Source organism: Kitasatospora sp. CB02891 (genome assembly GCF_002803145.1).
Taxonomy (GTDB): Bacteria; Actinomycetota; Actinomycetes; order Streptomycetales; family Streptomycetaceae; genus Kitasatospora; species Kitasatospora griseola.
This window is the reverse complement of sequence record NZ_NNBO01000026.1, coordinates 1-57,671: the sequence shown is the minus strand read 5'-3', so window position 1 is coordinate 57,671 and position 57,671 is coordinate 1. Positions and strand designations below refer to the sequence as shown.

The window sequence follows — 57,671 nt, the reverse complement described above, 5'->3', positions numbered from 1 at the left end:
AGTCCTCCACCGCAGACGCTGCTGATCGTCGTCTGCCGTCTCGCCCAGTGCCTCTGCCGGAAGACCCGCCGATGACGGCACAGCCGGATGCTCGCCGACCGTTCCCGGCTCGGTCCGCGCCTTCGCCCCGTCGGTGACCATGGCTCCGGCGAGTACCCAGCCGGACATTCCAGCAGGTGGGGAATCGGCGGCCTGAGGCTCTGCCCTGCCGACTGCGCCCCACGCGCCATGCAGCTGATCATCCACACCTGATCAACGATGGCGGATCGCCCCAGACACGAAGCAGTCGGTGGCATCAAAGGATCTAATGACGTCAACGGAGTCATTAACTCGATCGGGGTCGGCCGGCGCCAGACCGACCCCTCCGACGATCACGCAGACAGCGACGCACCCATCTTCTCCACCAGCGGCTGCACCCCCATCCGCTGGGCCTGCTCCTGCTGCACCGGGTGAACACGGTGGTTCGGCATCGGCACCCCCGCTGTCACCGCGAGGCGAGCGCAGTGCTGATCCGCGGCCATGGCGACGGCCGACAGAACCAACACGTCCGCAGCGTCGAAGCGCTCGCTGGCCTGCGCGGCTTGTACGAGTGCCCGGGCCCCCTCCGCCACCTGGTGGTACGGGTGCACACCTGAGCCGGGTCCTGCCGGGAGATCCGTCGACGGCAAGGACTGCCATGAGCGGCGCAACGCCGTGACCCGGGGGTGCTGAGATTCCTTCAGCTGCTGGCCCATCTCCGTGCCCTGCCACGCGAGGAGAGCGTCTGTCACCAGAAACGCTCCTCCTGTGGCACCCATCCGGCTCGCATAGCGAGCGGGCCTAACCACGGTCCGGGGCGGCACAGTCTTCCCTGACACAGCCAATGCTTGGGCGTGGGACTGCGCTGCGCTGGCGACGGCGGCCAGGGCCTGGACGTCGGCCCGCTCGAACCGGTCGCTCGCCCGGGCCGCCGCCACCAGCGCGTCGGCGGCCCGGGCGACCCCGGTGTACGGCCGGATGCCGGACACCGGACCGTCCGGCAGGTCAGCCGCAGGCAGGGAGCGCCACGCCGTCCGCAACGCCGCGACCCTCGGATGATTGGAGTCCACCAAGGCCTTGCCCATCTTCGAACTTGCCCAGGCCACGAAGTTGGCGGCGACCCGCCGGGAGCCATCCGCTGCAGCCCGTCGGCCGCTGTAGCCCTCGGCCAGCCGCTCCACCCTCTCCTGCCGGGCCGCCGCGACGACCTTGGCTTCTCGTAGGTTGCGGGCCCGTACGGTCTCGGGGTCGGGGCTACGTCCCAGGGCGCCGGCCGCCAGTTGCTCGGCCCGCCTGCTCAAGCTCCGCAGACCTCTCCAGACCGGCGAACCGCCTGCTCCACGTCGGGTGAGCTCGCTGGCCATCAGGGTGGCGCTGGATGAGATCGAGCGGCACGCCGCCGCCGAGACACCCTGGAGCACCCTGACGATCCGCCGGTCCGCCGACGCGAGACGCGTCTCCGCTCCGATCGCGGCGCTGACCGTAGACCAAGCTTCGACCGCAGCGCTGTGGACCGTTCGCAGCTGTGACCACACCGGCAGCGCCAGGTACCAGCCGCTCTGCCGCTCGATCTCCCGGATCGCCGCAGTCAGCTCCTTCAACTCGGCGGGCACGGAACCGTCGAGGCGCTCGCCGCCGAGCACCCGCCCGATGTTCACGCCCTGGTCGAGGTTGCGGAGGCTAGCCGCGACAGCACCGATCCTCGTCGCGTCCGCCCCGGCCTCCCGGAGGGCGGGTTCGAGGTCGGCCACCGCTTGGCCCCATGGCACCGCTGCCGGAGCAGGTACGTCCGGCGGAAAATCGGGCTTCGGCGGCACAACCGGGCCCGGTCCTCCCAGGTCAGCCACAGCGGCGTGGCCCTGCTCCTGCTCTGCGAGACGGTCCGCGATCGGGCGGAGCGCGGCGAGGGACTCCTCGTACTGGGCACGGGTGATGACCCGGGACAACAGATCCCGGGCGAGGGAGCGTACCGCCTGCTCGTACTCCTCATGCCCGATCTCCTCGGGGGCCGCGGCAGCGGCGGGAACCTCCGGGGTGAACACCGGCTTCGGCGGTGCGACCATCCCCGGCACCGGCATAGCCGGCGCCGGGTCGGGCAGGCCCAGGCGAAGGGCCTCCTCCTGGAGCCTCACCAGGTCCTGCTCGTACTCGTCCCGGGTGATGTCGTCCGCGTCGAGCGCTCCGTGCAGAGCCTCCACGCCCATCTCGTGGTCCAGAACCTCCCGCCGCCACACCCACTCAGCGTCCTCGCGGGCCTGGTCCACCGCCAGGTTCTCCTCCACCGCCCTCTGCTGTTCCACCGTGGTCGGGGCACCGGGTTCGGTCAGTTTCCGATAGGCGTCCCGGGGCCGGAGGCCGCTGACGGAGTTCATGATCTCCTCCGACACGCCCTCGCGGTTGGCCCAGACCGACTCCTCCTCCGAGCCGCGCCGGAACGCTCGGAGGTAGTGGGTCTCTCCGACGCCTGCAGACTCCACCACCTCGTAGTCCGGGTCGTCGAAGACGTTGTAGTCGGCGTTCCCGGCCTGCACCGCCTCGTGCGCCGGCTCGGTCAGATCCGCCTCGTCGGCGAGCCGGTCCCATACGTCCGGCACCACGTCCCGGTCATCGGCCATCGTCAGGTCCTCTTCCTCCGCCGGCTCGAACCGGCGTGGCTGGTGATCGGGCACGGCCTGGGCGGAGACCGTCGGCTCGGGAGCGGCGACGCCTTCCGGAAGCTTGCTGCTGGCGCTTCGACGCTGCTGCAGGCGGGGGGCGTCCCGGAGGTCCGGGGAGTCCAGCACCGCGGTGGCCGTCGAGACCGACGCCCGCCTCACCGCGTCGTACAGCACCTGCGTCGCGGCTTGGTGCTCGGCAGCGGCTCGGTAGGCCCGGCCGAGCGCCGCGAGCTCAGCCGCCTGCTCGGTCGGAAGGCGGCGGAAGACTAGAGAGGCGAGATCGACCCAGGTCACGAGGCCGCCGCGGACCTGGTCAGGCGTCACCACCCGGACGCTGATCCCCCGCTCGACCTGCTGCAGGTCGTCGTACACCACCGGGGCGCCAGTTCCGTCATCGGTGCGCGATCCGGCCTGGACCCGCCGCGCTGATGCCCTCTGCTCCCGTACCCACGGGCGGACGTCGCCCTTCACGATCGCCGCTGCCAGCGAGGCGAGCTCGCCCTGCTGCAGGGACAGCAGCACCGCACGCACATCGCTGTCGTTCAGCGGTAAGGCCGGGACAGCCTGTTCGGGCTCCCGAGGCCGGCCCAGCCCCTCCCGACGGGGTCGGAAGTTCAGGTAGTTCATCAGGCCGTTGACCCGCTTGCGGAGATCCGTCTCCTCCTTCGGGTCAGTGACCTCCTTCCGGAGGTTGAACAGCAGCTCCTGGCTCTGGTTGTTGTAGATCCCCCGGACGGCGCCTGCCGCGATCCGATGGTGCTGGTCGCCGTCCCGCAACACCGGCGGGCGGTCGAGTTCCCCGGCCCTGCTGACCGGTGCCGGGCGGGCCAGGTTCCACAGCCTCAGCGCGGTTCGGCCGTCCGTCGTGGCCCGCACCAGCGTCCGATCGTCGGCACCGGGCACCGGCACCTCTTCAAGGAATCCAGCCTGGATCAGCCCGGAGACCCGTTGCCCCCGGACCGGTCGGCCGCCGCCCCGGCTTCCGTCCTTGAGCACCACGTAGCCATCGTGGACGCGGTAGAGCTCCTCCGCCAAGGACTGCCCGACCACCTCGGCCTGTGCCGTTGACCAGAGCAGCCCGTACGCCCGGTCCTCCAGGTCCGGATCCCCCACCCGGCCGGTCCCCCGCTCCCGGTGCCAGTTCAGATGGAGTTGCGCGTAGTGCTCCGCCGCGGCCTCGCTCGGGTGCTCGGAGACCACCGAGGACCCGGGTTCCGAGCCTCCGCAGTACCCGCAGATCACAGCCCCCAGATGGCAGCTCATCCACTCCGGCAGCTCCAGGCCCGCCCCGGCCTGTTCCGCCGACGGTTCGCCGCCATGCGACGGATTGTCCGCCGAATCCCGCTCCCGCAGGTCAGGGAGGGATAGCGGGGTCTCCGCGGCTTTGCCGGGCGGGCGGTGCACCACCCGCGACGGTTCGACCGGCAGCGCAACGGCGTCGGACGGGGCCGGCACCTGCGGGAGGGTGCCTTCCCGTACGTACCGTACGGCGACGGCCTCCTGCTCCCGCGCGGAGAGCCCGATGAGGAGTTCCTCCGGGACCAGGCCGGTCGAGAGGAAGTGCCCGGGGACGCAGACCAGCACCTGGTCGCCGTTGGCGAGGCCGAGCGCCGCCTTCAAGGTCTTGCCTCTGCCGTTGGCCGACCCCGGCGCGCAACACACGCACTGAACGTCCGTCCGCGGGTGCGGGCCGACCAGGGTCAGCGCCCCTGATGGCACCGCCCCGAAGGCACACGACTCCACGTTCGACAGGGCCTCGGCCCGCCTGGCCCCGCCGTAGACCAGGAACCGGTATTTGTCGCCGGGGGCAGAGCCAGCGCTGGCCGCTTCTACCCGCTTCCCGTTGGTGAACAGCCGGTACTCGACGCCGAACTGCACCACCCTCTCGTATCCCAGCTCCAACTCGGTGATGACCGGGCGGCTGGAGAACCGCAGCGGACCCACCAGCGGAGGGTGCCGGTCCCACAGGTCCCGGTGAGCCCGGCGCTCCGCACCCTCCGCCTCTGCCCAGGCCAGAGCCTCGGCCCGGGTGCCGACCGTCCGGCCGCCCTTGATGTGGGACGCGGCAGCGTCCAGCTCCAGCGGGAGCCGCTTCCCGCACCAGAACTCTTCCGGCGTCCCGACTCGCACGCCGCTGAGCTGGTACAGGTAACCCGAGCAGTTGACCAGCTCGCCGGTCGGCTCCAGGCCCACGCCGTCCCACTCCACCGCCGGACGTTCCGGGACCGCGACGGCCGGAGCCGCCCCTACCGAGGCCCCAGTGCCGATCGGGACCAGGTCCGTGTCGGCCTGCACCTGGGCGGCGCCGGGTAGTTGGACGGATGCTTCGACACCGGGAGCAGGCGGGTTCGCCGGCGGGCTCAACGACACGGCAGGGGCAGTGGCCTCCGACAGCGAGAACAGCTCCTCCTGCGCGGGTACCGGTGGCACCAGGGCGATGCGGGGCGGTACGGGCGTCGGCACCGGAGGGCCTTCGGCTTCCCGTTCTTTCGGTGCGTCTGAGGGGGTATCGGCCGTTGCCGGGGACGAGGCGGAGGACTGGTCCGGCCCGGCCGCCGACTCGGCGGTCTCCTGCGGCGCGATGAGCTCTACGGACTGCGCGGGTTCTGCGGCCGGGGTGTTCAGATGCGGGTAGAGCATGCCCGCCAGTTCCACGTACAGGCCGTTGCGGTCCTGCGTGGCGGGGTCGCCCTCGCGGAAGTAGGCCTGCACCCAGTCGGGCCGGTCGGCCGGTGCGACCTCCTTCCACCGGTCGGTCAGCCACTGCCTCGTCCAGGAGGCCACCGTGACGGCGAAGTCGTTGGGGTCCTGGGCCCGGGCTGCCTGCGCCAGCCGGGGGACGTCCAGGGCGGCAGCGGTGAAGGCCTCCAACGCGGGGCCGCGCAGGCTCGGGTCGGTCAGGGCGCCGGGGAACTGCCGTAGGACGGCCACCCGGTACGCCTCCGCAGCGGCCTCCGGCTGCATCGCGGCGTGTTCCACGGTGATCATGAAGCGGGGCTCGATGTTGATGTCCCAGCCGTTCGGCCAGCCCTCCCGGTCGCAGACGATGCTGGCGACCCGGGCCCCCCGGACGTCGGTGTCGAAGCCGCCGATGATGCCCAACCGGCCGATGCTGGGAAGGAAGACGCGGTCGCCGACAGCCGGCTCGGGGCGGTCGGCGCGCTCCAGTTCGTTCAACCGCTGCCGCCCCGCCCTGGTGAGCGCGACGGTGGTCGCTTCGTACTGCAGGAGGCCGTCGGCCACCAGGCGCTCGAACACGGCGACGTCGGCCAGCGCACCGGCGTCGCCCTCGATGGCGACCTGCCCGACGTCCGGGGCGGTGCCATCAGCCGCCACCTCAGGCCGCAGCAGCTCCCGGTAGGCGGAGTAGAGGATCGAGAACTCGTCGGACACGACCAGCGCGGCACCGTCACCTGGTGATGCCGGTAGTTCCTCGGCAGCCCCCTCGGCGCCGGTGGCTGCTGCCGGGGACTCCGTCTCGGAGAGCACCGCCTCGGGGCCGGGGGCCGATGCGCTGTCTTCCCCTGCGGACGCAGGAGGGTTCGCCTGGAGCCACTGCGTGTACAGTTCCGCCAGCGGTGCGTCCGCCGACCGCTGGTGGCCCTGGTCGATGTACCAGATGCCGAACTCGCGGGCCCGGCCGGGATCCTCCCCCTGCTCTTCCGCGAAACGGCGCGCACCCGTACGCCATGCCGCCTGGGCGAGCTTCTGCGAGCGGTCGGGCACCGCCGCGGCGTCCGCCTCCGGTTCCTCTGCTCGATCGGGGGCAGGCTCGGCGGGGGTCTCCGGGGCCGGAGGCGAGACGACGGGCTCGTCCGCGGCCGCCAGTTGCTGCCGCCCCTCCTCCAGCAGCCGTTCCTGCTCCTCCAGGCGTTCGCACCACTCCCTGTAGGCCGCGGACTGCTGCTCGCGGGAGGCGGCCTCAGCCTCGCTCACCGGCTCGCCCACGTGGCGGCGCGGAGGCTCCTCCACCTTCTCGGAGAACACCTCGATCGTCTTCTGCAGAACCTCGCTCAGGGACCGCAGGGCCTCTAGGCGCTCCTCCCCCGCGAAGACCGCTCCGACGAGCGGGCGGGCCCGCGCGTTCTCCTTCTCGGCCTTCTCCACCGCCTGCTCCGCCCGGGTGACGATCTTGGGTAGGTTCTCGATCTGGGTTCGGAGCTTGCCCACCATGCTGCCGCCGTCCTTCGGCGTCAGCGCCGTGGACGGCACGAACGTTTCCGAGACGGTCGGAACACCGTCCAGGGTCAGGTGGAAGCCCCAGGAACTGAACACCCCCCGGCCGAACTCGGCGACCACTGGGAAACCGCCGAAGTGCCCGATCACCGTCCGCGGGGGGCGCCGCAAGGTCGTCATGTACTGCCGGCCGAGGGCTTCGACCGCTGTGGCCAGAGCGGGGCCGGCCTCGGCGTACTTGGTGTAGGTGCGGTCGTGCACCTGCAACTCGAAGTCGTCCCCGGCGACGGTGTCGGTCCTGAGCTCCAGGGCCGCCCGGGCAGCGGCGATGACCTGCTCACCGCGCAGGATCTCCCGCTCGCGGTGAGCGATGCCGTCCTTCAACGAGGCCTGCATCTGGTGATGGGCCGCCGACTCGTCCAGCATCGACTGGTAGAGCCGGCCGACGGTGTTCATCTCCAGCAGGTACGGGTTTCCGGAGGCGATCGCCTTGAGTTCGGTGAAGTCCGGGTTCGCGGAGCCGATGTCGTCTACGACCCGCTGGTTGATGTCCCCCTTCATGATCTGCTTGATGAAGAAGGCCTTGCGCTCCAGCACACCCCACATGAAGGCGTCGAGAGTGCCCATCGTGATGTAGTTCAGGATCCGGATCTCGGGGTTGAGGTTGCCCTGCCTCTCGATCCTGCCGTTGCGCTGCTCGACGTCTGCGGGCCTCCACGGCGCGTCGAGATGGTGCAGGGCGACCGCCCTGTCTTGCACATTCGTGCCCGCGCCCATCTTGCTCGTGGAGCCGACCAACACCGCGATCCGGCCGGTGCGCGCGGCCTCGAACAACTCCTCCTTCTCCTGGTCGTTGCGCGCCTCATGGATGAACTTGATCTTCTCCCCGGGCATGCCCCGGGCGACCAGCTCCTCCCGCAAGGTTTCGTAGGCGCTCCAACGGGGGGCCTCCCGGTCGGCACCCAGCAACAGGTCCCAGTCGGTCACCTCGTCCGGGTCGTCGGAGTCCTCACTGCCCTTGCCGTGGTCATCCCCCGACGGGGTCCCCAGGTCGCAGAAGACCAGCTGCAGCGCGCCCGGCACCGGGTGCTCGGTGGGATCGTCCGCCGACACCGGGTAGACCGCGTCCTTGGTCTCCTCCCAGATCTCGAAGATCCGCCCCGCGGCGGCCAGGACCTTGTTGTCGGCGTCGGCCGGCCCTGCCGGATCGACCATGCGAATGTCCAAGGCGGCCTTCCGGCCGTCCGTGACGATCCGCAGCATGTTGTCCTCGCTGGGCTCGACCCTCCCCAGCGTCACCAGCTCGGCCCGCCGCTCCAGGTCCTGGATGAAGGCCAGCTGGGCGGGCGAGGAGTCGACGGCCACCACCTCGGGCTTGCCGTCCCGCTTGGCCGGCAGCTCCAGGCCCAGGTCCTCCACTAGCTTCACGTCGGCGAAGTCGTGGAAGAGTGCGAGCATCTCGGGGACGTTCTGGAACTTCGCGAACCGTGCCTTGGCCCTGAACCCGGCACCGGAGGGCTTCAACTCCACCGTGTTGACGACCTCGCCGAAGGTGCTCGCCCACCAGTCGAAGACCTCTACCCCCGCGGCCTCCAGCCGGTCCGGCCGCAGGTAGCGCTGCATGGTGTGCGTCTCGGTGATGCTGTTGGCGATCGGCGTCGCCGTCGCGAACACTGCCACCCGGCCGCTCGCCGTGGTCTCCCGCAACCACTCCAGCTTCATGTGCAGGTCGGTGGCCCGCCCGCTGCCCTCGATCTTCGCGTCCGGGATGGTGGACAGCGTGCGGAGGTTCTTGTACATGTGCGCTTCGTCAACGCAAAGGAAGTCGACGCCGAGCTGCTCGAAGGTCAGTGTGGCTTGGTCGGACAGGACGGCGATCCGCTTCTCCAGCGCGGCCCTGCCGTTTGAGAGCTGGGTCTCCAGCCTCTTCACCGTCCGGCGGTGCTTGTTGGCCACCCCGTTGCTCTTCGCCGCCTCGACGTCCGCCTTGGCCTCCTCCAAGGCCTCCTCCATCACCTTGACCTCGCGGGAGATGTACGTCTCCTGCCAGACCGCGCCCATCGGGATCGCCTCGAAAGCCGTCTGGGTGACGATCACGGCGTCCACGTCGCGATGGGCCGCACGGGCGATGAACTCGCTGCGCTTGCGGCCCGTCAGGTCGTCCGAGCTCGCGGTGAGAATGTCAGCGTCCGGGTAGAGGCGCTTCCAGTCGTCCCGGAACTGCAACAACATGTGATTCGGGACGACCACCATCGGCTTGCTGACCTGGCCGGTTCGCCGCAACTCCATCATTCCGGCGATCATCACCGCGGTTTTGCCGGCGCCGACCTCGTGCGCCAGCAGCACTGAGGGTTCTTGCTTGATCCTGGCGATCGCCTCATGCTGGTGGTCGCGCAGCTTGAACGCCGGCGACAGGCCCGGCACCTCGACCCGTGAGCCGGTGTACGAACGCTTGACCAGGCAGTTGAAGCGCTCGTTGTAGTCCGCCGCCAGGCGCTTGGCCCGCTCCGGGTCCTCCCACACCCAAGACCTGAACCGGGACTGGATCGCGGCGGCCTTCGCCTTCGCGGCCTCGGTCGCCCTCGCGTTGAAGATCTTGCTGCCGTCGGGCAGCTCATCGACCACGCGGATCGAGCCGTTGGTCAGCAGCGAGGTCAGCAGCTCGGTGAAGGTCCGCCGGTCGGTACCCCACTGCTGCGTCGCGGCCACGCCGCTGCGGGCACCGCCGGTCACCGACCAGGTGGTCTTCGCCTTGATCGTGACCTCGATGCCCTCGTTGCCGCTGATCTCGCGGGCGAACTCCTGGACATCCGACGGCGGGATCCACACCGCGCCGAGCTGGGCGCGGATCTCGCCCGGCACCAGGTCGCGCGGCTGGACCTCCAGGAGAGCGGTGACGTTGGCGGCGAACCGCTCCGGTTCCAACTCTGCGGCTTCCTGGGCCTGCCGCAGCCTCACCCGCACGTTCCCGGACAGGTAGTCGGCGGCCGCCGCCATCGTCCGCCGGAGCGTGAACGGCTCTTCGAAGGCCAGACGCTGGTCGGCGAGCTGCGCGCGGGCGCTCTCGACGTCCGTACCCAGCAGCCGGGCGATCTCGTCCAGGTCCGCCCGGGCCTTGGTGTCCAGGGTGATAGCGAGGGCGTCGGCAGCGGAGTCGACCCGATCCGGCGGCGTGCGGTGCTTCGCGGTGGACTTGGTGAAGATCGTGCTCTTGCGGGCGGTGTTGGAGACCGGGTCGTAGATCTCCAGGCTGGTGACCTCGCCGGACTGCGGGTCCTTGTGGAAGCCGCCCATCGGTGGCCGCTTGCGGACCTTGACGGTCCGGGCCCGGCCGGTTTTTTTGTCGGTCCGCTGCTGTTCGGACCACGTGGAGCGGTTGATCGGTCCGTACTGGGCGACGTAAGCGTCGTACTCCCGGTTCAGCTGCTCACGCAGCTCCAGCGTGCGCGCCGACGACTCCGTGCCAGCCTGGGCGTCCTCGACGTTCGCGTGCCGCACCGCCGCGGCGGTGTCGCGCAGTCGCAGCAGTGCCCGCAGTTCCTCGGCCTGCGTCGTCGGCGGCCGGTACTCCCATACCTGGTGGTCGCGGACCTGGGTGAACGTACCGTCCGGCTCGGCCTGCAAGTGTCCCTCAGGCCGGTTCTCCCCAGGCTCCAGCAAGCGCGAAAGCCGTACGGCCCCGGTGCCTGCGGTCTGCCGCAGGCCTGCCTCCGTCCCGGCCTCCCGCACCCGCTGAACCGCCTCGGCGAACGCCGTCGGCAGCTCGGCGTCGCCGACGACGGTCAGCTGCGGGCCGTACTCTCGCCCGGTGATCATCCACTCGCCGAGGACCAGGTCCGGGTTGTCGACGAAGTACCGGTTGACCGCGAAGTCCTCCGACTCTTCGTCCCGAAACATGAGCGGCACCACACCGATCTGCGTCCACGCCGGGTACTCGGGGATCTTCCCGCCTTCGAGATGGGCACGGCTCCCCTCCTTGACCCCCTTGTGCCCCTTCTGGCCCCGCTCGCCCGCCGGGCGGCGCCGGAACACGAGCAGGTCCGTGACCACCTCGGTGCCGGCCGCCGAGCGGTGGGCATGGTCCGGGAGCCGCACCGCGCCGACCAAGTCTGCGAGATCGGCCATTTCCTCCCGCGCCGCCCGGGCCTTGTGGCCCGCCCCGTCCATCGTGTGACGGCTGGTCAGGACCGCGACCAGGCCGCCCTCCCGCACCAAGTGCAGGCTCTTGAGGAGGAAGTACGTGTGGACGCTGTGGTTGCCCTTGTTGTGGACCAGGTCCGCGACCTCGTACCGGCCGAAGGGGAGGTTGCCGACCACCAGGTCGAAGTGCCCCTCCGGCACCCGCGTCCTCTCGAAGCCCTCCCGCCGCACCACCGCGTCCGGGTAGAGGAGCTTGGTGATCGCCGAGGTGGTCGGATCCACCTCGATCCCCGTCATCCGGGCACCGTCGGGAGCGAAGGCGATGAAGTTCCCGCTGCCGCAGCCTGGCTCCAACACCTCGCCGTCGGTGAAGCCGAGCCCCTCGACCAGCCTCCACACCTCCTGGACCAGGTGGGCGTCGGTGTAGTGCGCGTTCAGCGTGTTGTGCCTGGCCGCGAGCCATTGCGGCTCGTCCAACAGCTCCCGGAGCTCCACCGCGAAGTCGGCCAGGTTCTCCGGCGGGTTGTCCTCGAAAACCTGCGGGACCGCGCCCCACCCGGACCAGCGGGCCAGCACCTGCTGTTCCTCCGGTGCCGCCAGCCGGTCCTCGCCCTCCAGCCGCCGCAACAGGCGCAACGCGGCCAGGTTGTTGCGGAGCCGGGTGACCGTCCCGGACTGCGCGAGGTCCTCCTGGCCCGTGGGCCGGAACCGCGGAGCCGTCTCGGCTGCCGCCGCGCCCCCGAAGAGGAGCTGACCATCCGTCAGGCCGGCAGCTCCAGGTGCTCCGTTCCCTCCTCCTTCTCCAGGTAGATCAGTTCCGCTCGGACCTTCTCCTTCGCTTGCATTCGGGCCATGTTGCTCAGCCCCAGCCTCACCTCGTAGTCCTCCGTTCCCGACTCCGCCAACGCCGCCTCCTGGAGGTCCAGCCACAGCGAGGTTTCCAGCTCCTCGGCCTGGTCCCCCAGGTTCGTGAAGAACGCCTCCGGCTCGGGCAGGTCCGCCAGCGCCTGCGGCCGGTACACCCGCCAGTACCTCCACGCGGTCCGGCTGTACTCGTTCACTCTCGTCCTCCAGGTCGGTCAGTGCCTGCTCGGAGGCAGTCTGTGCAGGAAGTGTGGCAGCTGGCTCGACAGCCTGGTCGTGCTTGAGGGCGAGCCGGATCGTCGCGGCCTTCGCCGCCCATCCCCCGGAGAGCAGCAGTCGGTCGCCGAGATGAGGCGAGGCCAGATCGAGTAGGTTGCCCTGGTCGTCCTGGGTTCGTTCCATGGCGGCGGCCCAGCTCGCAGCCTCGTCCTTGGCCTCGAAGCCGGCGCCCTCGTTCATCACCAGGCCGCTGCCGCAGTGGTAGACGTACCAGCGCGAGGCGGAGCCGTTCCGGCCGACGAGGAACTCCCCGGACGGGGAGAGGACCGCCGTGTCCAGCAAGGTCCGGGGCAGGGAGGCTCGCTCCAGCCGGACACGGGCCCGGTCCGAAGGAGAGGCTTGGGGGAGCGCCCGTCCAGCGTTGTCGGTCTTCGGGTACTTCCGCCACCGGCTGTCTGCCCGCCCAGCGGCCCACCGCTCGCGGACCTCGCCCACGTTGTGGAAGCGGCGCGCCCGGGCCTGGCTGGCGGGAGCGGTGGAAGCTGGCGGTTCGGCCATGTGCAGGGTTCTCCTGTGCTGTGTCGCGGGGTGCCCCCACCACGCGACGGGTGGAACAGACGTACTGGGCGGGCGGCTACAGCGGCGGTTCCAGCCGGGCCGCCAGCATCTCCGCGCCCAGCTCCGGGGCGACCGGCGCCGCGGGCGCGGTGCCGAACCCGTCCGTGGCGAGATACGCCTTGATGTCCTCGACGCTCCCCCGGGGCTTCACCCGGGCGCTCGGCTCCTCGTGCCCGCTGGCGCACTTGGCGATGGACAGGTGCGGGATCATCGCGTGCAGGTGGGAGAGCCAGACCGCCTCCGGGGCGTCCATCCCGGGCAGCGGCGCCAGGTAGGCACGGACGTAGGCCGCGTAGAGGGCGGTCACGTACTCGCGCACCTCCGGGTGCTTGTACCAGCAGCCCGGGAGGGCTTGGCCGACCTTCGGGAAGGTCGCCGTCAGCCAGGCCACCCAGTCGGCGACTTCCTCGAAGCGGCGCTGCCGGTCGGCCGGCTCCATTGCCGCCCACACCCAGACCGGAGGCTGGGCGGGTGCGGCCGCCGAGCCGCCGGTGGGCTCCGGCCACAGGTCGGCCGGGTCGGACAGCGGGTCGTCGTAGTCGAGGTCGGTCACGAGCGGTTCCTCCGGTCAGCGGGTCGGTTTGATCAGGTCGGCGGTGCCGGTCTTCACCGGGTCGGCCGGAGCTGGCACCATCGGGTTCGGGTTCTGCTTGCGGTTCAGCAGCGCGACCAGGTCGCGGTCGACGTAGGTACGGCGCAGTTTCACGCGCAGCGGCGGCAGGTTGGCGTACTGCACCACGGCGGTGAAGTCCGGCAGCTGCTGGAGGTAGTGGATCGGCGCGAGGTCGGTCTCGACGGTCTGTTCCGACCGCGAGACGCTGCCGCTGCTGTAGGTGGTGGATTGCTTGGTCACCTCCGCGCGGCCGAACAACCGGCTGAACAGCTGCAGCGTCTCCAGGTCACCGTTGCCGGGCAGGAGGACGCGCATGCCGCTGGCGGACACCACCGTGTGCGCCGCCTCCCGGCCCAGCACGCTGATCAGCTGGCTGAGGTCGTGCCAGATGGTCAGCGCCGCGATGCCCATGCCGCGGCCGGACGTCAGCAGCCGCGGCAGCGCCGGGTAGCGGAACATGTTGCCCGCCTCGTCGATCACCAGGCCCAGGGCGGGGCTGAGTGGCCGGCTGGTCTCCTTGTACCTGCTCTGCGCGGCGTGGATCACGGACGCGGTGACCGCGGTCAGAAGCGGGGCGAATCGGACGGCGTCGGTCTCCGAGGCGATCAAGCAGATCGTCCCGCACTGGTCGAGGAACTCCTCCGCGGTGAAGTCGCTGCGGGCGGCGGTGGCCCGGACCTCCTCGTCCGCGTAGACCCGGGCGATCGTCGCCATCGTGAACTTCACGCTGCCGACGCCGTCGTCGTGCAGCTGGAAAGGGGCCGCGTAGTCGTCGGCGACGTCCTTGTAGCCGGCGTCGGCCAGGATCGAGCGCACGTCGTCCACCGCGGCTTCCGCGAGGGTCAACCACCGGCGGAACGCGGTGATCCCCCCGTCCGCGAGGTTCGCTGCCAGTAGGACGCCCTTGATCACGTACTTGGCCTGCTCCACCCACGGAGCCGCCTTCGGGTCCCCAGCCGTGGCCGCCGCGTCGGCCAGCCACCCGGCCATCCGGTCGGCGGCCTTGGCGTCCACGCAGTAGTCCACCGGGCTCCAGCACGCCGTCTCCCGGTCCGGCAGGCCGGCCGGGGCGAGCACCCATACCGGGCCGAGCTCCGCCCGGCGGGCGTAGATTGCGTCGAAGTCGCTGGCTTTGACCGTGGTGGCCACCAGCGGGCCCTGCCACTCTGCGGCGACTGGCAGGCCCAGGCCGGTGGTCTTGCTGGAGCCGGGGTTGCCGAAGACCACGGCCGAGATGCACGACTTGCCTGCCAGGATCTTCCGGCTGGCCTTCCCCCGGCCCACCGCCATCCGGTCCACCCGCTCCAACGGGTCCTCCGGAGCAAGGAGTTGGCGTTCGGTACGGCGGCCGCCCCATTGGGCCGAGGTGGGGGCCGCGCCGTAGCCGAAGCGCACCCACAGCCACAGCACACCGGCCAGCGGCCCGGACCAGAACAGCACCAGCAGCGGCCAGAACAGCCACGCTGGAGGAGCCGGGGCGAAGGCCTGGCTCAGGCCGCGGGTGTAGACGGCGAATGAGGCCAGGCCGACCCCGCCGAGCAGCCGGGCGGTGCCGTGTCTGGCCAGCAGGCTCGCGCACTGCCCAGCCAGCAGGCCAGCCGCCAGCAGCCACACCACCGTCAAGCCCAGCGCGGTGACGGCCCAGCCGGGCTCCGGGGCAGGCCGGTCGACGGCCACCTCAGACCGCCATCTTCTCGTCGGTGTGGAAGAGGACCCGGTCGATCGGCGCCAGGTGGAGCTGGACCGGGTGTGAGCCTGCCCGCCCCATCGACCACAGCGCCCGGCCGACGTGAGCGCGGCCCCAGCTGGAAACCAGGTCGACTTGGGCGTTTGTCAGCCCCACCGCGTCCTGGATCTCTTCGAGAGGACGCACGTCCTGCGCGAGGGTGATGCGGGTGTCGCAGGAGCTGATCATATTGCGGGCGATGACCACGGCCGCCGACCCGGCCGCACCGACCGATTCGAAGTCGGCCAAGCGGTGCGTCGTCAGGACCTGGCACACACCGTCGTTCCGGGAGAGCCGCAGGTCGGAGTCGATCTTCTTGACCATCGCCGGGCCCGTGTTCATCACCCGCCACAGCTCGTCCCGGATCACCATCCGCTGTGGTCCCGACGGCTGGTCAACGGCGGACTGGGCCCATGAACTGACGCACGTCATGATCATCGCCACGACGTCCTCGCCGTAAGACTCCATCCGGGAGATGTCGACGCTGGCGATCGGGGCGTCCCAGTCCAGGGCGGTCGAGGACTCGGTGTCGAAGATGCCGCCGAGATGCCCGTCGACCATCGCTCCCAGCGCGGCCCTGGCCGATCGGACCGTCTCCCGTGTGGCCTGAATGTCCTCGCCCCGGATCCGCAGCTCCCGCGCCATCGCTAGGGTGGGGTCCAGCAAGGCGGCGTGCACGGCCCGCAGGGTCGGGTTGGTCAGCCGGGTGTTGCCCGCCAACTGCCCGGTGACCTCCTTCACCGCAAGGGAGATCGCTTCCGCTTCCTCCGGCAGCAGCGGCCGGCGCATCTGCAGCTCCAGCAGCGCGGCCAGCAGCGACAGCCGCCGCCGGTGGAGCTCGGTCAGCCTGGACTTGAGCTCGACCGGGTCGGCGATCTTTTCAAGACCCTCACCCAGCGGCCCCGCGTCCAAGGGGTTGAGCCTCCCGCTCAACCCGGGACCCAGCTGGAGCGGCTCTACACCCAACCACCGGCACAGCTTCGTGTACTCGCCCTTGACGTCACCCGCGACCAGGACCCTGATGCCGAGCGCGATCAGGCGAACGGCCAGAGCCTTGACCGTCGCCGACTTCCCGCTGCCGGGCGCTCCGGTGATCAGGATGTTGGGGTTGCTGACGATCTGCTCGATCACCCACAGCAGCGGGTGGCAGCAGAATGCCCGGCCAGTGAGGACGTTGTAGCCCACGAACGCACCGATCGGTGGCAAGGTCGCGCCGTGGAGGAACGGGTACAGGCCGGCAACCATGCCGGTATCGCCGCGGTGGACCTCCGGGGCCGCTGGGGCGACGGCCCGTCCGGCGTACGGCTCGTCCCAGCCGAGCAGCGGTGCGACCGGCGCCCGCGTGCCGGGACGGGTTGCTCGGGCGGGGCCGCCGCGCGGCGCGGGGACCGTGCGGCCCGCGGCGAGGATCTCGCGCAGGTGCTGGCTGACCAGGTCCGCCTCGGAGGGCGCAGTGCGGAACCCCTTGAGCAGGCGCTTCATCACAGCGCCCTCCGCTTCTCCGGCAGTCCGAGCCCCAGCGGGAGCGCGGCGGCCGCGAAGGCCGCGTCCTGCACTCCGACGAGCTCGCGCAGGACTACTCCGCTGTCCGCCGAGTCCTTGAGCATCTGGGCGTGGGCGGTGGCCAGCCGGTTGGGGTCGTCGCCGTCGACCGTCACGGTGACCAGGCCGGTGAAGCGGACGATGCCGTGGCCGGCGACCCGAGCGCTGTCCTGCTCCTGGGCGTGCGCGAGGTCCTGGCGCTCGTCGAGGCTCTCGATCTTCCCCCCCTGTGCGCGGACCCGGCGCTTGACGTCGCGCTTGGTCCGCTCACGGCGGAGCACTGTGCGGGCGGTTCGGGGGCTGAGGCACTCGTAGGTCATGGTGAAGCTGCGGGTGACGTCGCCGCCAGACTTGAGCAGTGGCTGCAGCACGCTCGCGTACACCCGTCCCTCCGGCCACCGGTGCACGTGGTAGGTGCGGCTGGTGGCGTGGTCGTGCCGGTAGTGGGACCAGTGCCTCTCCGCGGCGGCTGGCCCGGCCAGCTCCTCCTCGACCCCTGGCGGCAGGCCCTGCCAGTCGGGTGCCTGGGCGGCGGCTGCGTGTGCGGCCAGGACAGGGATCGCGTGCGGGTCGTAGGCGGTGCGGATTACCTCGGCCAGGTCCCGGGAGGTCAGGTGTGTCACGACCTCCAGGTCGGCCCCGGCGATGGAGGACTGCATCGCCAGCAGTTCGCGCACCAGTACCGCGCAGGCGCCCAGTTCGCCGCCGCCCGCGCCCTTGACCGCGAGCCGGGCGCGAGTGGCCGACATGGTGATCGTCAGGTACGTCCGGCGGGCAGCGGCGACCGGGGCGGCGTCTGCGGTCAGGTCTGCGACCAGGTCCCGGACGTGCTGCGGGGCAGTCGGGTCGAGGTGCTTCGCGGTCCAGGCCATCAGGGCCGTGCCGTCATCCGGCAGGCTCCGGTCGTGCACCGCGATGCGGACGATCGGCCCGCCCTCCACGCAGTGCGAGCGCAAGAACGCGCCCCAGGCACCCACCCGGGCATTCGCCTTGGTCGTGTCGACCAGGGCGAGGCCGGGGAAGCGGACCTCCATCACCGCCGAGTAGCAGTTGGTACGTGGGTCGAAGACCACGCCGAGCTCCTCGCCGGCGCCGGTCGGGACACTGAGCAGGCGGAGACGGGCCAGGACGCCAGGCAGGTCCATCGGCTGCGTGCCGTCGGAACGACGAGGAGCGAATAGGCCGGACAGGAACACGTTGCGCCTCCGGGCGACATTGATCTGGTGTCGGACAGCCAAGCTGAGCCACTCCACGCCGCTGATCCCGCGCACCGGCACGTAGACCAGGGCGAGCAGAACCAGCGCTACGGGGACGGCCGCGATCTCCCCCACCCACCGGTGCAGATAGATCGGCATCATCACGGCCAAGCCGGCACCGGCCACCAGGACCAGGCCCCCGAGGCTCAGCTCGCCAAGGTAGGAGCTGCGTTCGGGCTGCCAGCCCCCGTACAGCTGCGGATCGTCGGAGGTGGTCACGTCTCAGCTCCTGGTGCCGGGGGTTCGTCGGGCAGCGATACCGGCGCGGGCACAGTGGGTGGCGCAGCTACCGACGGCGGGGCCACCGGTGCCGCCGTCGGCAGCGGCACCGGTGGCGTGCCGGGCTTCGGCGTCGCCAGCCCGTTCGGTCGAGCGTCCCTGCGGGCCACCGGCCCGAGGGGGATCTCGGGCCGGGCACCGAGCCGGGCGTCCCGGTGGCGTCCCGCCGCGGAGGAGACCGCCACCGGGACGGCGGCTGCGGGTGGCTCAGGTCGAGGACGCTCCGTTCCGTCGGTGCCGCCGGCTGCGGTGCCCCCAGCCTGGCCGGCCGAACTCTCTGCGCCCGCGGAACCGCCGCGGCTCGGTGGGAGGCTGAGGGTGCCGCCCATGTCCTGGCCCTGGCCGAGGCCGGCGTGGGCACTCATTGCGGCCATGCCTCCGCTGAGCTGGTCCGAGCTCGCCTTGGCGAGCTGAGCGGCCATCAGGCCTGCCATCACCGCACGGCTGGACCCGCTGCGGGCCTGGGACCGGTTGCTCCCCGCCGAATCGTTCGCCTCCATCGCCTGGGCCAGGCCCTGGCCGGGCGGGACGGCACCGGCGCCGCTGGGCGTACCGCCGCCGCGGTTCCACATCGCTGAGGCCGCTGTCCCGCCCACCGCGCCAAGCAGCCCGCTCATGACCGAGCCGCCCGCTCCGCTGCCGGAGAAGGGCATGAAGCGCGCCAGGATTGGCCATGCCACGGCACCGCCGCCGATGACGAGGATGCCGACGACCACGCCGTCGAGGTCCTTCGACTGGCCGACCAGCTGACTGCCCACCAGGAAGATCACGACGATCGTCGGCTTGATGAGGATCATTGTGATCGTCGCCTTCCGCGCTGCCGGCATCCACTCCTTCGTGCTCTCCGACAGCGCGCCGACCGCTGACATCGGCGAGGTGGCAACCAGCAGGTCGAGGGCCGCGTGCCGGAACTTCATCTCGAACCACAGCGCCAGCGCCACCACACAGGCCGCCCCCGCGATGAAGAACAGGACCACGGTGTTGGCGACCAGGTCGAGGGAGTCGAACATCTGGGTCAGCCTGAGAGTGAAGCCGGCTTCGGTCTTGTAGTTGCTGCCGCTGATCAGCCAGAGGGAGATCTCGTCGGAAGCCCAGATCGCCTCCTGCGTCACCGTGTAGCACGCCAGGCTGGTCAGCACCCACTTGGCCAGGCCCGTGGCGGCCACGGCGAAGCCGTTTCCGTCGCTGGTCAGGCAGGTCTTGGTGACCTGCAGACACAGCAAGATCATCGCCACGGTCAGCGACAGCCGCATCATTGGGCCGTTGACGTCGGCGATGCCGTCTGAGTCCAGGTCGATCACCGAGGCATCGAACAGCAGCCGGCCGATCTGCCCGGCCAGCCACTTCGCGGCGGTGGCGAACTTGCGGGAGGTGCCGTCAAAGCCCTCGCCCGTCACCGTTCCGATCGGGTCTTTCAGCGCGGCCACCAGGCCGCTGTCGTCGCAGTGCGTCCCTCCCGCCTTCTCGCACCGCTCCTTCATCTGCTTGTCGACGCCGTCCTTGCAGAGCTTCTCCGCCCCCGGCACCACGCTCATGGCGCCACCCTCGCAGTCGGCCTCCTTGACTTCCCGGACGCACTTCTCCAGCTCCGCGCCGGCCAGGCCGAGCGCCTGGCAGCCGTGCTCCGACTTGGGCACGCACCCGCCGCGCGCGTCCTTCAACTCCGGTTGCCTGTCGGCCAGCGCTCCGAGCCCGACGCTGTCCTGGGCCCGGGCGAGGGTGCCATCCGGGCACACCATCCCTGCGGTCGCCCCTGGCATCGGCCGGGGGCTCGCGGCGGCGGCACTTGCTGCCGGGAGAAGTACTGCGGCCAGCACACCGAGGAGCACGAGAACGCGCTGCCAACGGCTACTTCTGCTGGTAGGCAACCGGGGTCCACCCCCTCGACAGGGCCTCCGCGCTGTCGGGCTCGGCGACGGTGGGCGCCGTCCCCAGGCCGCGGTCGATCAGCTTCCAATCGCCGTCCCAGGCCACGGGGGCCGCGACGGTGAACACACCCCGGCCGTGGGCGATTCCGCCCACGGTAGGCGTCTCCACCACCAGCAGCCAGACGTCGACCTGGTCGGCGCTGACTTCTCGGACCTGGTAGCCGCGGACCTGGACGCCGATGAAGGAGTGGTCGTCCGCCTCGCCATCCGGGTCCAGGCCCAAGCGGCTCCGCCAGTCGCGGGCGTCGGCGATCCCGGTGCCGCTCAACCCGCCCAGATCCTGGGCGGTGTGCCGGGCCATCACCGACATCTGCTCGACCACCCGGTGGGGGGAGAGCAGGTCGCGGGCCTCGGTGTAGTGCGCGGCCGCGCTCACCGCGCCGGCCGGGGTGTGCGGGTAGCCGACCGGGATGCCTTGTTCCACCCGGGCTGGCACGGGTAGGCCGCCGCCGAGCGGGGTGGCATCGGTCGGCGGCGGTGCGGCTCCGTGCCCGCCCGAGCTCGGGGTACCGGTCGCCGCCGTCGGCGTGCTCGAATCCGAGGCCCACAGCACCGCTGCCCCGATGCCCGTCGCGGTCACGGCAAGAAGGGCACCGGCGACGACCAGCCGACGCAGAGCGGAGCGGCGACGGTGTTCACTGTCGGCGAGCATCAGCTGCCCACCGAGAAGGCGAGCCAGATGATCGGCCAGGCCAGACCGATGAGTGCTGCGGCGCGCAAGCACTTCGGCAGGCCGGCTTTGCCCTTTGCCGAGACGTCCGGCCGGTCGGAGGTCGAGCCCCAGGCGTCCATCGCAGCGCAGCAGCAGAAGGCGACGAACACGACAGCCAGGCAGCCGCCCATCGTCCAGTTGACGATCGTCGTCGTCGCGGTGCCCACGCTGCCACCGGGCAGCTCCGGCTTGAAGCCCCGGCCGACCGTGTCCATGCTCCCTCCCCCACCGGCGCTCGGAGTCGGATCAGTGAGCGGGAGGTAACTCGGCAGCCGGGCCGCCAGCAGCATGATCGGTGAGGACATCAGGGGTCTCCTCCGTCGAGGGCGAGGGGTTGGGCAGCTCGGCGGCCGAGGCCCGCATCGGACCCCAGGACCGTTCGGCCAGGCCGACCACGGCGGCCGCCAAGTCGTCTGCTGCACCGGCGAACCTGCGGCTCAGCCCGGAGGGGTCTCGCAGGCCGTGTGCACGCCAGGCAGTGCAGTGCGGAACGCTGAACACCGCTCCGACCCGGGGTGCGAGCATCGTCAGCAGCGCCCTGCACTGCCGGGGCAACGAGCCGGGGGCCAGGCCGGTCACGGCCAGCACGCACCGCTGCAGCGGCAGCCGCCTGCTCTCGGCGGCCGCCATCGAGACCGCAGCCGCCTCCAGACCGTCCCGGGTCGCCGCCGCGCAGAGCACCGGCACCCCGGCGTCCAGCAGCATCCACTGCGCGGAGCGGGACGAGTCGGCACTCCGGCTGGCGACCAGGTCGTCGCCGAGCACAAGATCCGTGTCGGTCACGCCGACCTGCCACCCTCCCAACTGCGCTAGGCCCTGCCAGGCAGCCGGGGCGGCGGGCAGTTGGAGCGGCGCCTCCGTCCACGGCCGACGGTCCGTCAGCACCTGTAGCTGGCCCGAGAGGCCGGACACTGCGGCAGCGCGGACCTGACTGGTTCTCACCGGCTGGTCCGACGGGATCGCCTCAAGCCCCTCGCCGCCGCTCAGCGGCCACCGCCGCCAAGGCGAGGACGGGACAGGCGAGGTGTCCAGCGCCACGGTCGGCGCCAGCCGGGCCAGGCCGACGGCGGCCAGGACGGCGACGGTGGTCCGGCCGCTGCCGTGCGTCGTGCCCAGCACCGGCACGGTAAAGCGGGCCGACCGGCTCAATGGGACAAACTCGGACCTGCCCATCTGCCCCCCGGCCGAGATCGACGCCAGCCCTGGTAGTCACTGGCAGTAGGCGCACTGTCTAGCACAGTCACCGAACGAGTTGTTTACACTCGGCAACCGATCAACGACGCAAGGTGGCGGATTGAGGGGAAGAACAACCGCGCGGAAGGTCCCCGAGCACTTGGGTGGGCCAGGCCCTGGGGCGGGTCCGGGCGAACCTCCCGGCGGCGGTGGCCACCTGGGGCTGACGTGCTGTCATATGCCTCGGTCCGCCGGTTGGGAACTCCTCTCCCCTATCGGCGTTCGCCAGCACCGCGCCGGCCGAGCCGATCTCACGCCCGCGGTACGGCGCCCGCCCGGCCCGACTGCGGAGCCATCACTTCTCACACGATCGGGTGACCGAATTTGCCCAGATGGAGCACATGCGCCCTCGCCAGCCTCACGGCCACTGGGCTCGGGATGGTCCTGCTGATCGTCACCACCGAGGTGCCGGCCAAGGCCGCCGGTCCGGCCGTCGGCCCCTACGGCGCGACGCTCAAGGCCGGCAGCGTCCCGCCCCAGTACAGGCCCATGATCGAGCGCGCCGCCGGGGCCTGCGACCAGGGCCTGACCTCGCCTCAGCTCGCCTCCCAGCTCCAGCAGGAGTCCCACTTCGACGCGAACGCGGTCTCCCCGGCTGGCGCCAAGGGGATCGCGCAGTTCACTGACGACACCTGGACCCAGTGGGGCCACGGCGCCAGCGTCTTCGACCCGGCCGCCGCGATCCGGGCCCAAGGCGAGTTCATGTGCGACCTAATGAAGAAGGCGCGCGGCACCGGCTGGGGGCCGCCGTGGCAGCTCGCCCTCGCCGGCTACAACGCCGGGTGGGGACCGGTGCAGCAGGCCCACGGCATCCCGCCCTACCCCGAGACGCAGAAGTATGTGGCTGCCATCGTCGCCGGCGTCCCCGCCTTCACCGCGGAACTCGCCCCGCCCCCCGCCGACGACGGCCTCCCGGCCGGATGGGACGTGCCCGCCAGCACCGATCCCCGGGCGGCCACCGCGATCCGTTGGGCGCTGGCCCAGCGGGGCGGTTGGTACCGCTACGGCGGCCCCTGCACCGATCCCCTTGGGACCGACTCCAGCGGCTGGTGCGACTGCTCCTCGCTCGTCCAACAGGCCTACGCCCGCGCCGGGATCCGGCTCGCTCGCGTCACCAGCGACCAGGTGCACCAGGGACGGCCAGTCAACCCGGATTCCCCGCAGCCCGGCGACCTTGTGTTCACCCTCGGCGGCGAGTCGGACGCCTCTGTCGAACGACCCGGGCACGTCGGCCTCTACATCGGCGACGGCTACGTGGTGGAGGCGCCACGCACCGGAAAGCAGATCCGGACCGTCAGCTATGCCTCCTGGCGCAACGCCACCAGCGGCTCACTGCGCCTGGTCGCCGTCCGCAGAGTCGTCGGCAGCTGACGGCCGGAACCCGTGCTCGGCGGCCTGGGCGATGTCGGCAGCGAGGTCCGGGTTCTCCCGGTTCCAGCGTCGGAGTTCAGCCTCCCAGTCGGCCCGGGTTCGCTGGAGCGCCTGGTGGAGGCGTTCGGCCGGTACCTCGAAGACGCCTTCGTGTTCGGGCTTGCTGTACTCGTGCGGCCCGTACGCCGGTGGCCGCCACGTGCCGTCGATGCTCGCGCCCTTCTCGACCATGGGCCTGGTGAAGAACGGGGTGTTCACTCGCCAGCCCCAACCGGGCCGCCGGGGGTCGTCCTCCCAGCCGTCGCGGGGGCCGGCCATCTTGTCCGGCGCGTGCCCGCGGGTTTCCCACTCCCGGTAGGTTTCCTGGTGCCAGCCGAGTTCAGCCGCCACCGTCGTGCGGCTCTTCCCGGCCCGCACCCGCAGGTGGACGATCCGCTCGCCGTCCTTCGGGAGGTCGCACAGGTCGAGCGGGTCGTCCAGGCCGACCGCGCGGGCCAGGCGGGGCAGCACCTCGGCTCGCGGGTGCCGCTGACCGCTCAGGTAGAAGCTCACCGCGCGGTCGCTCGCGCCCGCCGCGCGGGCGATCTCAGCCACGGTCAGGCCGCCTTCCTTCCGCGCGGTTTGCAGGCGCAGGCAGTCGAACCCGTAGGGAGCCTCGGACACGGTGACCTCCAGGAGTCGGTCTGAACGAACCGCATACTCCCACGATCCAGTGGTTCGTTCAGGTCGCCCGGCGGCGCGACCCTGAACAAACCGCCGTTTCGGTCGACTCCGGTGTTTGTTCAGGGTCTCATCGGAGGCCCGACTACGTGCCGTACGTGCCTGACAACTGCTTGTCCCACTCGCCGGGCCAGACCCATTCGTACATCACCCGCCGCGCCCAGTAGCACCGGTTGATGCCGCGCAGGCGCTCGTCGTAGGACTCGACGGGGCTCGCCGACAGCACGTTCCAGCGTTCCATCCAGAGCCGGTCGGCCTGGCGGTACGCGAACTTGCCCCGGGCGGGTGGGAGGTCGGCGGCCGTCGTGGACGCCTCGACCTCCTGCTGGAGCTCCAGGTACAGGCGGCGCCGCTGCGGGTGGGTGGTCTGTTCGGCGAGTTCGCCGAGTGCGGCGACGATCGTTGCCCGTCCCTCGGTGAGGATCTCCTCGTCGGTCGGAGGCGGCGGCAGGAGGGAGGGCCGCTCGCGGACGGCGGCGACGGCGGCCTGGTGGCTCTCGCCGGTCTCGGCGGCCCGGGCCCGGGCGGCGTTCTTCCGGGCGTGGTTCTTGACCATCGGGTGTCCTTGCTGGTGGCCGGCCCGCGATCCGGGCCACTGGACGGCACCGGGAAAGTCTGCTGCGAAGCGGGCGTTGATGCGAGGCACCGTCAGGACGCTGGTGCTGCCGGTCGCGGCCGTCAGCGGTCCGGGACCGACACACCGCACGGCCCGCAAGCAGGCTACCGGGACGGCCAGCACCGCCGGGCCAACTTCGATACGTGCCTTACCTGCCTTACAGCTCCAAATCCCCGCTGACCTGCTCAGACGGCTCCGGAACCCCAGATAACGGTCGCGCTCCCGAGCCTGTCCTCCACCTTGGCGAGCTGGCGGGCGACCGCTACCTCACCCGTGCCAGCAGCGCCGCGCGGGCTGTGATCACCGAGCCGCTCCGCCTGGACCTGGACCTGACGGCACTCGGACGCTGATCCCGGCCCAGGGAATCGCGCCCCGATCAGCCGGACGGACCGCCAACACGACCGTCCAGGGGTCACCCGCATGGAGCAACCTTCTCAAAACCCCGCTTTATCCACAGGAATCACGGTAGATCCGGCAGAAACCGTTCGGATCGGGCAACCTGACTGCCCATCACCCCGCTTCCGAGGAGAGCCTCATGACCACCTGGACCGACCGCACCGCCGCCCTGCTCGCTGCCCCCGGCACCGACGACGCCTTTGTCGGCGCCTGGACCCTCTTCGATCGGACCGCGGCCTGGGCCGTCGGGCCGGCCGCCGACCAGGGCGACACCCTTGCTGCCCTCGGCGCGTACAACCTGGCCGTGGAAGCGCGCGAGCTGTTGCCCGAACCGACCGCCGTCGCCGTCGCCGTCGCTGGGGCCCCGGCCCTCGGCGACGGCCCCGCCCTGGCCGACCTCCTCGACCAGGCCCAGCAGCGGCTGAGCACGATCGCCGACAATGGCCCCGCCGCCGGCGCGTGCGAGCCGGCCCAGGCATCCCTGCTCGCCGCCCGCATGGCCCGAGCCGTCCGTACGGCCTCCCGGTGACTGCGACCTTCGGCGACTTCGTTCAGCTCACCGACGAGCACCTCTCTGACCTGGTCGACCGTGTCTCCAGCCCCATGTCGGAACTTGTCCGCAAGGCCCTGATCGCCCAGCTCGCCGCCTTCACCGACGTGCTGGTCACCGTCGAGCAGCGCTTCGCCTGGGAGGCAGTCGCCGCGTTGCCGCACCGTTCGACCACCGCCGCCGGCCGCCCAGCGACCCAGGCATTCAGCGACGCCGGCGTGCGCGGCGAGCTGCACATGGGTCTGGCCGAGGCCCTCCAGCAACTGCGGTCAGCGGCCGGAAAACCCCAAACGGTCGTCGGCGACCCGCCCGTTCTGCAGCCCCTTCCTCGGGCCTCACGGGCCTTGCGCACCGGCCTCGACCTGCTGGCCACCCACACTGGCCCGGACGGCGAAGCCCTCAGCCGCCACGGCGTCGCTCTGGAGAGCGACGAGCTCCGTACGGCGGTGCTCGCCACCGTCATGCCGTTCACCGCCGTTGTCGGGCAGGTGGCTATCCAACTTGCCGCCGCCACCACTGCCGCCTTCCCCGGTCGGACCGGAGCCCTGTACGAAGCGGGCCGGAAGTTGCTCATCGCACACCAGCAGGCCCAGCTCCTCAGCATCGGTGCCCGGCTCGACGGGCACGACCAGGTGCTCGGGCTGATGACGCCGCGCACCGGGCTGCAGGCCGATCCGCCCCGGGGGCCGGAGTCGGTCGAGCAGCTCGCGGTCCGAGCAGCGGCTGGTGCGGACAGGCTCGCCGAGTTCGCCTGGCGCGTGCTCGACAGCGGAGACCACCAGCACGTGCACACCGCCGCCGCGATGGGCACCGTCGCCGCCAACGTCTCCGCCCTCTACTCCCTCGGCCGCGCCCTGCTCGCCCACACTTCGCTCGCTCAGGACGGCGACCAGGAGAGCTGGAGAGCCTCCGAATGGAGTTGGAGGGACCTCGCCGCCTGTTGGCGGCCCGTCAGGACCGCGCCGGACAGCCCTACGTCCCTCACCCCGGTGGCCGCGGAGTCTCATGCCCTGGTCGACCGAGTCGGTCGATTGTTGTTCGCGAATCCGGTATGGCGCCTCACCGACGGCGGCGGCGGACCCCGGCGCGCCGCCGCCGAACTTGTCGCGGCCGCCCCGGTCTGGACCGAGGCACTTCGCCACATCTCCGGGCAGCTCGGCCACCTCGCCGACGACTACGCGGAGATCACCCGGCGGCTGGCCCATACCCGCAGGCTCCTGCTCAGGGCATCGGGCGTGCTGACCGGCCGCCGGGCCGCCCAGCCCCTGAGCGCCGAGCGTCAGCAGGAGCTGCAGGACGGCTATCGCAGGGCCTCCGCAGCGGCCGGCGCCGTTGAGGCGCTCCTCGCGAGTGCTGCCGGCCAGGTTGGCGTTGACCCTGCTGCACGAACGTTGCAGCACCTCGCGGCCCAGCCAGGTCCGGCCGCCGTCGAGCGCATGCTGGTCCGCCAGTCGGCGGCCAGGCTCGCTGCCCAGGGCCTCGCACCCCAGGTCCCGGAAGCTCTGCGGCAGGGCGAGTGGTCGCCAGGGCGAGGCCTGCGGCTGTAGACGCGTCCCATCGCCCCGGCTTGCGATCAGACCGGTCCGGAGACATTGACCCTCGCGGAGGCAATGCCTCTCACTTCTCCTGCGTCACCCATTTAGCTCAATGGCCGTGACAAACGCATATGCCGCGCGTTGGCCCCCCGTTCGCCACCATTGAGCCGAAAGGGTTGCCCTATGTCCGCACACCTCCGCCGAACCGCTGTTCTCCTGCTGGCTGCCGTCGGCCCGCTTCCCCTCGTGCTGCCGACCGCCGCGGCGACCGTGCCCGTGCACCGCGAGATGGTCCAGGAGCAGTCCATCGCCCTAGAGGCCAGCTCAGGAGACGTCTCCGCCGCTGGATCCGCCCGTCTGACCGTCACCAAGGAAGGCGACCACTACCGCGTGCAAGGCTGGGTCGAGGCTAACCACGGATGCGTCGAGCTCCGAGCCGTCAACATGCACCTCGGCGACTACATCGGTGGGGACAGCATCCTGAGGACCTGCGACGGCGATGGCCGGCGGCTCGTCAACTCCACCACCCGCCACACTCATGTAGTCCTGACCGCGATTGTCGACGGCGGCATGAACTGGGACTCGAAGATCGTCAAGCTGACGGGGCGGCCCTGACGCGACGGACTTCTTCCGGTGGCGCCGGGCCGGGCTGACCCGGCCCGGCGCCGAGGCGATGTTTCACGGTCCTGGCCCGGATCTACAGCACTACAGGCACCGCGACATGACGCTAATAGAGGCATTAAAGTCATTGACGTCAATGGAGGCATTAGCTACTCTGAGAGGGCAATGAAGAGAACCGGTTCTCCGGGGTGCCAGCCCCGGTCCGGTGCTCTCAGCCCGAGCGAGCGCATAGCCCCGCTCTTCGGGCAGGACCAACTCCCCCTTGGAGGGACATATGGCGAAGTGCAGGCCCAACACCCCGCGACGGGGCGGCCGACTCCACCGGGCCGACGCCCACCCGGCCAGCCACCGGATGCTGCAGTCCATCCCGGTCGGCTGTGACGGCTGTGACGGTTTCGGCGCGGCGACGGTCCGCGACCAGCAGGGCGTCCTCCACACCGTGACGTGCGCCGAGTGCGGCGACCGCACCGAGTTCCTGGTGGTGGAGCTGTGAGCGACTCCGAGATCAAGACGCAGACCCCTGAGCAGCTGCACGCGTCGGCGGCGAGCCTCGCGGCTGCGGTGCAGAAGCACCTCGGGACGAGCACCCCGGTGTCCGCCCCGTCGGGTGGCAGCGCGCCGACCACCGGCCAGAGGCAGCCCTGATCTTCTGCCACCCGATCCCGCTGGGCGGCGACGGAGACGCTGCCGCCCGGCGGGGAACCCTTGGAGGCTCACCGCCATGTCCCACCGGACCACCAGCTCCACGACCTACCGGGCCCAGCTGCCCGCCACCCGAATCAGCGCCGTCGCCGCGCTGACCGCCGCCGTGGTCGTCCTGACGGCCGCGCTGACGCACCACCAGGACGCCCTGCACGCCGTGCAGCTGGCCGCCGTCGCGCACGCCGCGGTCGTCGGGGCCGTCCTCTACCGCCGCCCCGAGGCCCGCCCGCTGGCCGTCCTGCTGGTCACCCTGCAGGGCGCCACCGCGCTCGCCCTGATCCGCAGCAGCCGTCGCATCGTCCGCCAGGGGGGCTGGGCATGATGCTCGACCAGTTGCTCAGCCCTCACGCCGAAGCGCAGTTCCTCTACGAGCGGACTGCCGAACTGATGATCCAGGACCGCCTGCCCGCGGCCATCGCCGCCCGGATCGTCCGGCAGAGGATCGAGGCCAGCGACGTCTTGGTGCTGGCCGCCCCCGATCAGGAGTGGACCGTCCGCCCGGGCTGCTCGATCGGCCCCTGGGAAGCTGGCCAGCGCCTGTGGGTAATGGAGCGTCTGGCACTGCCCTCCGCCGTGATCCTCACCGACTGCGGTCTCCCCCCCACGGAGATTGAGGTCGAACTGCCGCTGCTCGGTGAGCGAGCCGAGCTGACCGAGTGGCGGTGGATTCGTTGAAGGAGCCGCAGGCCATGTGTCTCACCGCAATGATGAGGCGGACGATGCAGCGGGAAGGGGACCACCAGTGAGAGCGTGGGCCCTGTTCCTCGCCGTCGTCGGTGCGGCCGGCGTCGCCGGACTGCGACAGCGCATCATCCGCCCGGCTGCTGACCCGGTGACCACGCCGGTCCCCCTGGTACCGACCGAGTGGCAGCCGCCGAACCCGTTCGACGCCCCGTTGCCCGCGCAGGCCTACACGGGTGCGCCCTCCACCGGGGACGAGTTGGAGAACCTGCTCCGGTTGGAGCTGTTCCAGGATGGACAGCCCATCAGCCTCCAGCAGCAGCGCGAGTACTTGCTTCGTTGGGCAGCCCTCCGCGACCGCCTCGCCGTCCGGGCCTTCGGCACCGACGACGACCTGCGCCTGGAGATCCTCCGGGCGGCGAACGGTGCTGCCAAGCAACTGCAGGTCTTCGACCAGGTCTGGGAGACGACGACCGGACCGCGCGGCCCCCGCGCGGCCGAGTGGGACCTGCCCGGCGGCAGCCGCGCTTACGTCCGTCAGGAATACGCACTCCATGCCACCACCAGGAGGAACACTCCGTGACGCTCGACTCCTCGATGTCCCGGCCCCCGTTCCACGAGGACGTCGAGCTGATCCGCGACCACCGGACGAGCAGGCCCACTACGACGCCGACGCGGCCGACAACCTCACCCCCGGGTGGTGGCAGCGGCTGCCCGCCCGGCTGCTCGGTACCGGCCGTCACCAGCGCTGACCACCCATCACAGAACGGACACCGGAATGACTACGACCAGGAGTGAGCACCGCTGGTGGTGCGACCGAACCGGCGACCCCACCGCCCCGGTCAACGGCTGCAACGGCTGCGACGGGGACACCGACGACCAGGCTGCCGATGACGAGGACCTGCCGGAGGGTGGGTGGGCCTGCCCGCACCACGGCGAATTCGGCGGCCCGGGCGAGCACTGCCGCGGGTGCCGCGAGCACTGGGGGGACTACGACCCGCCGCCCGCGCCGCCAGTCACCAACCGGCACGAGAAGAAGCGTGAGCTGGTCCTTGCCGAGCTGACCCGCACCGACGCCAAGGCCAGCGCGCTGCTTGCGGCGCTGGGCCTGCCGTTGGGCGTACTGGTTGTGGCGGTTCCGTCCCACGACCTGGAGCCGATGACGACCGCACTGGTGATGCTCGGCGGCGCCGGCCTGGCCGCGGCGGCGCTGCTGGCTCTGCAGGTGCTGCGTCCCGTGCTCGGCCCGGGACGCCCGGGTACCTGGGTCTACTGGGCGCGTTGCAGTTTTGACGAGTTGGCCGCCGATCTGGAGACCGACCACGGTACCGAGCCGGTGCAGGCGATGGCCAAGCTCACCCTGGCGAAGTTTCGGCGGCTGAGGTGGGCGGTGGACTGCACCGCCGCCGCCCTGGTCGTCCTGGCCATTGCCCTCGCCTCCGCGCTGATCTGACCGAGCTGACCACGCGGTTCACTAATCATGCAGCGGCCCCGCACCAGCTCGATCGGTGCGGGGCCGCCTCGTACCCGCTCTCTGACGCACCCTACGGCGCGCAGCCGCGCCGACCGTCCGTGCGACAGCTGACAGATCGTTGAACAGCAAAGGCTCGGCGCGGCGAGGCGGGGGTGAGCCGCCGTGACGAATCCCAGCAGGCGTGGCGGGCCAAGCGGTCGGACCCGCCGCCCGGCGCTGGGCGCCGGTCAGCTCTGCCCTCTCCGCACCGCGTGCACGGCCGCGGCCAGCTGGGGGTGACCCTGCCGTGGCCGCTGTCCAGGAAACTGACGAAGAGGTCTACCTGAAAGGGTGCCACCAGCAGCGGATCTCACGGGAAACTGGACGGGTGAGCCTCACCTCCGAACTACGGCAGCCCGGATCGACCATCTCCCGCTGGCTGGCCAGAGAGCTGCCGAACGTCGAGACCCTGACCGACGGATACCGGAACTGGGCCAGTGGCCTGCGCAGGCCCGTCCGCCCACGCGCCCAGGGCCAGATCAACTGGCCCGTGCTGGGCCACACCATCGACCACCGGATCCGCGTCAGCGTCGGCTCCCCCCACGGCCTCCCGATCGAGACCGGTGTCCGCGCCTTCGCTGGCGGCACCTACGGAGGACCGCCGCCCGCTGTCCGTGAAGCGCTCCACCTCGCGGGTGAGGCCATGCTTGCCGAGCTGACCGCCCGGGCCGCCGCCCGCCCCGGCCTCTCCCCCGACGGCGCCGACACCGAGCGCCTGACCCGGCTGTGCTACCTGGCCGGCCACTATGAGGTCGTCTACCGCTCCGGCGAGGTCGAGGGCCTGCTCGCCGACGCTACCGCCGACAGCACTCTAGAGTCACTGCTCGCCGCCGTCCCCGCCTACGCGGTCGCCGACATCGCCGCCCAGCTGCAGCTCGCAGCCGACCGCGAGGCCCTGGGCTGGCTCCCCGGCCGGGACGTGGTGTGCGGACCCGAGTTCGCAGGCAGCGACCTGGTCGGCGCCGCAGACGCGGACCTGATCGTCGACGGCGAGCTGATCGACTGTAAGGCCACCGTGAAGCCCACCAACATCGGAGCCCGCGAGCTCTACCAGCTCGCGGGCTACCTGTTGCTCGACACAGACGACCGTTACGGCATCCGCGTGCTGAGCTTCTACCTCTCCCGCCAGGGAGCACATCTCGGGTGGAGCCTCCAGGAGTTCCTCGGCATCCTGGGCGCCACCAAACCGCTCCCCGAACTGCGCCGACTCCTGGCCGACGAACTCGCCGTCGGCGCCCGCCGGTGAACGAGCGGCCGTTGCCGCGCCCGCCCTCCACCCGGCCGTCAGCTCACCGCGGCGGCGCCGGCGGCAGCGCCGCCTGCCGGGTTCGGACCTGAGTCCGCCGGCCCGGGCCGGGCCGATCCTCCCGCTCGACCGTCACGGTCACCTGCTGCTCGGGCCCCGGCTCCCGCAGCAGCAGCTCCACGTACACCCTCAGCCCCGGCCCACGCCGGTTCGGCACCTCCGACACGTCGCCGACCTGCAGCTCGGACGACGCCCGCAGGGCCCTCACCATCGCCTCGGCAGTCTCCCGGACGGAGCTCGGGTTCGAGCCCATCAGCCTGATCTGCGGCATCAGCTCGCTTCCCCCGTGCTCCAGCCGGCCCCGGTCAACGGCTCCTGCCTGATCGGCCGCCCCATCGCCCGCAGGCACTCCAGCACCGCCCGGCAGTCCTCCGCCGCCCGGTGCCCACCCTGCAGCGGTTGCCACCGGTTGCCGCCGTGGTATTCCGACCACTCGCCGACCCAGTCCGAGTACGGGCCCATCACGTCCTCGAACCGTACCGAGGCGAGCCACTGCTCGGCCCGCTCCCGGGCTTGGTACAGCGCCCGCTCCAGCAGCCCGTCCGGCACCTCCCCCTCCGCCGCCGACATCGCGGCCGTCTCGCGCGCCGCGGGGTCCAGGAAGTGCAGCGTCAGCTCGTGCCGCAGTCGGCCGACATCGTAGACGTCGTTGTAGATCAAACAACGCTTGCCGTCGAGCACCGCGGACAGCCGGTCGAGCACCGCGGAGAACACCGGCGCCGACACCACGTCAACATCCGTGATGCCGTGGATCTCCGACGCCTCCCCGATCGGCTCACCGGGGTTCAGCAGGGTGTCCAGCAGCACCTCGCCGTCCGACCCGAGCACCGCGATCTCCACGATCCGCGCCTCGCTGTGCAGCCCCGTCGTCTCGGTGTCCAGCACCACCACGTCCCGGGCCACCAGCGCGGCCGCGGCCCAGGCACGCAGCTCCTCCGCCTCCCGCTGCGCGGCCAGCGCCCGCTCGCGCTGCTGCTGCTCGTAGAGAGCCTGCTGCTCGGCCTGGCGCTGCTCCTCGGCCGCCGCGCAGGCCGGGCACCGCCACGGCCACCCGCCGGGCCGGCTGCTGACATCGGGCGTGTAGGTCACCTCGGGCCGCAGCAGCCAGGGGCGTTCCGCGAGCCACGCCCTGGCCTTGGTCTGCGCGCCCACCTTCACCGCGCACCCGTCGCCGACGCAGGTCGTTGCCTCGACCAGCCAGGCCGCCACCCGCTGGCGCTTCTTCGCCAACTGTTCCCGCCGGCACCCCTGGCACAGGCCGTGAGCCGGGTAGGCCCGGTCCCTGACCGAGCGGCACCCCCTGCACGTACGTGCCCGCAACCGGGCGTCCTCCCGCGCGGTTTTCTCACTGCACGTCGGGCACCGCGGCCCCCGCACGATCTCCGGGCACACCGTCAGGCACGACGGGCACGTCCGTCGAGCGGCCATCTTGGCCTTGGTGGCTGAGCCCAGCGGGGCCATCCGCCGCGCCGCACCCGGGTCGTACAGGCCGACGTCGCCGAACTCCCTGGTGCGGATGATCGCGAGCACCGGCTGATCCAGCGACAATTTCAGCCGGGACCTGCCCAGTTGGGTTTGGGTCCGAAGGTGCGGGGGCGCCTGCCCCCAGCGGTACACCGGGACCCCGTCCACGTACTCCAGGGGCTTCCCCCGGGCCTCGTGAGAAAGCCCGGGTTCCACGGCCGTCGACGCCATTTCGCACTCCCGTTCCCTGGGAAAAGAAAAACCCCGCTCCGGGTCTCCCGGACAGTCAACGTTCTAGCACCTGTCGCGAAAAGTCGCAAGCAATTCAAAGAGCGCCGCAAGCCGGACTCCGGCCAGGATTTAAGTGCGCGCCATATCTCATGAACTTAAACGATATCGATTCATTTTCTGACTGCTGGTGTTGATCTTGCCAGGGGCCGCCACACCAGCGCGAACGGTGCCGCCAGCGCCTGTCGCACAATGCGCGGCGGCGACATCAGGTGCGCAGCGAGCTCGTCGCGCCGCTCCCTCTCGTGGCCGTCGAGGGGCCGACCGATGAGGTCCTCCTCCTCCAGCAGCTTCAGCCAGTCCGCTGAGACCCGCCACGAGGCCGTGCGCAGCCGCTCCACCAAGGCTTCAGGAAGGCCGAACTGGCGTTCGGCCACCAAGTTGCCCTCGTCTGGACCGGGCCACCGGCCAGCCAGTCGCATACCCCCGGCCTCCTTTGGGGTCAGGGGCTCCCAGGGGCCGGCCAGGTCTTCCCGGTCGAGCCTGCGCTCCACGGCCCTGACTACCAGGACGTCCTGCGTGGGCCACCGCGAAGGGCGCAGTTCAATTGCCTCCCTTCGTGCCGACTTTCTATCCCTGCCATTTTCGATCTCGGCTGCGATCCACGCCTTTTCCGCCTCTCGGGCCTTGGTGATGTGGGCTTCCAGCGCTTTTGCCGTCGAGCCCGGAATGAGCAAGGTGATTCGTTTGACCGCCATAGCACAATTAAAGCGCACGCGGCCAGCCTCCAGCAAGGCCAGTTGCTAGTCTCGGAGGTATCCGAGGGATTTCAGGTATTCCGCCGGGACGGGAAACCATCTCAATGCCTCCAGCAGAGCCAATGCCTCCAAAACGGCAGGCCCCGCACCTGCTCGGCGCGGGGCCTGGTCGGCGGGAGCGGCTACAGGCCGATGCCCTCGGTCGCGGCGTCTTCCCACAGCTCGCCCTCATCGATGTAGCCCCAGAACACCGGCGAGTTGGCCGCCCAACCGCCCTGGGCGCGGAGCTTCTCCGCGCGCTTGCCGTGCCTGCGGCCGGTGGTGACGATCCCTCGACGCCTGGAGTGCCCGGTGACGCGGACGGGCAGCCCGGCCCGTTCCCCGGACCGGGTCAGGGCCTGCCTGCAGGCATCCGGGCCCATCCGGCTGCCGAGGTGCCCCCAGCGGTCGACGGCCAGCCAGGCCGCCCCGCCCGGTGCGACCCCGGCTTCCTCCTTGGCCGCCTTCCACGCCTCCCACCGGCGCACCGGGCAGGTCTCCGGGTGCTGCCCGTACGCCACCGCCACCGTCCGGGCCGGGCGGCCCTTGACCGAGGGGACCGTGACCTCCAGTCCCTCCGGGACGAGGACGAAGTCGGTGTCGTCCTGCACCGACAGCTCCTCGTTGCGGCCGGCGACCGCGAATCCGACCGCGTGCAGCGCGGCGTCCCGCAGCCGGGCCAGCTCCGGCACCTCGTAGTCACCCCGGGAGGAGCCGGGAGCGGCCGGGACCACCGGGCTGGCGGTGGCCATCGTTCGCAGGTGCTCTGGCGTCAGCGCCTTCGCCTTGCCCCGGCCCCGGGCCGCCTTCACCTTGTCCAGCTTGATCGGCTTGAGCGCCTGCCGGGCCGCCACGGTGGCGTCCTTCGGCACCTCTGCGCCGCGGCGCCGGGCCTCGACCGTCACCCCGGTGATCCGGCGGTCGATGCTGGCCGGCGCGGCCTCCAGCACCGCGTCGAGCCAGGTGACGAAGCCGACAAGCGTCCCCACCGAGACGGCGGTGTCCGGGAGCCGGTGCCCGGCGCGCTCCGGGGTGGCAAGCCAGTCTAGGTACTCGCGCCACAGCGCCCAGTCCCGGGCGTAGGCGGCCTTGGTCTTCTCCGGGCGAACGTCGTCCAGGTGCTGCCGGGCACCGGCGTCCAGCGCGGCCAGCACCGCAGCCGACGCCGCGTCAAGCCCCGCCTCGGCGACATCGGTTCCGGCGCCCTGCCCCTCCTCGGCGGACAGAAGCTCGGCGTCGACCAGGTCCTCGTCCTCCTCGACCGCCTCCACGACGGAGGGCAGCAGCTCCGGGTCGAGCGGGGCGGTGTCGGACGGCGCCGCAGCCGGGCGCACCACCTCGACGTCGACCAGGTCCTCGTCCACCAGGAGGCCGCGGCGGCGGGCGGCCCGGTCCTTCGCCGCCTGGAGGGTGGCCTGCAGCTGCCGGGCGTGCCGGTCCTGGGCGGTACGCAGATGGTCGCGCAGCCCCGGGTCGGCGGCGGCCGGGCCGTCGAAGTACAGGTGGCAGGAGTTGCACTCCACGACGGCGGCCGCGGCCGGACAGGGGCTGTCGTGCGCGCAGCGCGGGCAGACGGCGAAGGAGCTGGCCGGGACGACGTCGTGCCCGGTCACCGTGTGCCGGTGCCCGCACGGGGAGCACCTCACGGTCGCGCGGCCGCCGGTCCAAGGAGTCGTCGGCGAGCCGTTGGACGGGAAGTCACCCGAGGAGGGCCGGGCCACCAGACCGCAGGCCGGGCAGGTGAAATAGAGCCAGCTCGGCCGGGGGAACGCCTCTTCGCCACCGTCCTCCCGGACTGCGGGCAGGTACTCCCCGGTCACCGGGCGGCCGCCGGTGCGGGGGTGATCTGGTGGACGGCGGTGAAGCCCTCCCCGAGCAGCACCTCCGCGGTGGCCTCGCGGGCCAGTTCGTGCTGCCAGCGCAGTACGTCGTCCGGGATCCGCCGGTTCGCGGGCCGGAGCCGGTTGCGCTCCAGGCAGATGTCGAGGCCGGGGACGAAGCGCAGGGCCACGGCGGGGCGGCTGTGGCGGCGGGCCCGCTCGACCAGCTCGGCTCGCACCCGCGTCTCCACGTTGGTGGAGTCCAGCAGCACCAGGGTGCCGGCGCGCAGGTACTCCTCCAGCCGGGCGTTCTGCAGCTCGACGGCCGCCGGGGTGACGGACTGCTCTCCCGGGTCGCCGCCGATCTCCTCGCGCAGCGCGTCGAGGCCGAGCACCGCCACCCCGGCCCGGGCGGCGAAGGTCGACTTGCCCGACGCCCCGGGGCCCACGGCCACCAGGAGCGTGCCGGGGACGAGCGGGGGGAGCGGCGCCAGGTCGGTCCTGGTGTCCATCGGGGTTCTCCTCTTACTGGTCGGGCTGGGCGTGCGGGTGGTTCGGAGGCGGGCTAGAAGAAGGTGAGGCAGGAGGCGCAGGCCAGTTCGGTGCCGTCCGGTTCGAATGGCTCCCCGCACCGGGTGCACGGCGTGAGGTCGGGGCAGGTGTTGCCGCAGCTGAAGCAGAGGTTGACCTCGGTCTCGGGGTCCACCGCGGTGGAGGCACCGCGCACCAGGGCGTTGGCCGCGCAGTTCGGGCACTGCACCCCGGCTCCCTCCGCGTGGCGGCCCAGGACCATCTGCTCGTAGACCATGGCCAGGGAAGCGGGGTGCCCCCAGTAGCCGCAGTACCGGCAGCGCACCTCTTCCTCGTCCCCGACGACCAGGGCAACCTGCTCGCAGTGGGGGCACTGGACGGTGTGCGGCTTCACCGGCTCCAGCTCGGGCCGCAGCCGCGCGAGGCGCGCCTTGGTGTAGCCCTTGATGCTGTCGATGCCGGTGCGGATGACCCACAGGTGCTGGAGGGCCTCCTCGCTCTGCGGGCCGGTCCTGGGCAGGATCTCGGTGTCCATGAAATGGACGAGGAACTCCAGCACGGACACCGCGATGCGCTCGATCGTGAACCGGTCGATCCTGGCGTCGTGGGGCCGTCCGTAGTGCTGGAGGCGGTTGCGGAGCTGGGCCAGGGTGTCGAGGTGCTTGTCCTCTCTCTGGCTGATGGCGACGCCGGCGATGGTGACGAGTCGGGTCCGGGTCTGGTCCGCGTCGCAGGTGCTCAGACTGCCGTCGTCCAGTTTGCTGCGGACCGCCGCACCGGGGTTGGCGAACACCAGCGACCAGTGCTCCAGCTCCAGCCGGTGCTTGAGCAGGCACTCGGCGGCGGCCTGCAGGTGGAGCACCGCGTACTTCAGGTCCCGGCGGTCCACCGGCTCCCGCAGGTGCCCGACCACGCTGAGCAGGTAGTCGATCCCGTTCTCCACCGGCGGGTAGTGCACCTCCACCGTCAGGTCCGCACCGCCCGCCGCGGGCGCGGCCTGCGTCGGCACCGCCGTCGTGCCGGTCGTGCTGTCCGTCATCCCGGTTCCTCCCCTGAGTCCGGCCCGCCCGCTGGCGGGCCGTCATGTCCGTTTTATCGCCTCGGATATGGCATCTTATCCGAGGCGATAACCTCGTGTGGGCCAATTCTCTGAAGGGTGAGCAGATCTGGATTTGCTCACCGGATCGGCGTTCGGTATCTAGAATCCCGATCATGGACACCAGCTTCGAAGCAGACGTGGTAGCCGTCTCCGTCGCCACGGCCGTCATCGGGCAGCGCGGCCGTCTGATCGTTCCGATCGCACTGCAACGCGCCGCGGGCATCACCGAGGGCACCCGCGTGGTGCTCCGCGCCACCGCCGACGGCACGATCACCGTCGAACCCACCTGGACCGTGGTGCTCCGGCTGCGCAGCACCGTCGGCAGCCTGCTCCCGCCGCAGGGCCCGGTGAGTGTGCGCTGGGGCGGACGGCCCGGACTGCGCGACGGCGTCCGGCCCACCGACCCACTGCTCCCGGCCAGCGCTGTCCGGTCCGTGATCGACCGCGGCCTCGGGCACGCCGAAGCCGACGGCACCGACACCCTGGCGGTGCTCACCGCCGGCGCGGTGCTCGGCTGGCTCGCCGCAGCGGAGGGATGCGGCCCGGGCAGTCCCGCCGACGCGCTGCTGCCGCACGGGGTGCTGCCCGAGCAGGCCGTCGGCGAACTGGTCACCGCGCTGGTGCGCGCCGGCCTCCTGGACCAGGTCGACGATGTGCTGACCGACCTGCGGCTGCTCGGTCTGAGCCTGTCCGCCCCCGGCGACGGGCACCCCGACCTCGCCCACGACACCGCCACCGCGCTGCGCCTGGTCGCCGACGCCACCCAGCGCGGTGCCGCGCTGGAGTTCACCGACGCGCTGTGCACCGCGATCGCGCTTCGACTCGGCGTACTGTTGCTGGCCGCCGACCCGGCCCCGGCCGTGCCGGACGTCGAGGAGTCGCCGACCTCTGCGTCGGCCGACCTTCCGACGCACCCGGCCGAGGACGAACTGCTCGCCGCCGTCGCCGCGTACGGCACCATGCGGCTCTCCGACGCTGCGGAGAAGGTTCTCACCCGGCTCCGGATCGTCCGCATCCGCCACGATCAGGGCGACCAGGTGGACTCCCTGCTGGCCGACGTACGGGCCGACGCCCGCACCCTGGCCGGACGGCGGCTGCGCATCGACGACGGTGAGGCCGGTACCCGCCTGTCCAATGCTCTGCGTACCTACGCAGCTGTCGAGGAATTGGTGACAGGCACCACTTCGGCCTGACTACTGCTCGACCGAGGCCCGGCGGTTTCGCGGGGCCCCTCCTTGCTGCGATGGGGACGCGGCTACAAGACACCCAGGCCCCGCACCGTCCGGTGCGGGGCCCAGCTGCGATGATGAAACCGGTCCGGGGCCGGCCTCAACGGTCCCGGACACCGGCGCCTTACTCGGAGGTCTCGTCCTCGCGCTCCAGGGCGTCCCGGATCGCACCGACCGCCGTGTGCGACATGGAGGCCAGCGTCCCCAGCGACGAGTTGGTGTCCCCGTACTCGCCCCACGACAGCACCCGGGTGACCAGGGCCCGGCGCTTCTTCTTCGCCGGCGCGAGGTCCTTCTCCCACATTGCGATCTGCTTCCCGAGCTCCTCCAGCTCGGCCCGGACGTTGGCGCGCCGCTGCTTGCACACTGCCCAAGCCCAGCTCCGGGCACCGAGCAGCTTCACCCCCTGCTCGGCCGCCGCCATCGTCACCTGCTCGGCGATCCGATCCAGGTGCTCCGGCGTGGAGTCGCCGTCCACCCGCAGCGCGTAGGCGGTGATTCCGTCCCAGCGAGAGGCGTCCACCGGCGTCAGATCGCCGGCCCGCTCCTTGCGCAGCTCGTACAGCCAGGCACGGACTCCCACCAGATGGAACTGCGTGACAGTTCGCCCGTTCACGTCCGCCGGCAGCTGCCCAGTGGTCGTCAGCTTGAGCAGCAGCTTGAAGTTGTCCTCCACTCCGGAGACCCCGTGGAAGACCTGGTGGATTGCCTGCAGGGTGCTTTCCAGGCGGTCATCGCCGTCCTCGGCCCACTCGGGCTGGATGAGGTCGGGCAGCGCCTTGAAGAACGTGTTGGCTTCGATCCGGTAGGCGTGGTGCGAGTGAGGGAAGTCGTGCTCGGTGCCGCGGTACGGGTAGCGCTCGATCAGGTGTTCTGCCTCGGACTTGGCCATGTCCGCTGCCGCGCTCCAGTCGTACGTGCTGGTGCCGATGACCGGCAGCAGGTGGTCGACGATGGTTAGGGCGAGCGGCGCGGCCTCCGTGAGGATGACGTTGGCGTGCTCCGGGGTGGCGAACTCCGGGTGGAACCGTAGGTTCAGCGACCCGAGGTGGAAGCGGGTCGGAACCACTCCGCGGGACTGGTGGTCGTACGACACCCATTCGCCCGTGTCGGTCCCGGTCGAGTCCGGGACCGGGATGACCGAGAGCTCGCGCCGGGAGATGTCCACGACATAGAGGATGTTCGCCTCGTAGCCCGGCATGCGGTCGGCGAGCCGGTTCTCGCGCTTCCAGGACGTCGGGGGCGTCCAGTCGTCGGCCATCGGGACGAGCGTCAAGTCGGTGGTGCTGGCGGCGGACGGCATGTCCAACTCCTATTCGTCGGCAAGCACTTGTCGTGCTTGAAACTGGTTTCAGTGTGAAGTGATGGCCTGTCAGATGCAAGTGGTTTCAGCATGTGCAAGTAGTGCGTCCGGTTGTGTGTGCCGTCCCTGAACGGGGCCGGCGAAGGTGAGAGAGGGGCGATCGCCAGCGGTCTCCGGCACGCCCTGCGCCTGCTGGGCTCGATCAGGGTCGCGTCCGCCCAGTCGGCGAACCAGTTGGAGAACTCCTCGGCCATGTCGTCCGGCTTGTCCGCGCCCACTGGACTGGCCGGGGCCGGCGGCCGGTGAGGTGGTGCAGTCAGCCCTCGGTCCAGTGCGCGTGCTCCAGGGTCTTCAGCACGCCGCCCGCGGCGGAGGACCGGCCAGCCTCGGCCTCGGTGGGCAGCATGGCGGCGGCCTGGGCGGTCACCCGGACCAGTGCCGTCTCGGTGTCGCGGAAGAGCGCCCCTTGATCAATCTCAACCCCCAACCACGCGCCCCACCTTGGCTGGCCACCGACTGGGCCGGCGCTACCTGATCAGCCGGAAAGCAGCCGCGCTGTGCTCAGTGCTGCGGCTCGTCCGACGCCTCCGGGCTAGTTCAAGGCATTGCTGCAGCGTGCGGTCCGCCGTAGCGGTGCGCTCGGCTGCATTGGCGCGCGGCGACGCGGGACTGTGTTCGGGCGCGCTGGCGCTGTCCTCGATCAGGCCTCTGAGCCCGCGGCCGAGCCCCCCGCGCCGCGTCGTACCGATGCTGTTACTCATATTCGGTGCAACGAGCAGGCCTGCCCCGGGTTCTTGCTGTCCGTCAACTCCCCCACCGCACAGGCCTGTGCACGATCGAGTGACAGGCGTGTCCGCGGGTTGCGCGGGCGCGCAGGGCTTCCCTTACGCGCCCGCGCAGTCGCAGACGGCCGCCTCGCCGAAGGGTCATCAGGCATCGCTTAGGCAAATCGGATTAATGGGCCGTCGGGCTACGAAGCGGCCGATCCTGCTCACGACACGCCGTGTAAATCTCGGTTTTGTAGTGCATCGGGCGTCGCACGTGACAGGATCACCACTATGGCAACGAGAGGACGAACCCGCGGCGAGGCTCAGTCGCACCGCCGCATCAAGTACGACCCGGCGTCAGGCAACTGGCGGACGGGCATCTCTCTGCGACCTGCATCCGCAACGAAGATCATCGACGCAGCGTCTGCCGCCGGCATGTCCGTCGCGGGCCTGCTCGACAAACTCATCGAGCAGATGCCGGTGGACTCCGACGGGCGCCCGATTCTGGACGCCCGGCCGAAGGACCCGGAGTCGGAAGAAGACCAGCAGGAGCTACCGCTCGTCGGCTAGCTCGCTAGAAGCGGACATGCAGAAAGCCCCGGCCTAATCAACCGGGGGAGACCACATCGTCCGTCGGGGACCACAGCCACCAGCCCTGAGAAAGCACCGGCTGTCGGTCCTGTACCTGCACCACCCGCCCTTGGAGAGAACAGGAGGTTCATCACACAAACTGCACTGCACTACTCGCTCGTGACCGTCCGGTAATCAGCCGGCCGGGCCCCTCGCGTGCGCCCATATACGAACCGGGAGCGATCCAATCGTAGCAACACCCCGGCTCGACGGCACCCCCATCTCTGCTGCCGGTGTGTCCCACCGGCCCGATCGAGCCAGCGCCAACTGCACAGCCACCACCCGAACTTCCGCAGGTCGGACCCCCAAGAGGGAGACACCAGTCGCTGCGAGGTTCACCCGTGCGCTGTCGCCGCGCCGCACCGTGCGCGCCGCCGACCAGGTGTCAGGCCGCGGCTGGGTCAACAGCTACAGCACCGAAATCCGGCTGGAAGACGTCGACGCCGTGCGGCCGGTGGCCATGCACCTGGCCGTCCACCGCCGCGGCCTCGGCCCCGTCTACACCCTGGTCGCCCTCGACCTCGACGCGAGCCGCGGCGGTCGCGCCCAGGTCGACGCCGACGAAGCGCGGCTCCGCGCGCTGCTGCTGTCCGCCGGCGTCCCTGTCGTCGTCGCCACCTCTGGCCCCAGCGGCGGCCGCCACCTGTGGACCGCCTGCCCCGCCGGGCTCGGGCCCCACCTGGTCGCCCGCCTCGCCCGCGCCGCCGAGCAACTGTGCCCCTCGCTCGACATCGCCCCCCTGCTCAACCCCCGCACCGGCTGCGTGCGCCCGCCCGGCGCCGCCCACCGCGAGGGTGGCCACTCCGTCCTCGCCGACGACGACGTCGACACCGCCGTGCGCGTGCTGCAGCGCGGGGCGACACCCGCCGCGTTCGCCCGTCTCGCCCACGCCCTCGAAGGCCTGGCCCGCGCGGCCGGCCTGCTACCCGAACCGCTCGCCGGAGGCAGCGAAGACGGCGTGCCCGCCAGCATTACCGCGCGCGGCCCCGTCCAGCGCGCCATCGTGACGGACCGTCAGAGCCTGCGCCTGGACGTCCCGCGCCGCTCGCTCGGTCCGGCTGCGCTGCACGCCCTCGCCTACCGGCCCCGCCAGGACGAGGACCACTCCGCGCTGGTCCACTGCCGCGCCCGCTCGCTGGCCCTGGCCGGCGGGACGCTCGCTGACCTGCAGCTGCTGGTGCGCGACCGCGCCGCCGCCCCGTCCCTGGAATGGCTGCGCACCGCCCGCTCCGTCACCGGCAACCGCGCCCCACTGGACGAGCGCGAGGCCGACCGCCGCATCAAGCGTGTCTGGTACCTGGCCGTGCAGGACGCCGCCCGGATGCCCCGAGGCTCCGAGCAGGGCAGCCGCGGCTACGACGAGGTCCTGGCCGACGTCGCCGACCTCCTCGCCCGCGCCGCCGCAGCCGGCACCGCCCGCTGGACCCGGCCCTCCGGCCCCAGCGACCTCGCCGCCCTCCACGCCCTGGCCCACCTGATGCTGATGGCGGGCACCACCGAGGTCACCGCGGACTGCCGCCGAGTCGGAGTCCTGATGGGCCGCAGCCACGAAACCGCCAACCGGGCGCTGCGCCGCATCGCCGCCGACGGCTGGATCACCGTCCTGGAGGAGGCCGACCTCTACCAGGGCACCGGCCGCCGAATCACCCTCGCCGCCGGGCACGTCTGCACCGGCGAGAGCGGGCACGCCTGCGCCGTCGCCACCACCGAGGAAGCCGCCCCGGCGATGGACCTCCGCGCGGCGGTCGGCGACCGCATCGTCCTGCAGCAAGGCGACATCTGGCACCGCATCGGCCACCACGCCCGCCGGACGCTGCTGGCCGTCGAGGACCAGGTCGTCGCCACCACCGAGCAGCTGCTCTCCCTGAGCCCCTACTCCCCCCGCACCGCGCTGCGCCACCTCGTCCGCCTGGCCGAGCTCGGCCTGGTCGAGCAGGACAAGGCCGGCCGCTGGCGGCGCACCGACCGCACCCTCGCCCAGGCCGCCCGCGCGGCCCGCGTCCTGGGCCGCACCGCCGACCTCGCGGTGCGGACCCTGGTCGACCAGGCCGTCACCGCCTGGTGGGCCGCCCACGTCGAGTGGAGCCGCCTCGACCGTGCCGCCAAGCGCCGGATCGGTCCGCGCCCCGGCGCGGACCAGGGCGTCCTGCCCGGCGCGGACCCCACCGCCCGCGCCTACCCGCAGATCGCCGAGACCGCCGCGGACGGCCGAGTCACCCTGCGGGCCGACCACCAGCGGGCCTGGGCGATCGAGGCCGAGCGCCTGGGCGCCGCAGGCCTGTGGCACCGCGCCGTGCACCTCCAGGACCAGGACCAGGTCGTGGACCCCTCCCAGCTTCACCTGGTCGATCTGACCGGCTGATCCCGAGCGGGGCCGCCCCCGACCCAGGAAGACCGGAGCGGCCCGCCGCAGGCGGCTTCCGCTGCCCGCCGAACCGGATTCGATATCGTTTTTCGACCGGTCGGTTACCGCCTCTGACCTGCTGTTTTCCCGTGCTCGATACCTCTACCGGCAGCGGCCCTGCAGAAGCTCTACAGGGCCGCTGTCACGGCATGCCGTGACAGCGGTGTCCGGCTGGTCGGCCCGGCGGCCAGCGCTCGCGGAGAGGCCCCGCAGAGCCCTTCGCCCGCCCTGCAGCCGCGGGCCGGCCCCGGCGAGGGCGGCCAACCCGGATGCACGGCATGCCGTGACATCCCAACACCTTCCGCCCCATCAATTCCCCAGGTCACTGCGGGTCTGACAGAAGGCGGAACGCCGCCAGGCGGTACCTCCCCACCGCCCTCACCACAACCAGGTCTGACGGTTCTTCGGCTCAGGCCTGCCCCGCGGACGACCCCTCCCCACAGCAGGCCAAGCCGTGAAGTTGATCAAGATCGTGTGAGCTGAGAAACGATATCGACTCACTGTGCCGGAGGGCAGACGCCCGGCCCCCTCTGCGGGAACAGATTCGATATCGTTTCTCAGCCCGGCGGTGGTGGCTCTGAACTGCGACTTTCTACCTACCGGCGGGCCCCCTATCGAGCGCGGGTCGGCCGTGCCCCCGGCCTACGGTGCCGGACACGGCCTTCCCCCGCACGGTCGGTTGGTCGGTCACTCCAGGCCGAGCCGGTCGAGCTCTTCGAGGATCTCGGCCCGTTCCACCTCGGTGCGGTGCCGGGCGGCAGCCAGGGCGTCGAGGTCGAGGTGGTCCTCCAGGCCCTGGCGCAGGATGGAGACCAACTGGGTCGGGGAGAGCGATTCGGCCTGTACCGTCTCCGCCATCACCTCTCCCCGTCGGTCCCGGGCCTTCTGCGGCGCGGTGGGCAGCTGGTACCTGGCGATCTGATCCGGGGTCACCGCGAGGTGCACGTAGCGGGGCCGGCGCCCGCCGAGGTCGATGGTGAACTCCGTGACGTCCTCGGCCGCGGCGTCCATGATGCTCAGGCCGGAGGGGTCGTAGTCCCCGATCACCAGCACCGTCGTCGGGCGCCGCCGCTGGCTGATGCGCGCGGCCGCGTCGTACTTGCCGGTGACGCTGCTGAACCCGCCCCCGCTGAACGTCGAGACGCCGTAGTCGACCGCGACCTGCCCGATCATCGGGACCATGCCGGCGGCCTCCACCCACAGTTCCAGGACCTGGGGCTGACCCGCCGTCGGGTCGTGCTGGTACCACTCCCCCCGGGAGCGCATGGTGCGCCAGAACTCGGCCGGCCCCTGGTACCCGCCGGCGTAGTAGTCGGCGCCGCTGTCGTCCCGGATCGCGCCCATCGGGATCATCCTCGCCCGGCGGGCCCGCACCAGGTGCTCCAGCAGCCGCTCGTAGGCCGCCTCCGTCTTGGGATACCCGTACGCGGCGACGGACCGGTAGAAGATCTGACGCCCCGTCATCGGCAAGTGGTCCCGGTACTCCTCCAGGATCGCCTGCACCTGCGCGATCAGGACGGCGGTCTCCCGGCGCGGCTTCCACTCGGCGAAGCCGCGGGGCCTGGTGCGGGTGTAGGAGCGGCCGGAGACGGTGCTGGCGGCGGTGGGCTGGTCGAGGTCCATACCCAGGTCAACGACCGGCACCCGCACGGTGATTCGGCCTGGTGGAGCCCAATTCACGGCATGCCGTGAAACCCGAAATTCAACTCAACTCATTGCAGCTCGGGATGAGTTGAGTTGACGTAATGTAATGAGTTGAGTTAGAATGGAATCCGGTTCGGCGGGCGGGAGGAGCGGGTGATGGAGACCAGCAGTGCGGGGATGTGGCCGCTGCGTGACGACGGCTGGGGTCCGGCGCGGGCCGCCCGGCGGGCGCGCCGACTGGCCGGCTACATCGCCGGGGAACCGGTCCTCACCCTGGATGCGGACGGCACCGCGCGCATGCGCCTGGAACTGTCCGGGACCCCGGCCCGGGCGGCTGCCCGCGCGGCCGCCGGCCGAGGCTTCGCACCCCGGTTCGGCGCGGCCGCCGCGGGGACCGGCCGAGTCCTCGCCCTGTCGGGCTCTCCCGAGGACGTCGCCCGGGCCGCCGCCGCGCTCCCCCGGCTGGTCGACTACACGGACCAGCTGGCCACCCTCGCCGTCCGGACGCTCGGAGAGTGGACCCGCCACTCCAGCGCCGCCGCCCACGTCGCAGCCCTCACCCCGGCCGGCCTCCGCCAGCGCACCCGCGACTTCCGCGCGCAGGCCTTCGCCACCGCCGCCGCCGTCCTCGCCGCGCCGGAGGACCAGGCCGTCGCCAGCGTCGACCCCGATCTGGTCCTGTGGGAGCAGGCCCCCGCGATCGCTGCAGGCCTCGCGGTGTACGGATGGGTGCCGGTCCAGGACGCCTTCGACCCGGCCGACGTCGAGCTGCTGCTCGCCTCCGCCACCACCGGCCCCGCCGCCGAACAGCTCGAACTGCCGCTGTGGGACACCGAGGCGCAGGCCTCGACCACGTCCGCCGCCCCGCAGCTGGTGGTCGTGATCCCCTGCTCCGGACGCAAGCTCCCCGTCGCCGCGGCGGCGGGCGAGATCTACACCGGAAGCCTCCACACCCACGCCCGCCGTACCGCGAACGCCCTCACCGCCTCCGGCGGGACCGTGCTGGTGCTGTCCGCCCGGTACGGCCTGCTGACGCTGGACCAGCAGATCGAGCTGTACGAACACACCTGGGCCGACCCCGGGCACGTCAGCGTCGAGCAGTTGCAGCAGCAGGCCGAACAGCTCGGCCTGACCAGAGCGGCCGAGGTCGTCCTGCTGACGCCCGGCGCCTACACCCAGCGCGCCCTGGCCGTCTGGCCCGACGCCCGCACCCCTCTCGCCCACCTGGGCATCGGCCGGCAGCGCGGCCGACTCACCGCCCTGCGCGAGAACCCGACCGAGTACACCGTCGCCGCATAGCCCCCCAACAGCCGCTCTCCGCCGGGGGGATGAGTTCTCCTCAGTCCCGGCACCTACCGAAGGAGAAGGACCATGTCCGAGAACACCAGCGCCATGTTCGGCACCCCCGCCTCGCCGCCGCTGCGACCCGTCCGGGACGAGGTCTGGGAGAACTGCACCTTCGACGGCTGCACCAGCCCGCTCGCCGAGCAGGACCATCGGCGGCCGTCGGCGTTCTGCGAGCGCCCCGAGCACAACGCCATCACCCAGTGGCTGGCCAAGTACGCCGGGACGGTCGGAGGCACCGCTGCGGTCGAGGAGTTGCCCAACCGAGCCGGCTACCTCTGGGAGGCCGCCGGTGCCGATGGCACCGTGGCCGCCGCCGAGGAGCCGCTCGGCTCCTGGGAGGACGCCGCGCAGGACGCCGTCCGCTTCCTCAACCTGCACACCAGGGACGACCGCCACGTCGGGTGCTTCGAGCCGCACCGCCGCGCCGACGGCGAGTACGTCGACTGCGACGGGCACCCGCTGTAGCCGCTACCGTCGGCACGCCGACCTGCCCGGTGCCAGCCGGGCCCGACCGACCCAGGACGGACTGAACGTTGACCACCGAAACCCCGGCGAGCGCCGGACCGCAGGGAGCCGAGGCCACCTGCAACTACCCGGGCTGCCAGAACCCCCCCGAGCCCAAGGACCCGGCCCGGACCGGCCCGGCGCCGAAGTACTGCCACCTGACCGAGCACAACTCAGTTGCCCGCTGGCGGGCGATGAGGAAGGCCTCCGCCGACAGTAGCCTCGTGCCGGTCGAGGATGACTCCGCCAGCACCAGCCCGGTCACCGACTCCCTGGCGAGCGCCGCCGTGCTGCGGGGCTCGATCGAGCAGCACCTCGCCAGCATCGGCGAGCAGATCCCCCGGTGGCTGGACGCGCTGCAGTCGGCCGGCAACCCGGAGGCCGCCGAGGCCCAGATCGAGGAAGCCGGGCTCGCCGCAGCGCGCGCGGTGACCGAGGCCGACGAGCGCGCCGCCAGCGAGAAGAAGCTGAGGATCGCCGCCGCCACGCGCGCGGAGAAGGCCGAGAAGGAGAAGGCCGAGGCCGAGGAAGCCGCCGACGCCGTGCTCGCCGAGCTCGACCAGAGAACCGCCGCGCACCGGGAGGAACTCGCCCGGTTGGAGGCACAGGAGACGCAGCGCGTCGCGGACGTCGAGGCCAAGATCGCCGAGCTCGACGCCGAGGGGGAGCGTCTGGCTGCCGAGTTCGAGGCGCAGATCACCGCGGCGACGGCGCGGATCGAGGCCGAGGCGGCCGAGCGCATCGCTGAGATCGAGGCCGCCGCGGCGGAGCGGGTCAGCGTCGCCGAGGCCGCCGCCGAGGAACAGCGCGCATTGGCGGAGGCCGCCGACGCGGAGCGCCAGGCCGCGGTTGCCGAGCGGGACCAGGCCCGGGACCAGGCCGAGGCGGCGCAGCGGAACGCGGCGGCCGCAGTCGACGCGGCCGGGAAGCGGGAGGAGGCGAACACGGCGGCCACCGAGAGGGCGCTCGACTCCATGCGCGCCGACCTGGACCGGGCCCGGACGCGGATTATCGAGCTGGAGACGGCCCAGGACCAGCGGGCAGGCCGGATCGAGGCCCTGGTGGTGGAGCGCGGAGCTGTCGAGCAGCGAGCGGGCCGGGCCGAGTTGGAGGTCGAGCGGTTGAGGATGCTGCTCGACCGGCGGGGCGTGGAACTGCCTCCTGCCGCGAGCGGGCAGTAGCGAGCCATGAGCGGGTGTTGGCGTTCCGGGCATGCTCCGACCCGGGCCGCCGATACCCGCGCCGCGGGTAACAGTGCGGGTCTACAGGTCCTCGGGGCGCAGCACGAGGACGGTGGCGAGGTGTTCGCCGGCGCACCAGCGGTCGAGCAGCGCGCCGTCGAGGAGACGGACGTTGGTGCGGGCGGCCCACGCCACCGTCGTACGGGACCACCCGCCGGGGCTGACCAGCAGCCACAGCGCGCCGGTCGGCGCTCCAGCGGGCGGGGCACCGAGCGGCCGCAGCAGGGCGGCGCCGTCCTCCGCCCGCTGGGCGGAGGACTCGCGGGGCATGCAGCGCACCCCGATCCGGGATCCGCCGACGTGCGAGCCGACCAGGTGGACGTCGCCTCCGACCGGAACTTCTCGCACCGTCCAGCCGTCCCGGTGCAGCAGGCCGGCGACGGCCTCCCGGTAGGCGGGTTCCGGCAGTGCGGCGAGCTGATCGGCGGTGAACCGAGCCGGGCCCGGTGCGGTAGCGGGCGGGGCGGAGCGACGGCGGAGCAGCCGCAGTGCCAGCAGGCCCAGCACGACGGAGAACAGCCCGGCGCCGACGCAGCTCCACCACCCCAGGGTGGTGACGAGCATGAGGACCAGGGCGAGCGGGGTGGCGGCGGCCAGGGCGGTGAGCACCAAGGCCGGGAAGACGTCCCCCAGCGTCGGACCGTGTCCGATGTGCCGGTCGTCCTCGCCCATCGCTCCCCGCCTGTCCTCGGTCACTGCAGCCGCCTGGCTCTCACTCTGGGATACCCGGCGGTGCCGGCCGACTGACCCGACGGGTCGTCAGATTCTACTGATTCCCGCCGCCCGTTCCGACGGCCGTACTCGGCCAGAATAAGAGAAGGTGAACCTTCCCGATGGCAGCCCAGACAAATGCCCGGCAGGTTCCGTGGGACGCCCTGATCATCGATCAGCGGATCGTCGGGCGCTACTGGGAGAAGGTCTACCGCCGCGGCCCGGCCGCGTGCTGGTACTGGCTGGCCAGCATTTCAGACACCGGCCATGGAAAGCTGCGGTGCGGATCTCGGAGCGATGGCACTCGCCGGGTGGTGAACGCCCATCAGCTCGGGTGGGCGATCCACCACGGAACCGGCGACCTCGCCGGTCGAGTGGTCCGGCACACCTGCGATGAAAGCTCATGCCAGAACCCGGACCACTGGCTCCTGGGAGAACGGCTGGAAAACGTCGCGGACTTCCTGTCCAGGCGGGTACTGACGGGGCACCCGCTGGCCGACGAGAGAGGCCCTCACGGGCGGGCCGTCGCCATTCGGGAGGCGATCAAGGCGGCCCTGGCGGAAGAGGCAGACGTGGAAGCGGCGATCGGTGCTGCGATTGCGGCGGGCAACAGCTCGAAAGCGGTTCAGGAAGGCCTCTGGTAAGACGTCGGGTAACAGTCCAAAGCCCCCCGCGACTTCCGTCGCGGGGGGCTTTGTGTGGTGATTGCTGCTCGGGGTGATAGTAGCCACAGGGGAAGGCATCCGTCCAGGAATCGACCAGCGCTCGGAAAGGTCGGCGATATACCCCCAGGCCAGACAGTCGGTCAGCACGGAAGAAACCCCCGCAGGCACAACTCGGGCCGGGGCCACACGAGGCCGGGGAGAGGGGGCCGCACCCCCGCCCGCTCGCGAGAGTGGCCATGACAGGCGGGTGCGCGAGGTCAGCGTCCCGCCCCGGCCCGCTGGGCGTCCCCGACCCGCGGGCCGGGGAAGCTTCGGAGCCCCAGCAAGATCGCCAAGCGACCAAAGCGCAGGGTCAAGATCAAACCGATGCATCCCGATCCGCAAGGTTACCAACCAGTAGAACCCCACCAAGATCAACCCCAGAGCAAGATCACTCAGAGAGCCAAATGCAACATGCCCACGACAAAGAACTCCAAGACTAACCCAACGTAATCAATGCAGGTCAAAGCTAAAATCCCCCACTCCCATGCATCACGATCCAATGGGCGCTTGTGTGACCATGCTTCGCTGCGTAGAGTGACCGCATGCTCAGCATCGGTAAGGGCACGGACCCTGGCTACCTGACCAAGTCGGTCGGGCGCGGCGCTGAGCACTACTACCTGAAGGCGATCGAACAGGCGGGCGAACCGGCGGGCCTGTGGGCGGGCGCCGGGGCGGAGATGCTCGGCCTCGGCGGGGAGATCGACGTCCATGGTGAGGCGGTCATGGCCGACCTCTACCGGGACTTCTTGGATCCTCGCCGCCGGGACGACTACTACGCCGAGTTGAAGGCCGCCGGCGTCGAGAGCGACAGCGCCGAAGGGCGCAAGATCCGTAAGGCCTACCTCCTCGGCGCGGCTCCCCGGGACTATAAGAGGGGGATTCCCGCGCGGATCGAGGCGAAATTGGCGAAGGAGCCGCACGCGACTCCCGAGCGCCGCGCCGAGATCGAGCAGGAAGTTCGCCGGGACACCCGGGAAGCGAATACCTATTTCGACCTGACTTTCAGTGCGCCGAAGTCGTGGAGCATCTACCACGCCTCGCTGCAGGCGGCCGGTCGCCACGAGGAGGCGGACCAGGTGTGGGACGCTTGGATGACCGGTGTCCGGGCGGGCATGGAATACATGCAGGAACAGGCCGGAATGTCCCGGGCCGGACACCACGGAGAGCCCGTCGAAGGCCGAGCATCCGGTCGGTATGTCGAAGCTAAAACGTGGGTGTACGCGGTTTTCCGGCAGCACACCAACCGCAACGATGAGCCCAACCTCCACGTCCACGTTCCCGTTCTCAACAAGGTGCCGACCGTCGACGTGGATCCCACCACCGGCGAGGAGCGCACCGTGTGGCGGGCACTGCACGGACAGGAGCTCTACAACCACAAGCAGGCTGGCGGGCACCTTGCCGAGCGGGTCGCGGAAGAGACGCTGACCCGGCTCCAGGGCGTCCGCTTCAGAATGCGTCCGGACGGTCAGGCCCGGGAGATCCTGGGTATCTCTCCGGAATTGCGTGAGAAGTTCTCGACCAGGTCCACGGAAATCCGGCGCGAGGTCAGTTCCTACGTCAAGGAGTTCGAGGAGACCTACGGCCGGACCCCCAGCGCCTACGAGCTCTCGAAGATCTCGCAATTCGTGACGCTGGACCTTCGGGCGAGCAAGAAGCACGCCGCGCCGACCCGCCAGAGCCTGCTGCAGCGGTGGGAGGAGCACGCGATCGCGGAGACCCGCGAGAGCCTGGCGGACGTCCCGGCCCGGGTGCGCTGGGAGTCGCTGCAGGCCGGCGATCCGGCTCCGTTCGACCCGGCGAAGGTCCTCGACCAGGCCGTCGCGGCGCTCCAGGTGGAGCGCTCGACTTGGACCCGGTCGGACCTGGTCGTCGCGATCAACAAGGCCCTGCCGGACTGCCTGGGCGCGCTGGAGCCGGGGCAGGTCACCGGCCTGCTCACGGAACTCGCGGACGCCGCGCTGGAGCCCGGCTCCGGGACGGGCGTCGTGCGCACCACCATCCCGCACCTGGTGCCGATCCCCGCGGAGCTGACCCGCGCCGACGGGACCTTCGTCTACGAGCCGCACCCCAACGGCTTCGTCCGGTACGCCACCGAGGCCCACCTCCAGGCCGAGGACCGCATCCGGCAGCGGGCCGAGGCCTACGGCGCCCGGGTCGTGGAGCGGGACCTGGTGGACACTGCGCTGTCGGCCGGCTCGCTGAACGAGGGCCAGGCCGCTGCTCTGGAGTCGATCGCCACCTCCGGCCGCGCGGTCGAGGTCCTCGTCGGCCCGGCCGGCACCGGCAAGAGCCGCATGGTGGCCACCCTCACCGGGGTCTGGGAGGACTCTGGCGGCTTCGTGCTGGGCGTCGCGGTGGGCCAGCGTGCCGCGAACGTGCTCTCCGAAGAGGGCGTGGAGAACGTCGCCAACCTCACCAAGGTGCTGGAGGTCAACCGACGCCTGGCCGCGGGCAAGAGCGTGTCCGACAAGGACCGGGCGCTGTACCAGATCCGCGCCCAGCACCTGCTGATCGTGGACGAGGCGGGCATGGTTGACACCGCTGACCTGGATGAGGTCCGTCGCATCGCGCAGCAGGTCGGTGCCAAGGTGCTGCTGTCCGGCGACCACGCCCAGCTCGGTTCGGTGGGCGCGGGCGGCATGTTCCGCCAGCTCGCCGAGGACCTGGACCACGTTCACGTCCTGGACGAGGTCCTCCGGTTCACCAGCGACTGGGAGCGGGGAGCCTCCCTCGCTCTGCGCGCCGGTGAGCGCGACGTGCTGCTGGAGTATGACGCCCGCGGCCGGCTGCGCGGCGGCACCGCCGAGGAGATGGCCGAGCGCGCCTATCAGGGCTGGCTGGCCGACCACCTGGAGGGCACCGACTCCCTGCTGATCGCGGCCACCAACAACCAGGCCCACCAACTGGCGATGCGTGCCCGCGCGGACCTGGTGCGGGCCGGCCAGGTCCAGGACGAGGGCGTCGACCTGGTCCGGGAGAAGACCATGATCCGCGTCGGCGTCGGCGACCAGGTCCAGCTGCGGAAGAACGACCGGCGTCTGGTCAGCACGGACGGCCGCTGGGCCGTCAACCGCGACGTCGCCACCGTGGTGGGCCTGGACGAGCACGGCACCATGACCGTCCGGTACGCCGACGGCGCCCTGCTGAACCTGCCGAAGACCTACGTGACCAGCAACGTCGACCTGGCTTACGCCGGAACCGTCTACAGCGCGCAGGGACGCACCGTGAGCACCTGCCACGCCCTGGTCGACCCCAGCGCCAACCGCAACTTCCTGTACGTCGCCCTGACCCGCGGCCGCGAGGGGAACTGGGCCTACGCGATCACCGAGCCGGACGTGCAGAAGGTCGCCCTGGACGAGGAGCCGCCCCGCCTGGAGATGATGGCCGTCCTCGACGGTGTCCTGCAGCGGGAGGACCGCGAGCAGTCCGCGACGATGGCGATCCGCGCCGAGATCGAGCGCGCACACCACCTGGCCGTGCTCGGCCCGATCCGGACCGACCTGCTGGAGGAAGACGCCCAGCGCCGTGTCGGCCAAGTCCTGGTCGACGCGCTCGGCGTCGAGGCGTATCGGCATGTCAGCCAGGAGGAGGCCTTTGGCAGCCTGGTCCGCCTCGCCATGCACCACGAGAGCCGCGGGCACGACGTGCAGACGATGCTGGCCGGCGTCGTCGGCTGGGAGCGCGGACTCGACGACGCCGCCAGCGTCAGCGAAGTTCTGCACTGGCGCCTGCAGCGCGAGGTCGCCTCCGCCGACCATGAGATCGCCCGCACCCTGCGGCTCGCCGCCGAGCAGCTGGCGGCCGCCGAGGCCGCCGAGGCCGAGGCCGCAGTCCTGGCTCAGGCGGATACGGTCGTGCAGGTCATCGCGGCCCAGCAACTGATCGCTTTTACCCCCGAGGATGCCGGGTCCGTGTACGTCGACGGCGAGCAGGTCGGGGAACCGGAGCACACCACCTTCGACAACGCCGGGTCCGTGTACACGGAGCCCGTCTGGCCCGCCCCGGCCGAGCAGGCCGCCCTTGGCCAGTTCACGGCCCTCAACCTGGGTGCCGAAGTACTGCATGCGTGCCAGGACTCAGACGTTCACCATCGCTACGAGCTACAGCGTGAGGCCGAGGTCGCCGAGGCCGCCAGCCTTGAGCGGCTCGGCTACGCGGAGCGGACCCCGGAGATCGAGGGCCCCAAGGGCGAGTACCTGCGGCAGCTGACCGAGCTGATGGACCAGCGCGCCGTCGAGCTGGGCGAGCGCACCGCGGAGAACCCCCCGCAGTGGGCCGTTGAGCGCCTTGGCGCGGTGCCGCAGGACGACCCGCTGGCGCGCGAGGAGTGGATCCGCCGCGCCGGATTGGTCGCCGCCTACCGCGAGGAGCACGGCTACCGGGCGGAGCACGACGCGATCGGGTCCGCCCCGCCGGCGGGCGCGGTCGCGGCGAACTCCGCCTGGGATGTTGCCCGCCGAGCCCTGGGCGTCGACGGCCAGGCCGTCGATTTCGCCCGCGCCAGCGACGCCGAGCTGAACGCGATGGTCGAGCGGCAGCAGCGCGAGGAGGCCTGGGCGCCGCCGTACGTCGCTGACGAGCTCAAGGGCCAGAGCCTGGCCCGGGACGACTACCGGGCGCAGGCCCTGCAGCTGGAGCTGCGGGCGGCGGAGGAGGCCGAGCAGCGGGTTGCCGAGCACGAGGAGGCCGTCAGCGACGCCGTGGTGTCGCCGATGACCGGCCCAGAAGTCTCCCCCGAGGACCAGGCGGTGGCGCAGATGGTCGCGCTACAGGCGGTGCCGTTCCTGCACGACGGCCTGGACGCCAGCGAGGTGCAGGCGGAGATCGAGGAGCAGGCGGAGACCGCCCGGGCCATGGCCGAGGCCGCCGACCAGCAGGTCGAGGTCCTCTCGACGGTGCACGAGACCCGACAGGCCTGGTACGAGCACACCGCCCAGACCCGGGCCGGCGCCGAACTCGCTGCCCGCGAGCTTGAGCGCCGCCAAGCGCCCGCGCCCGCGGAGCCGGACCCGCAGCCGGCGGACTCCGTCGACGGGGCTGTCGCGGCCGCGGTTCCCGGCCAGCAGCCGTACCGGCCGGCCTACACCCAGGAGTACCTGGACCAGATCCTGGGCGTTGCCCAGGAGGCCCGGCGCACGCTGGAGACCCGCGTCGAGCAGCAGCGCGAGCAGGCCGCAGCCGCGGCCGCCGAGGCCGCTGCAGCTGCGGTAGCGGAGGAGCCCGCGCTCAGCGCCGAGGAGTTCGAGCGGCTGCGGCGGGAGCTGGAGTTCCCCTCGATCGAGGCCGCCCCCGCCGCAGCACCTGCGGCCCAGCCCGTTCAGCGAGTGGAGTCCCAGGCACCGCCGGTGCACTACCCGAGGTCCGAGGGCCCGTCCCTGGGCATGTAGAGCAGCGGCCTCGGGCAGGTACTTCGCCGGAGCCGATACCGTCCGTACTCACAGAGGGCTACCGTGCCGTTATGGACAGCTTCGGGGCGCCGCCGCCCCTCGCCCACGCCGGGCCCGTACCGGACTGGACCTTGCTCGGCGCTCCCCTACCCCCCGCTGCCGCCCCCACCGCGCACCTAGTCGGGATGCGGCAGCGCGGCGAGGTCGAGGCCATCGCCGCGGCGATGGCGGACGAGCAGCGCGCAGACCCCTCGGACACGAGCGTGTTCGACGCCGCGGTGCTGGACACCTACCGGTGGGCGCTGGGCCTGCGGCCGGCACCGGTCACCGGCCGAACCGGGCCGGTCGACAGCGAGGCCTTGGAGCTGGAGGACGACACCGCCGACGGATTGATCCACAAGAGCGGGTCGATCCCCCAGGCGTACGCCGTCGGTGTCCAGCACGCCGCGATGTGGCTCCAAGGACTGACAGACGATCAGCCCTGGCCAGGGGCCTACACCTGGGTGGCCGCGTAGGAGAAACGGCGGAGGGGCGGGACCACACCGGATGTGGTCCCGCCCCTCCGCCGTGCCGGACGGCGGTGCTACAGGTCGTGGCCGAAGTCGTCGTCCGGACCAATGCCCGGCGGTTCGACGTCGTGCTCGGCGAGCGGGGCGGCGGACAGCCCCGCGTCCGCCAGCTCGGCCTCGTAGCCGGCCAGCACCTGGCCCTCATAGGCCGCCTGACCGGGTGCCACGTCGGACACCGGCCGGAGCGAGGCGACCAGGGCGTGGTGCTGCTCCGACGTGATGCGGCCCTCGGCCAGGTCGTCGTCCAATCGGCGGGCCTCGTCCTCGGCCGCGGCTTGGGCCCTCTGGGCCTCGAAGGCCTGGTCCTCGCGGGCCTGGATGGCATAGAGGTCTTCTTCGGCGGCCAGCTGGCCAGCCAGGTTCTCCGGGGCATCCGGACCGGTCAGCCGCCGGTAGGCGTCCCGGGGTCGGCCGCCGGCGTCGGTCATCAGCACCTCATACCCGCCGTGGCGCTCCACCCACAGCTCCATCGCGTCTGTGCCCGGCCGGGCGACCCGCAAGTAGGTCGTGCTGTCCCCGAGGGTTTTCGTCTCCAGCAGCTCCATGTCGTGCAGGGCCTGTTCGACGGCGCCCTCCAGCGGGGAGGGAGTCGAGGATGCCTCGATGTTGTCCCAGGGCTGCCAGCCTGCGGGCTTGTTGTCCCCAGGGTGCGTGTCATTCATGCTCACTCCGAGTCGCTGTCGGTCTTGGTCTCGGCCTTCGGCCGGCGGGCGATGTCCATGGCCACCAGCTCCCCCAGCGGGGTGAGCGGGCGGGGGCGCTCAGGATCGGTCTCCCAGGGCTCCGGCTGGTGGTCCGGCGAGTACGGGTAGGCGAACGCGGCGGCGTACTTCTCCGGGTGCCGGTGGAGCCGGGCGACGCTCTTGCCGCCCACGGTGTAGGTCTCGCCCGCGCCGCACGGCTCCAGGTGCTTGGCCAAGAACGCCTCCAGGTGGGGCAGCCACCGCGTCGCCCAGTCGGCGGCCCGGGACGGCGGGGCTTTCTTCACCGAGTAGGCCCAGTGCCAGCACGCGCAGCACCAGATCAGTTCCAGGACCACCCGGCGGTGGAGGTACCAGCACGGGCGCCAGGGCGAACGCCTGCCGCCCAGGTAGTTGGGCCGGAGCACCTCCCCCGCCCACTTGATCAGCCACTTCCAGGTGACCTCGGCGTCCTCCTGGGTCAGTGACAGGAAGTCGGGGACCTGGCTGGGGTCGAACTCCTCCTCCTCGTCCTCCCCGTCCGCCTCCTGGCTCTCCTGGAGCTCCCTGACCAGCAGCGAGAAGTGGCCGACCTGCTCGGCGATCTGCCGCAGCCC

At 71.4% G+C, this 57,671-nt stretch carries 43 protein-coding genes and 1 pseudogene; 20 read left to right on the top strand and 24 right to left on the bottom strand.

Annotation, left to right across the window (positions count from 1 at the left end):
* Positions 1–371 precede the first annotated feature (371 nt).
* From CG736_RS35085 to CG736_RS35040, 10 genes are all read right to left on the bottom strand, one after another.
* A complete protein-coding gene (locus CG736_RS35085) occupies positions 372–11,627 on the bottom strand; it encodes a DEAD/DEAH box helicase family protein (RefSeq protein ID WP_100590148.1) in 11,256 nt (3,751 codons plus the stop codon).
* Positions 11,628–11,752: 125 nt separating this feature from the next.
* Complete coding sequence (locus CG736_RS35080) at positions 11,753–12,052, bottom strand: TnpV protein (protein WP_100590147.1); 300 nt, start codon at positions 12,050–12,052, stop codon at positions 11,753–11,755.
* Positions 12,053–12,708: 656 nt separating this feature from the next.
* Positions 12,709–13,245: a hypothetical protein gene (locus CG736_RS35075; RefSeq protein ID WP_100590146.1), complete on the bottom strand. Its 537-nt coding sequence runs from the start codon at positions 13,243–13,245 to the stop codon at positions 12,709–12,711.
* A 15-nt stretch (positions 13,246–13,260) separates the two neighbouring features.
* Positions 13,261–14,982: a type IV secretory system conjugative DNA transfer family protein gene (locus CG736_RS35070; protein ID WP_198520706.1), complete on the bottom strand. Its 1,722-nt coding sequence runs from the start codon at positions 14,980–14,982 to the stop codon at positions 13,261–13,263.
* A 1-nt stretch (position 14,983) separates the two neighbouring features.
* Entirely contained in the window at positions 14,984–16,513 is a 1,530-nt protein-coding gene (locus CG736_RS35065) for a DUF853 family protein (RefSeq protein ID WP_157815853.1), read from the bottom strand.
* Positions 16,513–18,048 (bottom strand): SCO6880 family protein, encoded by a 1,536-nt coding sequence (locus CG736_RS35060; protein WP_100590145.1) that lies wholly within the window; start codon positions 18,046–18,048, stop codon positions 16,513–16,515. The genes CG736_RS35065 and CG736_RS35060 overlap by 1 nt, the downstream gene beginning before the upstream one ends.
* A complete protein-coding gene (locus CG736_RS35055) occupies positions 18,045–19,868 on the bottom strand; it encodes a hypothetical protein (RefSeq protein WP_157815852.1) in 1,824 nt (607 codons plus the stop codon). The genes CG736_RS35060 and CG736_RS35055 overlap by 4 nt, the downstream gene beginning before the upstream one ends.
* 88 nt (positions 19,869–19,956) lie before the next feature.
* Entirely contained in the window at positions 19,957–20,472 is a 516-nt protein-coding gene (locus tag CG736_RS35050; protein WP_157815851.1) for a hypothetical protein, read from the bottom strand.
* Between the two features lie 215 nt (positions 20,473–20,687).
* Positions 20,688–20,963: a hypothetical protein gene (locus tag CG736_RS35045; RefSeq protein WP_100590142.1), complete on the bottom strand. Its 276-nt coding sequence runs from the start codon at positions 20,961–20,963 to the stop codon at positions 20,688–20,690.
* 31 nt (positions 20,964–20,994) lie between these two features.
* Positions 20,995–21,867: a hypothetical protein gene (locus tag CG736_RS35040; protein WP_157815850.1), complete on the bottom strand. Its 873-nt coding sequence runs from the start codon at positions 21,865–21,867 to the stop codon at positions 20,995–20,997.
* A 492-nt stretch (positions 21,868–22,359) separates the two neighbouring features.
* Between CG736_RS35040 and CG736_RS35035 the strand changes: the two genes are divergently transcribed.
* Positions 22,360–23,352, top strand: a complete 993-nt coding sequence (locus tag CG736_RS35035) for an NlpC/P60 family protein (RefSeq protein ID WP_100590140.1) — start codon at positions 22,360–22,362, stop codon at positions 23,350–23,352.
* Here the strand turns inward: CG736_RS35035 and CG736_RS37255 are convergent.
* Both CG736_RS37255 and CG736_RS35025 read right to left on the bottom strand, forming a co-directional pair.
* Positions 23,311–24,015, bottom strand: coding sequence for a helix-turn-helix transcriptional regulator (locus CG736_RS37255; RefSeq protein WP_304528238.1), 705 nt, complete (start codon positions 24,013–24,015; stop codon positions 23,311–23,313). The genes CG736_RS35035 and CG736_RS37255 overlap by 42 nt on opposite strands.
* 142 nt (positions 24,016–24,157) lie before the next feature.
* A complete protein-coding gene (locus CG736_RS35025; protein WP_100590138.1) occupies positions 24,158–24,628 on the bottom strand; it encodes a hypothetical protein in 471 nt (156 codons plus the stop codon).
* A 595-nt stretch (positions 24,629–25,223) separates the two neighbouring features.
* On the opposite strand from CG736_RS35025, the gene CG736_RS35020 reads away from it, so the two are divergent.
* The 10 genes from CG736_RS35020 to CG736_RS34980 all read left to right on the top strand — a co-directional run bounded on the left by CG736_RS35020 (position 25,224) and on the right by CG736_RS34980 (position 31,932).
* Entirely contained in the window at positions 25,224–25,613 is a 390-nt protein-coding gene (locus CG736_RS35020; protein ID WP_100590137.1) for a hypothetical protein, read from the top strand.
* Entirely contained in the window at positions 25,610–27,181 is a 1,572-nt protein-coding gene (locus CG736_RS35015) for a hypothetical protein (protein ID WP_100590136.1), read from the top strand. The genes CG736_RS35020 and CG736_RS35015 overlap by 4 nt, the downstream gene beginning before the upstream one ends.
* A gap of 171 nt (positions 27,182–27,352) precedes the next feature.
* Positions 27,353–27,784, top strand: coding sequence for a hypothetical protein (locus tag CG736_RS35010; RefSeq protein ID WP_100590135.1), 432 nt, complete (start codon positions 27,353–27,355; stop codon positions 27,782–27,784).
* A gap of 280 nt (positions 27,785–28,064) precedes the next feature.
* A complete protein-coding gene (locus tag CG736_RS35005) occupies positions 28,065–28,283 on the top strand; it encodes a hypothetical protein (protein WP_100590134.1) in 219 nt (72 codons plus the stop codon).
* Positions 28,280–28,435 carry a hypothetical protein gene (locus tag CG736_RS36735; RefSeq protein WP_157815849.1) on the top strand — a complete coding sequence of 52 codons (156 nt, stop codon included), beginning with the start codon at positions 28,280–28,282 and terminating at the stop codon, positions 28,433–28,435. Before CG736_RS35005 ends, CG736_RS36735 begins: the two co-directional genes overlap by 4 nt.
* A 76-nt stretch (positions 28,436–28,511) precedes the next feature.
* Positions 28,512–28,814 carry a hypothetical protein gene (locus CG736_RS35000; protein WP_100590133.1) on the top strand — a complete coding sequence of 101 codons (303 nt, stop codon included), beginning with the start codon at positions 28,512–28,514 and terminating at the stop codon, positions 28,812–28,814.
* On the top strand, positions 28,811–29,167 hold the full coding sequence (locus CG736_RS34995; protein ID WP_100590132.1) for a hypothetical protein: 357 nt from the start codon (positions 28,811–28,813) through the stop codon (positions 29,165–29,167). Before CG736_RS35000 ends, CG736_RS34995 begins: the two co-directional genes overlap by 4 nt.
* 67 nt (positions 29,168–29,234) lie before the next feature.
* Complete coding sequence (locus tag CG736_RS34990; RefSeq protein WP_100590131.1) at positions 29,235–29,756, top strand: hypothetical protein; 522 nt, start codon at positions 29,235–29,237, stop codon at positions 29,754–29,756.
* 195 nt (positions 29,757–29,951) lie between these two features.
* A complete protein-coding gene (locus tag CG736_RS34985) occupies positions 29,952–30,626 on the top strand; it encodes a Pycsar system effector family protein (protein ID WP_100590130.1) in 675 nt (224 codons plus the stop codon).
* Positions 30,627–31,014: 388 nt separating this feature from the next.
* The gene (locus CG736_RS34980; protein ID WP_100590129.1) at positions 31,015–31,932 is read left to right on the top strand and encodes a hypothetical protein; all 918 of its coding nucleotides are present in this window, start codon (positions 31,015–31,017) and stop codon (positions 31,930–31,932) included.
* Positions 31,933–31,975: 43 nt separating this feature from the next.
* On the opposite strand, the gene CG736_RS34975 is transcribed toward CG736_RS34980, so the two are convergent.
* From CG736_RS34975 to CG736_RS36725, 6 genes are all read right to left on the bottom strand, one after another.
* On the bottom strand, positions 31,976–32,263 hold the full coding sequence (locus tag CG736_RS34975; RefSeq protein ID WP_100590128.1) for a hypothetical protein: 288 nt from the start codon (positions 32,261–32,263) through the stop codon (positions 31,976–31,978).
* The gene (locus CG736_RS34970) at positions 32,263–33,222 is read right to left on the bottom strand and encodes a 3'-5' exonuclease (RefSeq protein WP_232734382.1); all 960 of its coding nucleotides are present in this window, start codon (positions 33,220–33,222) and stop codon (positions 32,263–32,265) included. Before CG736_RS34970 ends, CG736_RS34975 begins: the two co-directional genes overlap by 1 nt.
* 635 nt (positions 33,223–33,857) lie before the next feature.
* Positions 33,858–34,442 (bottom strand): hypothetical protein, encoded by a 585-nt coding sequence (locus CG736_RS34965; RefSeq protein WP_100590127.1) that lies wholly within the window; start codon positions 34,440–34,442, stop codon positions 33,858–33,860.
* 182 nt (positions 34,443–34,624) lie between these two features.
* On the bottom strand, positions 34,625–36,094 hold the full coding sequence (locus tag CG736_RS34960; protein ID WP_100590126.1) for a hypothetical protein: 1,470 nt from the start codon (positions 36,092–36,094) through the stop codon (positions 34,625–34,627).
* A gap of 203 nt (positions 36,095–36,297) precedes the next feature.
* A complete protein-coding gene (locus tag CG736_RS36730; protein ID WP_157815848.1) occupies positions 36,298–36,813 on the bottom strand; it encodes an ATP-binding protein in 516 nt (171 codons plus the stop codon).
* Between the two features lie 53 nt (positions 36,814–36,866).
* Entirely contained in the window at positions 36,867–37,871 is a 1,005-nt protein-coding gene (locus CG736_RS36725; RefSeq protein ID WP_157815847.1) for a hypothetical protein, read from the bottom strand.
* Positions 37,872–38,044: 173 nt separating this feature from the next.
* On the opposite strand from CG736_RS36725, the gene CG736_RS34950 reads away from it, so the two are divergent.
* Positions 38,045–39,124 (top strand): AbrB/MazE/SpoVT family DNA-binding domain-containing protein, encoded by a 1,080-nt coding sequence (locus CG736_RS34950; protein WP_100590125.1) that lies wholly within the window; start codon positions 38,045–38,047, stop codon positions 39,122–39,124.
* A 160-nt stretch (positions 39,125–39,284) separates the two neighbouring features.
* Here CG736_RS34950 and CG736_RS34945 read toward each other — a convergent pair whose 3' ends face one another.
* Positions 39,285–40,463 carry a hypothetical protein gene (locus tag CG736_RS34945; RefSeq protein ID WP_100590124.1) on the bottom strand — a complete coding sequence of 393 codons (1,179 nt, stop codon included), beginning with the start codon at positions 40,461–40,463 and terminating at the stop codon, positions 39,285–39,287.
* Positions 40,464–40,779: 316 nt separating this feature from the next.
* Positions 40,780–40,950, bottom strand: coding sequence for a hypothetical protein (locus CG736_RS36720; protein WP_157815846.1), 171 nt, complete (start codon positions 40,948–40,950; stop codon positions 40,780–40,782).
* A 571-nt stretch (positions 40,951–41,521) separates the two neighbouring features.
* On the opposite strand from CG736_RS36720, the gene CG736_RS36715 reads away from it, so the two are divergent.
* Together CG736_RS36715 and CG736_RS34935 are read left to right on the top strand one after the other, a co-directional pair.
* Complete coding sequence (locus CG736_RS36715; protein ID WP_157815845.1) at positions 41,522–41,800, top strand: hypothetical protein; 279 nt, start codon at positions 41,522–41,524, stop codon at positions 41,798–41,800.
* A gap of 424 nt (positions 41,801–42,224) precedes the next feature.
* Positions 42,225–44,222, top strand: a complete 1,998-nt coding sequence (locus tag CG736_RS34935) for a helix-turn-helix transcriptional regulator (protein ID WP_100590122.1) — start codon at positions 42,225–42,227, stop codon at positions 44,220–44,222.
* Positions 44,223–44,951: 729 nt separating this feature from the next.
* On the opposite strand, the gene CG736_RS34930 is transcribed toward CG736_RS34935, so the two are convergent.
* Complete coding sequence (locus CG736_RS34930; RefSeq protein WP_100590121.1) at positions 44,952–45,887, bottom strand: hypothetical protein; 936 nt, start codon at positions 45,885–45,887, stop codon at positions 44,952–44,954.
* A 177-nt stretch (positions 45,888–46,064) separates the two neighbouring features.
* On the opposite strand from CG736_RS34930, the gene CG736_RS34925 reads away from it, so the two are divergent.
* From CG736_RS34925 to CG736_RS34915, 3 genes are all read left to right on the top strand, one after another.
* Positions 46,065–47,207 (top strand): DUF6884 domain-containing protein, encoded by a 1,143-nt coding sequence (locus CG736_RS34925; RefSeq protein WP_100590120.1) that lies wholly within the window; start codon positions 46,065–46,067, stop codon positions 47,205–47,207.
* Positions 47,208–47,279: 72 nt separating this feature from the next.
* A complete protein-coding gene (locus tag CG736_RS34920; RefSeq protein ID WP_100590119.1) occupies positions 47,280–47,720 on the top strand; it encodes a hypothetical protein in 441 nt (146 codons plus the stop codon).
* Between the two features lie 68 nt (positions 47,721–47,788).
* Complete coding sequence (locus CG736_RS34915; RefSeq protein WP_100590118.1) at positions 47,789–48,940, top strand: hypothetical protein; 1,152 nt, start codon at positions 47,789–47,791, stop codon at positions 48,938–48,940.
* A gap of 81 nt (positions 48,941–49,021) precedes the next feature.
* On the opposite strand, the gene CG736_RS34910 is transcribed toward CG736_RS34915, so the two are convergent.
* Positions 49,022–49,696, bottom strand: a complete 675-nt coding sequence (locus CG736_RS34910; protein WP_157815844.1) for a hypothetical protein — start codon at positions 49,694–49,696, stop codon at positions 49,022–49,024.
* 137 nt (positions 49,697–49,833) lie between these two features.
* Between CG736_RS34910 and CG736_RS34905 the strand changes: the two genes are divergently transcribed.
* The 3 genes from CG736_RS34905 to CG736_RS34895 all read left to right on the top strand — a co-directional run bounded on the left by CG736_RS34905 (position 49,834) and on the right by CG736_RS34895 (position 56,320).
* Positions 49,834–50,355 carry a hypothetical protein gene (locus tag CG736_RS34905; RefSeq protein ID WP_100590116.1) on the top strand — a complete coding sequence of 174 codons (522 nt, stop codon included), beginning with the start codon at positions 49,834–49,836 and terminating at the stop codon, positions 50,353–50,355.
* 605 nt (positions 50,356–50,960) lie between these two features.
* Positions 50,961–55,805, top strand: a complete 4,845-nt coding sequence (gene mobF / locus CG736_RS34900; protein WP_100590115.1) for a MobF family relaxase — start codon at positions 50,961–50,963, stop codon at positions 55,803–55,805.
* Positions 55,806–55,876: 71 nt separating this feature from the next.
* Positions 55,877–56,320 (top strand): hypothetical protein, encoded by a 444-nt coding sequence (locus CG736_RS34895; protein WP_100590114.1) that lies wholly within the window; start codon positions 55,877–55,879, stop codon positions 56,318–56,320.
* Positions 56,321–56,388: 68 nt separating this feature from the next.
* Here CG736_RS34895 and CG736_RS34890 read toward each other — a convergent pair whose 3' ends face one another.
* Both CG736_RS34890 and CG736_RS34885 read right to left on the bottom strand, forming a co-directional pair.
* The gene (locus tag CG736_RS34890) at positions 56,389–57,036 is read right to left on the bottom strand and encodes a hypothetical protein (RefSeq protein ID WP_100590113.1); all 648 of its coding nucleotides are present in this window, start codon (positions 57,034–57,036) and stop codon (positions 56,389–56,391) included.
* 2 nt (positions 57,037–57,038) lie between these two features.
* Positions 57,039–57,671: pseudogene (locus CG736_RS34885) on the bottom strand (hypothetical protein); the annotation flags it as partial.

Excerpts from the sequence above, each read along its gene's own strand:
- CG736_RS35065 (WP_157815853.1), bottom strand. The coding sequence starts at position 16,513 with ATGAAGCGCCTGCTCAAGGGGTTCCGCACTGCGCCCTCCGAGGCGGAC.
- CG736_RS35055 (WP_157815852.1), bottom strand. The coding sequence starts at position 19,868 with ATGCCAGGGGCGACCGCAGGGATGGTGTGCCCGGATGGCACCCTCGCC.
- CG736_RS35045 (WP_100590142.1), bottom strand. The coding sequence starts at position 20,963 with ATGGACACGGTCGGCCGGGGCTTCAAGCCGGAGCTGCCCGGTGGCAGC.
- CG736_RS35035 (WP_100590140.1), top strand. The coding sequence starts at position 22,360 with ATGGTCCTGCTGATCGTCACCACCGAGGTGCCGGCCAAGGCCGCCGGT.
- CG736_RS35025 (WP_100590138.1), bottom strand. The coding sequence starts at position 24,628 with ATGGTCAAGAACCACGCCCGGAAGAACGCCGCCCGGGCCCGGGCCGCC.
- CG736_RS35020 (WP_100590137.1), top strand. The coding sequence starts at position 25,224 with ATGACCACCTGGACCGACCGCACCGCCGCCCTGCTCGCTGCCCCCGGC.
- CG736_RS35010 (WP_100590135.1), top strand. The coding sequence starts at position 27,353 with ATGTCCGCACACCTCCGCCGAACCGCTGTTCTCCTGCTGGCTGCCGTC.
- CG736_RS35005 (WP_100590134.1), top strand. The coding sequence starts at position 28,065 with ATGGCGAAGTGCAGGCCCAACACCCCGCGACGGGGCGGCCGACTCCAC.
- CG736_RS35000 (WP_100590133.1), top strand. The coding sequence starts at position 28,512 with ATGTCCCACCGGACCACCAGCTCCACGACCTACCGGGCCCAGCTGCCC.
- CG736_RS34995 (WP_100590132.1), top strand. The coding sequence starts at position 28,811 with ATGATGCTCGACCAGTTGCTCAGCCCTCACGCCGAAGCGCAGTTCCTC.
- CG736_RS34985 (WP_100590130.1), top strand. The coding sequence starts at position 29,952 with ATGACTACGACCAGGAGTGAGCACCGCTGGTGGTGCGACCGAACCGGC.
- CG736_RS34975 (WP_100590128.1), bottom strand. The coding sequence starts at position 32,263 with ATGCCGCAGATCAGGCTGATGGGCTCGAACCCGAGCTCCGTCCGGGAG.
- CG736_RS34965 (WP_100590127.1), bottom strand. The coding sequence starts at position 34,442 with ATGGCGGTCAAACGAATCACCTTGCTCATTCCGGGCTCGACGGCAAAA.
- CG736_RS36730 (WP_157815848.1), bottom strand. The coding sequence starts at position 36,813 with ATGGACACCAGGACCGACCTGGCGCCGCTCCCCCCGCTCGTCCCCGGC.
- CG736_RS36725 (WP_157815847.1), bottom strand. The coding sequence starts at position 37,871 with ATGACGGACAGCACGACCGGCACGACGGCGGTGCCGACGCAGGCCGCG.
- CG736_RS34950 (WP_100590125.1), top strand. The coding sequence starts at position 38,045 with ATGGACACCAGCTTCGAAGCAGACGTGGTAGCCGTCTCCGTCGCCACG.
- CG736_RS34945 (WP_100590124.1), bottom strand. The coding sequence starts at position 40,463 with ATGCCGTCCGCCGCCAGCACCACCGACTTGACGCTCGTCCCGATGGCC.
- CG736_RS36715 (WP_157815845.1), top strand. The coding sequence starts at position 41,522 with ATGGCAACGAGAGGACGAACCCGCGGCGAGGCTCAGTCGCACCGCCGC.
- CG736_RS34930 (WP_100590121.1), bottom strand. The coding sequence starts at position 45,887 with ATGGACCTCGACCAGCCCACCGCCGCCAGCACCGTCTCCGGCCGCTCC.
- CG736_RS34925 (WP_100590120.1), top strand. The coding sequence starts at position 46,065 with ATGGAGACCAGCAGTGCGGGGATGTGGCCGCTGCGTGACGACGGCTGG.
- CG736_RS34920 (WP_100590119.1), top strand. The coding sequence starts at position 47,280 with ATGTCCGAGAACACCAGCGCCATGTTCGGCACCCCCGCCTCGCCGCCG.
- CG736_RS34905 (WP_100590116.1), top strand. The coding sequence starts at position 49,834 with ATGGCAGCCCAGACAAATGCCCGGCAGGTTCCGTGGGACGCCCTGATC.
- mobF (WP_100590115.1), top strand. The coding sequence starts at position 50,961 with ATGCTCAGCATCGGTAAGGGCACGGACCCTGGCTACCTGACCAAGTCG.
- CG736_RS34895 (WP_100590114.1), top strand. The coding sequence starts at position 55,877 with ATGGACAGCTTCGGGGCGCCGCCGCCCCTCGCCCACGCCGGGCCCGTA.
- CG736_RS34890 (WP_100590113.1), bottom strand. The coding sequence starts at position 57,036 with ATGAATGACACGCACCCTGGGGACAACAAGCCCGCAGGCTGGCAGCCC.